At 73.0% G+C, this 54,726-nt stretch carries 60 protein-coding genes, 3 pseudogenes and 1 riboswitch (1 of these 64 only partly in view); of the genes and pseudogenes, 22 read left to right on the forward strand and 41 right to left on the reverse strand.

From position 1 onward, the window contains the following. Positions 1-154 precede the first annotated feature (154 nt). The 4 genes from dusB to ACLQ2U_RS25610 form a co-directional block, all read right to left on the reverse strand. Entirely contained in the window at positions 155-1,330 is a 1,176-nt protein-coding gene (gene dusB / locus ACLQ2U_RS25595) for a tRNA dihydrouridine synthase DusB (RefSeq protein ID WP_425753365.1), read from the reverse strand. A 198-nt stretch (positions 1,331-1,528) separates the two neighbouring features. Beyond that, the gene (locus ACLQ2U_RS25600) at positions 1,529-2,908 is read right to left on the reverse strand and encodes a glycine--tRNA ligase (protein WP_425753367.1); all 1,380 of its coding nucleotides are present in this window, start codon (positions 2,906-2,908) and stop codon (positions 1,529-1,531) included. A 115-nt stretch (positions 2,909-3,023) separates the two neighbouring features. Continuing rightward, the gene (locus tag ACLQ2U_RS25605; protein ID WP_425753550.1) at positions 3,024-3,497 is read right to left on the reverse strand and encodes a hypothetical protein; all 474 of its coding nucleotides are present in this window, start codon (positions 3,495-3,497) and stop codon (positions 3,024-3,026) included. 117 nt (positions 3,498-3,614) lie between these two features. After that, on the reverse strand, positions 3,615-3,956 hold the full coding sequence (locus ACLQ2U_RS25610; protein ID WP_425753369.1) for an antibiotic biosynthesis monooxygenase family protein: 342 nt from the start codon (positions 3,954-3,956) through the stop codon (positions 3,615-3,617). Positions 3,957-3,983: 27 nt separating this feature from the next. On the opposite strand from ACLQ2U_RS25610, the gene ACLQ2U_RS25615 reads away from it, so the two are divergent. The 8 genes from ACLQ2U_RS25615 to ACLQ2U_RS25650 all read left to right on the forward strand — a co-directional run bounded on the left by ACLQ2U_RS25615 (position 3,984) and on the right by ACLQ2U_RS25650 (position 8,560). After that, positions 3,984-4,241, forward strand: coding sequence for a DUF6703 family protein (locus ACLQ2U_RS25615; protein ID WP_425753371.1), 258 nt, complete (start codon positions 3,984-3,986; stop codon positions 4,239-4,241). A gap of 54 nt (positions 4,242-4,295) precedes the next feature. Then, complete coding sequence (locus tag ACLQ2U_RS25620) at positions 4,296-5,237, forward strand: metal ABC transporter substrate-binding protein (protein WP_425753373.1); 942 nt, start codon at positions 4,296-4,298, stop codon at positions 5,235-5,237. Beyond that, entirely contained in the window at positions 5,234-5,995 is a 762-nt protein-coding gene (locus ACLQ2U_RS25625) for a metal ABC transporter ATP-binding protein (RefSeq protein WP_425753375.1), read from the forward strand. Before ACLQ2U_RS25620 ends, ACLQ2U_RS25625 begins: the two co-directional genes overlap by 4 nt. Before the next feature lie 2 nt (positions 5,996-5,997). Next, positions 5,998-6,864: a metal ABC transporter permease gene (locus tag ACLQ2U_RS25630; RefSeq protein ID WP_425753552.1), complete on the forward strand. Its 867-nt coding sequence runs from the start codon at positions 5,998-6,000 to the stop codon at positions 6,862-6,864. Positions 6,865-6,907: 43 nt separating this feature from the next. Next, complete coding sequence (locus ACLQ2U_RS25635) at positions 6,908-7,207, forward strand: ArsR/SmtB family transcription factor (protein ID WP_425753377.1); 300 nt, start codon at positions 6,908-6,910, stop codon at positions 7,205-7,207. A gap of 67 nt (positions 7,208-7,274) precedes the next feature. Further along, complete coding sequence (locus tag ACLQ2U_RS25640) at positions 7,275-7,673, forward strand: Fur family transcriptional regulator (protein ID WP_425753379.1); 399 nt, start codon at positions 7,275-7,277, stop codon at positions 7,671-7,673. Positions 7,674-7,777: 104 nt separating this feature from the next. Then, complete coding sequence (locus ACLQ2U_RS25645; protein WP_425753381.1) at positions 7,778-8,383, forward strand: hypothetical protein; 606 nt, start codon at positions 7,778-7,780, stop codon at positions 8,381-8,383. Between the two features lie 9 nt (positions 8,384-8,392). Further along, positions 8,393-8,560 carry a hypothetical protein gene (locus tag ACLQ2U_RS25650; RefSeq protein WP_425753383.1) on the forward strand — a complete coding sequence of 56 codons (168 nt, stop codon included), beginning with the start codon at positions 8,393-8,395 and terminating at the stop codon, positions 8,558-8,560. Between the two features lie 123 nt (positions 8,561-8,683). Here the strand turns inward: ACLQ2U_RS25650 and ACLQ2U_RS25655 are convergent, their stop codons facing one another. The 4 genes from ACLQ2U_RS25655 to ACLQ2U_RS25670 all read right to left on the reverse strand — a co-directional run bounded on the left by ACLQ2U_RS25655 (position 8,684) and on the right by ACLQ2U_RS25670 (position 13,076). Further along, the gene (locus tag ACLQ2U_RS25655; RefSeq protein WP_425753385.1) at positions 8,684-10,648 is read right to left on the reverse strand and encodes an acyl-CoA dehydrogenase family protein; all 1,965 of its coding nucleotides are present in this window, start codon (positions 10,646-10,648) and stop codon (positions 8,684-8,686) included. Between the two features lie 120 nt (positions 10,649-10,768). Further along, entirely contained in the window at positions 10,769-11,281 is a 513-nt protein-coding gene (locus tag ACLQ2U_RS25660) for a DUF6328 family protein (RefSeq protein ID WP_425753387.1), read from the reverse strand. A 91-nt stretch (positions 11,282-11,372) separates the two neighbouring features. Then, complete coding sequence (locus tag ACLQ2U_RS25665; protein WP_425753389.1) at positions 11,373-12,122, reverse strand: sugar isomerase domain-containing protein; 750 nt, start codon at positions 12,120-12,122, stop codon at positions 11,373-11,375. Positions 12,123-12,245: 123 nt separating this feature from the next. Beyond that, entirely contained in the window at positions 12,246-13,076 is an 831-nt protein-coding gene (locus ACLQ2U_RS25670) for an alpha/beta fold hydrolase (RefSeq protein ID WP_425753391.1), read from the reverse strand. 109 nt (positions 13,077-13,185) lie between these two features. Beyond that, positions 13,186-13,291: riboswitch (TPP riboswitch) on the forward strand. A 72-nt stretch (positions 13,292-13,363) separates the two neighbouring features. Here ACLQ2U_RS25670 and ACLQ2U_RS25675 point away from each other — a divergent pair. The 3 genes from ACLQ2U_RS25675 (at position 13,364) to ACLQ2U_RS25685 (ending at position 16,324) form a co-directional block, all read left to right on the forward strand. Beyond that, complete coding sequence (locus tag ACLQ2U_RS25675) at positions 13,364-13,948, forward strand: ECF transporter S component (protein WP_425753393.1); 585 nt, start codon at positions 13,364-13,366, stop codon at positions 13,946-13,948. A 109-nt stretch (positions 13,949-14,057) separates the two neighbouring features. After that, positions 14,058-15,527, forward strand: a complete 1,470-nt coding sequence (locus tag ACLQ2U_RS25680) for an ABC transporter ATP-binding protein (RefSeq protein ID WP_425753395.1) — start codon at positions 14,058-14,060, stop codon at positions 15,525-15,527. Beyond that, positions 15,524-16,324 carry an energy-coupling factor transporter transmembrane component T family protein gene (locus tag ACLQ2U_RS25685; RefSeq protein WP_425753397.1) on the forward strand — a complete coding sequence of 267 codons (801 nt, stop codon included), beginning with the start codon at positions 15,524-15,526 and terminating at the stop codon, positions 16,322-16,324. Before ACLQ2U_RS25680 ends, ACLQ2U_RS25685 begins: the two co-directional genes overlap by 4 nt. A 114-nt stretch (positions 16,325-16,438) precedes the next feature. Here ACLQ2U_RS25685 and ACLQ2U_RS25690 read toward each other — a convergent pair whose 3' ends face one another. Then, a complete protein-coding gene (locus ACLQ2U_RS25690; RefSeq protein ID WP_425753399.1) occupies positions 16,439-16,687 on the reverse strand; it encodes a hypothetical protein in 249 nt (82 codons plus the stop codon). 246 nt (positions 16,688-16,933) lie between these two features. Between ACLQ2U_RS25690 and ACLQ2U_RS25695 the strand changes: the two are divergent. Both ACLQ2U_RS25695 and gndA read left to right on the forward strand, forming a co-directional pair. Further along, positions 16,934-17,065 (forward strand): annotated as a pseudogene (locus ACLQ2U_RS25695) (thiamine-binding protein); the annotation flags it as partial. Between the two features lie 278 nt (positions 17,066-17,343). Beyond that, a complete protein-coding gene (gene gndA / locus ACLQ2U_RS25700; protein WP_425753401.1) occupies positions 17,344-18,786 on the forward strand; it encodes an NADP-dependent phosphogluconate dehydrogenase in 1,443 nt (480 codons plus the stop codon). A gap of 10 nt (positions 18,787-18,796) precedes the next feature. Here the strand turns inward: gndA and tnpB are convergent, their stop codons facing one another. The 6 genes and pseudogenes from tnpB to recO all read right to left on the reverse strand — a co-directional run. Further along, positions 18,797-20,191 (reverse strand): IS607 family element RNA-guided endonuclease TnpB, encoded by a 1,395-nt coding sequence (tnpB, locus tag ACLQ2U_RS25705; protein WP_425753403.1) that lies wholly within the window; start codon positions 20,189-20,191, stop codon positions 18,797-18,799. A 135-nt stretch (positions 20,192-20,326) separates the two neighbouring features. Further along, complete coding sequence (locus tag ACLQ2U_RS25710; protein ID WP_425753405.1) at positions 20,327-21,094, reverse strand: pirin family protein; 768 nt, start codon at positions 21,092-21,094, stop codon at positions 20,327-20,329. After that, entirely contained in the window at positions 21,091-21,375 is a 285-nt protein-coding gene (locus ACLQ2U_RS25715) for a thioredoxin reductase (RefSeq protein ID WP_425753407.1), read from the reverse strand. Before ACLQ2U_RS25715 ends, ACLQ2U_RS25710 begins: the two co-directional genes overlap by 4 nt. A 158-nt stretch (positions 21,376-21,533) precedes the next feature. Continuing rightward, positions 21,534-21,719, reverse strand: coding sequence for a hypothetical protein (locus tag ACLQ2U_RS25720; RefSeq protein WP_425753409.1), 186 nt, complete (start codon positions 21,717-21,719; stop codon positions 21,534-21,536). Positions 21,720-21,787: 68 nt separating this feature from the next. Continuing rightward, positions 21,788-22,588: an isoprenyl transferase gene (locus tag ACLQ2U_RS25725; RefSeq protein ID WP_425753554.1), complete on the reverse strand. Its 801-nt coding sequence runs from the start codon at positions 22,586-22,588 to the stop codon at positions 21,788-21,790. A 69-nt stretch (positions 22,589-22,657) separates the two neighbouring features. Then, positions 22,658-23,473, reverse strand: a pseudogene (gene recO / locus ACLQ2U_RS25730) (DNA repair protein RecO); the annotation flags it as partial. 102 nt (positions 23,474-23,575) lie between these two features. On the opposite strand from recO, the pseudogene ACLQ2U_RS25735 reads away from it, so the two are divergent. Next, positions 23,576-24,280 (forward strand): annotated as a pseudogene (locus tag ACLQ2U_RS25735) (DUF4097 family beta strand repeat-containing protein); the annotation flags it as partial. On the opposite strand, the gene ACLQ2U_RS25740 reads toward ACLQ2U_RS25735, so the two are convergent. The 8 genes from ACLQ2U_RS25740 to ACLQ2U_RS25775 all read right to left on the reverse strand — a co-directional run bounded on the left by ACLQ2U_RS25740 (position 24,229) and on the right by ACLQ2U_RS25775 (position 32,015). Continuing rightward, positions 24,229-25,467, reverse strand: coding sequence for an acyltransferase family protein (locus ACLQ2U_RS25740; RefSeq protein WP_425753411.1), 1,239 nt, complete (start codon positions 25,465-25,467; stop codon positions 24,229-24,231). The pseudogene ACLQ2U_RS25735 and the gene ACLQ2U_RS25740 overlap by 52 nt on opposite strands. A 157-nt stretch (positions 25,468-25,624) precedes the next feature. Next, positions 25,625-26,521, reverse strand: coding sequence for a GTPase Era (era, locus tag ACLQ2U_RS25745; RefSeq protein WP_425753413.1), 897 nt, complete (start codon positions 26,519-26,521; stop codon positions 25,625-25,627). Further along, positions 26,518-26,904, reverse strand: coding sequence for a cytidine deaminase (locus tag ACLQ2U_RS25750; RefSeq protein ID WP_425753415.1), 387 nt, complete (start codon positions 26,902-26,904; stop codon positions 26,518-26,520). The genes era and ACLQ2U_RS25750 overlap by 4 nt, the downstream gene beginning before the upstream one ends. Next, entirely contained in the window at positions 26,897-28,303 is a 1,407-nt protein-coding gene (locus ACLQ2U_RS25755; protein ID WP_425753556.1) for a hemolysin family protein, read from the reverse strand. The genes ACLQ2U_RS25750 and ACLQ2U_RS25755 overlap by 8 nt, the downstream gene beginning before the upstream one ends. Then, positions 28,279-28,752 (reverse strand): rRNA maturation RNase YbeY, encoded by a 474-nt coding sequence (gene ybeY / locus ACLQ2U_RS25760; protein ID WP_425753417.1) that lies wholly within the window; start codon positions 28,750-28,752, stop codon positions 28,279-28,281. The genes ACLQ2U_RS25755 and ybeY overlap by 25 nt, the downstream gene beginning before the upstream one ends. Positions 28,753-28,767: 15 nt before the next feature. Then, positions 28,768-29,826: a PhoH family protein gene (locus ACLQ2U_RS25765; protein WP_425753419.1), complete on the reverse strand. Its 1,059-nt coding sequence runs from the start codon at positions 29,824-29,826 to the stop codon at positions 28,768-28,770. Positions 29,827-30,288: 462 nt separating this feature from the next. After that, positions 30,289-31,659, reverse strand: a complete 1,371-nt coding sequence (locus tag ACLQ2U_RS25770; protein ID WP_425753421.1) for a serine hydrolase domain-containing protein — start codon at positions 31,657-31,659, stop codon at positions 30,289-30,291. After that, positions 31,656-32,015: a histidine triad nucleotide-binding protein gene (locus ACLQ2U_RS25775; protein WP_425753423.1), complete on the reverse strand. Its 360-nt coding sequence runs from the start codon at positions 32,013-32,015 to the stop codon at positions 31,656-31,658. The genes ACLQ2U_RS25770 and ACLQ2U_RS25775 overlap by 4 nt, the downstream gene beginning before the upstream one ends. Positions 32,016-32,061: 46 nt before the next feature. Here ACLQ2U_RS25775 and ACLQ2U_RS25780 point away from each other — a divergent pair, with 46 nt between their 5' ends. Further along, entirely contained in the window at positions 32,062-32,823 is a 762-nt protein-coding gene (locus tag ACLQ2U_RS25780; protein WP_425753425.1) for an SDR family NAD(P)-dependent oxidoreductase, read from the forward strand. A 43-nt stretch (positions 32,824-32,866) separates the two neighbouring features. Here ACLQ2U_RS25780 and ACLQ2U_RS25785 read toward each other — a convergent pair whose 3' ends face one another. The 3 genes from ACLQ2U_RS25785 to hrcA form a co-directional block, all read right to left on the reverse strand. Then, positions 32,867-33,601 carry a 16S rRNA (uracil(1498)-N(3))-methyltransferase gene (locus ACLQ2U_RS25785; protein ID WP_425753427.1) on the reverse strand — a complete coding sequence of 245 codons (735 nt, stop codon included), beginning with the start codon at positions 33,599-33,601 and terminating at the stop codon, positions 32,867-32,869. 1 nt (position 33,602) lies between these two features. Then, on the reverse strand, positions 33,603-34,748 hold the full coding sequence (dnaJ, locus tag ACLQ2U_RS25790) for a molecular chaperone DnaJ (protein WP_406046160.1): 1,146 nt from the start codon (positions 34,746-34,748) through the stop codon (positions 33,603-33,605). 76 nt (positions 34,749-34,824) lie between these two features. Further along, on the reverse strand, positions 34,825-35,847 hold the full coding sequence (gene hrcA, locus ACLQ2U_RS25795) for a heat-inducible transcriptional repressor HrcA (RefSeq protein WP_425753429.1): 1,023 nt from the start codon (positions 35,845-35,847) through the stop codon (positions 34,825-34,827). 215 nt (positions 35,848-36,062) lie between these two features. Between hrcA and ACLQ2U_RS25800 the strand changes: the two genes are divergently transcribed. Continuing rightward, positions 36,063-36,653: a DUF4870 domain-containing protein gene (locus ACLQ2U_RS25800; RefSeq protein WP_425753431.1), complete on the forward strand. Its 591-nt coding sequence runs from the start codon at positions 36,063-36,065 to the stop codon at positions 36,651-36,653. 37 nt (positions 36,654-36,690) lie between these two features. On the opposite strand, the gene hemW is transcribed toward ACLQ2U_RS25800, so the two are convergent. Further along, positions 36,691-37,914 (reverse strand): radical SAM family heme chaperone HemW, encoded by a 1,224-nt coding sequence (gene hemW / locus ACLQ2U_RS25805; protein ID WP_425753558.1) that lies wholly within the window; start codon positions 37,912-37,914, stop codon positions 36,691-36,693. 19 nt (positions 37,915-37,933) lie between these two features. Between hemW and ACLQ2U_RS25810 the strand changes: the two genes are divergently transcribed. Both ACLQ2U_RS25810 and ACLQ2U_RS25815 read left to right on the forward strand, forming a co-directional pair. Next, positions 37,934-38,743 (forward strand): enoyl-CoA hydratase-related protein, encoded by an 810-nt coding sequence (locus ACLQ2U_RS25810; protein WP_425753433.1) that lies wholly within the window; start codon positions 37,934-37,936, stop codon positions 38,741-38,743. 121 nt (positions 38,744-38,864) lie between these two features. Further along, positions 38,865-39,728 carry a hypothetical protein gene (locus tag ACLQ2U_RS25815; RefSeq protein ID WP_425753435.1) on the forward strand — a complete coding sequence of 288 codons (864 nt, stop codon included), beginning with the start codon at positions 38,865-38,867 and terminating at the stop codon, positions 39,726-39,728. Between the two features lie 14 nt (positions 39,729-39,742). Here ACLQ2U_RS25815 and ACLQ2U_RS25820 read toward each other — a convergent pair whose 3' ends face one another. Continuing rightward, on the reverse strand, positions 39,743-40,387 hold the full coding sequence (locus ACLQ2U_RS25820) for an MOSC domain-containing protein (protein WP_425753437.1): 645 nt from the start codon (positions 40,385-40,387) through the stop codon (positions 39,743-39,745). Positions 40,388-40,506: 119 nt separating this feature from the next. On the opposite strand from ACLQ2U_RS25820, the gene ACLQ2U_RS25825 reads away from it, so the two are divergent. Both ACLQ2U_RS25825 and ACLQ2U_RS25830 read left to right on the forward strand, forming a co-directional pair. Next, complete coding sequence (locus tag ACLQ2U_RS25825) at positions 40,507-40,983, forward strand: hypothetical protein (RefSeq protein WP_425753439.1); 477 nt, start codon at positions 40,507-40,509, stop codon at positions 40,981-40,983. After that, positions 40,980-41,288: a winged helix-turn-helix domain-containing protein gene (locus ACLQ2U_RS25830; protein WP_425753441.1), complete on the forward strand. Its 309-nt coding sequence runs from the start codon at positions 40,980-40,982 to the stop codon at positions 41,286-41,288. Before ACLQ2U_RS25825 ends, ACLQ2U_RS25830 begins: the two co-directional genes overlap by 4 nt. A 64-nt stretch (positions 41,289-41,352) precedes the next feature. Here ACLQ2U_RS25830 and ACLQ2U_RS25835 read toward each other — a convergent pair whose 3' ends face one another. The 8 genes from ACLQ2U_RS25835 to ACLQ2U_RS25870 form a co-directional block, all read right to left on the reverse strand. Further along, a complete protein-coding gene (locus ACLQ2U_RS25835) occupies positions 41,353-42,183 on the reverse strand; it encodes a carbohydrate ABC transporter permease (protein WP_425753443.1) in 831 nt (276 codons plus the stop codon). Further along, on the reverse strand, positions 42,180-43,166 hold the full coding sequence (locus tag ACLQ2U_RS25840; RefSeq protein WP_425753445.1) for a carbohydrate ABC transporter permease: 987 nt from the start codon (positions 43,164-43,166) through the stop codon (positions 42,180-42,182). Before ACLQ2U_RS25840 ends, ACLQ2U_RS25835 begins: the two co-directional genes overlap by 4 nt. Further along, the gene (locus ACLQ2U_RS25845; protein WP_425753447.1) at positions 43,163-44,452 is read right to left on the reverse strand and encodes a sugar ABC transporter substrate-binding protein; all 1,290 of its coding nucleotides are present in this window, start codon (positions 44,450-44,452) and stop codon (positions 43,163-43,165) included. Before ACLQ2U_RS25845 ends, ACLQ2U_RS25840 begins: the two co-directional genes overlap by 4 nt. A gap of 254 nt (positions 44,453-44,706) precedes the next feature. Beyond that, complete coding sequence (locus ACLQ2U_RS25850) at positions 44,707-44,994, reverse strand: GlsB/YeaQ/YmgE family stress response membrane protein (RefSeq protein ID WP_425753449.1); 288 nt, start codon at positions 44,992-44,994, stop codon at positions 44,707-44,709. Positions 44,995-45,321: 327 nt separating this feature from the next. Next, positions 45,322-45,609, reverse strand: coding sequence for a GlsB/YeaQ/YmgE family stress response membrane protein (locus ACLQ2U_RS25855; RefSeq protein ID WP_425753449.1), 288 nt, complete (start codon positions 45,607-45,609; stop codon positions 45,322-45,324). Positions 45,610-45,911: 302 nt separating this feature from the next. Next, positions 45,912-47,789: a translation elongation factor 4 gene (gene lepA, locus ACLQ2U_RS25860; RefSeq protein WP_425753451.1), complete on the reverse strand. Its 1,878-nt coding sequence runs from the start codon at positions 47,787-47,789 to the stop codon at positions 45,912-45,914. 168 nt (positions 47,790-47,957) lie between these two features. Further along, the gene (locus tag ACLQ2U_RS25865) at positions 47,958-48,494 is read right to left on the reverse strand and encodes a DUF4240 domain-containing protein (RefSeq protein ID WP_425753453.1); all 537 of its coding nucleotides are present in this window, start codon (positions 48,492-48,494) and stop codon (positions 47,958-47,960) included. Continuing rightward, entirely contained in the window at positions 48,491-48,613 is a 123-nt protein-coding gene (locus ACLQ2U_RS25870; protein ID WP_425753455.1) for a hypothetical protein, read from the reverse strand. The genes ACLQ2U_RS25865 and ACLQ2U_RS25870 overlap by 4 nt, the downstream gene beginning before the upstream one ends. 105 nt (positions 48,614-48,718) lie before the next feature. Between ACLQ2U_RS25870 and ACLQ2U_RS25875 the strand changes: the two genes are divergently transcribed. Together ACLQ2U_RS25875 and rpsT are read left to right on the forward strand one after the other, a co-directional pair. Continuing rightward, positions 48,719-49,741, forward strand: a complete 1,023-nt coding sequence (locus ACLQ2U_RS25875) for a phosphotransferase family protein (RefSeq protein ID WP_425753457.1) — start codon at positions 48,719-48,721, stop codon at positions 49,739-49,741. Between the two features lie 113 nt (positions 49,742-49,854). After that, the gene (rpsT, locus tag ACLQ2U_RS25880; protein WP_425753459.1) at positions 49,855-50,121 is read left to right on the forward strand and encodes a 30S ribosomal protein S20; all 267 of its coding nucleotides are present in this window, start codon (positions 49,855-49,857) and stop codon (positions 50,119-50,121) included. A gap of 231 nt (positions 50,122-50,352) precedes the next feature. Here rpsT and ACLQ2U_RS25885 read toward each other — a convergent pair whose 3' ends face one another. The 5 genes from ACLQ2U_RS25885 to ACLQ2U_RS25905 form a co-directional block, all read right to left on the reverse strand. Beyond that, positions 50,353-50,835: a hypothetical protein gene (locus ACLQ2U_RS25885; protein ID WP_425753461.1), complete on the reverse strand. Its 483-nt coding sequence runs from the start codon at positions 50,833-50,835 to the stop codon at positions 50,353-50,355. Further along, positions 50,832-51,812 (reverse strand): DNA polymerase III subunit delta, encoded by a 981-nt coding sequence (holA, locus tag ACLQ2U_RS25890; protein WP_425753560.1) that lies wholly within the window; start codon positions 51,810-51,812, stop codon positions 50,832-50,834. Before holA ends, ACLQ2U_RS25885 begins: the two co-directional genes overlap by 4 nt. A gap of 187 nt (positions 51,813-51,999) precedes the next feature. Continuing rightward, the gene (locus ACLQ2U_RS25895; RefSeq protein ID WP_425753562.1) at positions 52,000-52,869 is read right to left on the reverse strand and encodes a carbohydrate ABC transporter permease; all 870 of its coding nucleotides are present in this window, start codon (positions 52,867-52,869) and stop codon (positions 52,000-52,002) included. Between the two features lie 35 nt (positions 52,870-52,904). After that, a complete protein-coding gene (locus tag ACLQ2U_RS25900) occupies positions 52,905-53,948 on the reverse strand; it encodes an ABC transporter ATP-binding protein (protein ID WP_425753463.1) in 1,044 nt (347 codons plus the stop codon). Further along, on the reverse strand, positions 53,945-54,726 hold the 3' portion of the coding sequence (locus ACLQ2U_RS25905; RefSeq protein ID WP_425753465.1) for an ABC transporter substrate-binding protein. Its footprint extends 541 nt past the window's final position; only the last 782 of its 1,323 coding nucleotides appear in the window; its start codon lies beyond the right edge, outside the window; its stop codon occupies positions 53,945-53,947. The genes ACLQ2U_RS25900 and ACLQ2U_RS25905 overlap by 4 nt, the downstream gene beginning before the upstream one ends.

Consider the following 54,726-nt stretch of genomic DNA (forward strand, 5'->3'; position numbering starts at 1 on the left):
CCACCTACCGGATGAGCATCGACAACCTCGCCGACTGGATCGCCACCCGCGGCTACTCCACCGCCTCCTGACCCCACAACGACAAGGGCCGACCCCCCACCCAGGGGCCGGCCCTTTCGTCGTCTCTGCGCCACCGTCAGGGGCGGCCCGCGGGTCAGCCGCCGGAGTCGGCCAGCTCGGCGCCCTCCGGGACGGTGTCGTCGTCGCGGCTGGCCAGCCAGCCGTCCGGGAGGAAGACCTTCCCCGGCGAGTTGGTACGGCCGCGGGGCTGGCCCAGCGTGGCCACCGGGAACGGCTCGGTCGGGTCCAGCTTGCCGAGCAGGTCGTCGAGCTGCGCCAGGCTCTCGATCATCGCCAGCTCGCGGCGCAGTTCGCTGCCGACCGGGAAGCCCTTCAGGTACCAGGCGACGTGCTTGCGGAAGTCGGTGCAGCCGTCCCGCTCGCCGCGCGCCGGGTTCCGCGCGCCCACGGTGAACTGGTCGACCAGCAGCTCGGCGTGGCGGCGCATGGTCGTCGCGACCTCGCCGAGGATGGGCAGCCGTCGCTCGGCGTGGCCGTTGAACGCCGCCTCCAGGTCGGCGAAGAGCCACGGCCGGCCCAGGCAGCCCCGGCCGATCACCACCCCGTCCACCCCGGTGTGGGCCACCATCCGCAGGGCGTCGTCGGCCTCCCAGATGTCGCCGTTGCCGAGCACCGGCACGTCCAGGGCCTGCTTCAGGGTGGCGATCGCGTCCCAGTCGGCGGTGCCGGAGTAGCGCTGCGCGGCCGTACGCCCGTGCAGGGCGACCGCCGCCACCCCGGCGTCCTGGGCGGCGAGGCCGGCCTCGACGTACGTCAGGTGGTCGTCGTCGATGCCCTTGCGCATCTTGACGGTGACCGGCACCCCGGCGGGTGACGCGGCGTCCACCGCGGCCTTGACCAGCCGGGCGAAGAGCCGGCGCCGCCAGGGCAGGGCGGAGCCGCCGCCCTTGCGGGTGACCTTGGGTACCGGGCAACCGAAGTTGAGGTCGATGTGGTCGGCGAGGTCCTTTTCGACCACGATCCGCACCGCGGCGGCGGTGATCTCCGGGTCGGTGCCGTAGAGCTGGAGGCTGCGCGGCTTCTCCTCGTCACCGAACGCGATCATGCGCAGCGTCTTCGGGTTCCGCTCGACCAGCGCGACCGTGGTGATCATCTCGCAGACGTAGATGCCACCGCCCTGTTCCCGGCAGAGCTGCCGGAAGCCGACATTGGTGATGCCGGCCATCGGGGCGAGCACCACCGGCGGCCACACCTGGTGCGGCCCGAGGGTGAGCGGGCGGAGCGCGACGGAAGCGGCGGGACTGGTCACGTACCCAAGAATCCCACGCCGGTCGCCGCCCGCCGGGGCCCGGTGGCCGGTCGCCGCCGCGATGGTGAGCGAACTCGCACCGCGACGGCGACCGGCGTACGGGTCAGTAGGTACCGGGGTTGGACAGGATCAGCCCCCTCGACCAGGTTGGAGAGGATCTGGTTCGGCCCCCACCAGTTCAGCGAGTCGGACGGCCGGTCAGCAGCCGGGCAGGCGCTCGATCAGGTAGCGCTCGACCTGGTCCAGCGCGACCCGCTCCTGGGCCATGGTGTCCCGGTTCCGCACGGTCACCGCGTCGTCGTCGAGGGTCTCGAAGTCGACCGTCACGCAGAACGGGGTGCCGATCTCGTCCTGCCGGCGGTAGCGGCGGCCGATCGCCTGCGAGTCGTCGAACTCGACCACCCAGCGCTTGCGCAGCTGGGCGGCGAGGCCCTTGGCCTTCGGCGAGAGCGCCTCGTTGCGGGACAGCGGCAGCACCGCCACCTTCACCGGGGCCAGCCGCGGGTCGAAGCGCATCACGGTGCGCTTGTCCACGCCGCCCTTGGTGTTCGGGGCCTCGTCCTCGTCGTACGCCTCGAGCAGGAACGCCAGCACCGCGCGGGTGAGGCCGGCGGCCGGCTCGATGACGTACGGCATCCAGCGCTCCTGCTTCGTCTGGTCGAAGTAGGACAGGTCGACGCCGGAGTGCTTGCTGTGCGTGGAGAGGTCGAAGTCGGTGCGGTTGGCGATGCCCTCCAGCTCGGCGAACTCGGCGCCGCCGAACTGGAACCGGTACTCGATGTCGACGGTGCGCTTCGAGTAGTGGGAGAGCTTCTCCTTCGGGTGCTCGTAGATGCGCAGGTTGTCCACGGAGAGACCCAGGTCGAGGTACCAGTTCCAGCGCTCCTGGAGCCAGTACTCGTGCCACTGCTCGTCCGTGCCCGGCTCGACGAAGAACTCCATCTCCATCTGCTCGAACTCCCGGGTACGGAAGATGAAGTTGCCCGGCGTGATCTCGTTGCGGAACGACTTGCCGGTCTGCGCGATGCCGAACGGCGGCTTCTTGCGGGCGACCGTCTCCACGTTCTTGTAGTTGATGAAGATGCCCTGGGCGGTCTCCGGGCGCAGGTAGTGCATGCCCTCGTCGCTCTCCACCGGGCCGAGATAGGTCTTCATCAGGCCGTTGAACATCTTCGGCTCCGTGAAGGTGCCCTTGTTGCCGCAGTTCGGGCAGTTCAGCTCCTGCAGCGAGGTCAGCGGCTTGCCGTGCTTCTCGGCGTACGCCTCCTCCAGGTGGTCCGCGCGGAACCGCTTGTGGCAGGACTGGCACTCGGTCAGCGGGTCGACGAACTCGGCGATGTGGCCGGAGGCCTCCCACACCTTGCGGGCCAGGATGACCGCGGAGTCCAGGCCGACGACGTCATCGCGCTGCTGGACCATGGTCTTCCACCACTGCCGGCGGACGTTCTCCTTGAGCTCCACACCGAGCGGACCGTAGTCCCACGCCGACCGGGTGCCCCCGTAGATCTCACTGGAGGGGAAGACGAAGCCTCGGCGCTTGGCGAGGCTGACGACGGCGTCGATACGGTCGGCTGGCATGTTTCCTCCTACGCCGGCTGGCGGTCGGCGGGGACGTGATATGGACGGAACGAACAGTTCGGGACAACGGTACGACCAGCGGCACCCCCGAGCCCAGCAGAATACCGGGGACGGCTCAGGTGACCCCGCAGACCTCCATGCCGCCGGTCTGCTGGTCGGCGGCGAGGGTCACCTGCTGGACGTCCCGGCTGCCGCCGCTGAAGGTCACGTCGACCGGCACGGTCAGCGCGGTCGGATCGACCTCGCCGACCCGGTAGGCGGCGACCGCCGGCTCCTCGGCCACCCGCCGGGCGAACTCCGCCCGCGACTCGCGCCGCTGCGCGTCGTCGCAGAGCTTGTCGTACGCCTTGGCGAACTCCCGCTCGACCAGCGCGCGGTAGTAGTCGTCGGTGACCGACTTCCCCTGCTCCTCGATGGCCTGAACGTTGCTGACCACCAGCCCGATGGCGGCCGCGCCGCCCCCGCCGCAGCAGATCAGCAGGGCGAGCGCGCCCACGCCGAGCCCCAGCCAGAGACGTTTCCGGCCGCCCTCGGTCGGCGGCGCGGCGAACGGCGGGGCCACACCCGGCCCCGGCGGCGGGGCGGGCACTCCCGGGTCGCCCGACGACCCGGGCGGCGGGGTGCCGTCCCGGCCGGGCGGCGGGGGGTACGGCGGTGGGGCTGCCGGGCCGGGAGCGGTCATAGGAGCAGGGTAGTGCCCGCCGGCTCAGCGGTGTGGACGCGAGGCCCGATCACTACTGGCCACCACGACCGCACCCTCCGGGGCGGCACTGGCCAGCGTCTCGTACGCGGACGGCTCGTCGAGCGACTCGGCGAGCAGCGGCACCGCGGCGATCTTGACGTCGAAGCCGCCCAGCGCCCGCCGGTACGTGCCGACCGACTCCCACTCGGTGACCAGGCACCAGTGCCGGGGGTCGTCCAGCGCGCGGAGGAGTTCGCCGCGCAGGTAGCCGGGGCGGTCGGCGAGCGCGGCCAGGGCGGCGTGCGCCCGGCCGGCGAAGTCGTCCGCGACATCGACGTCGACCACGAACCGGTTGGTCACCAACACCGGGTTCCTCCTCGTAGAGTCTGTGGGATGCAGCGTACGCAGAGCCCCCTGCTGGCCCGGCTGGCCCGGGTGAACCCGACGACGATGTTCCTCGCCACGCTGGTGCTGGTGATGGTGGCGTTCTTCGCGCCCGGCCCGGTCGGCGGGGTGCTGCTGCTGGCGCTGGCCGCCGGGCTGGTCTTCCTGCTCGCCACCACCTGGCCGGTGCAGACGCCGCGGACCCGGGTGCTCCGGTTGGTCATGCTGACGCTGCTGATCACGGTGGCCCTGGTCAAGCTGCTCTGACATGCAATCATGCGTTTTTGACAATCATTGTCGTTGCCACGGACAGTTGATGACATGACCGCCCGATCCCTGCCCCGCGTCCTGGCCGCCGCCGCCGCCCTGCTCGCCCTCGGCGGCGCCACCGCCTGCTCCACCGGCGCCGGCGCCGACCCGGACCGGGTGGACGTGGTGGCCGCCTTCTATCCGCTGCAGTTCGTCGCCGAGCGGGTCGGCGGGGACGCGGTCACGGTCACCAACCTGGCCAAGCCGGGCGCCGAGCCGCACGACCTGGAGCTCAACCCGGGCCAGGTGGGCCAGGTCAGCGAGGCGGAGCTGGTCGTCTACCTCAAGGGCTTCCAGCCGGCGGTGGACGAGGCCGTCGACCAGAACGCCGCGAAGCGGGCCTTCGACGTGACGACGGTGCAGCCGCTGCAGGACGCCGCGCACGGCGGACACCAGCACGAGGGTGAGGCCGGTCACGCCGAGGAGGAGAGCGGCGGCAAGGACCCGCACCTCTGGCTCGACCCCACCCGGCTGGCCACCGTCGCCGACAAGCTCGCCGAGCGGCTCGGCGAGGTCGACCCGGACCGGGCCGCCGACTACACCTCCCGGGCCACGGCGCTCCGCGGCGAGCTGGAGAAGCTCGACACCGAGTACGCCGCCGGGCTGAAGACCTGCCAGCGCCGGGAGATCGTGGTCAGCCACACCGCCTTCGGCTACCTCACCGAGCGCTACCGGCTGGAGCAGGTCGGCATCACCGGTCTCACCCCGGACACCGAGCCCTCTCCGCAGCGGCTGGCCGAGGTCGCCCGGGAGGCCCGGGAGCACCAGGCCAGCACGATCTTCTTCGAGACGCTGGTCAGCCCGAAGGTCGCCGAGACCATCGCCGCCGAGGTCGGCGCAAAGACCGCGGTGCTCGACCCGATCGAAGGGCTCTCCGGCGACCGGGGCGGGGACTACCTTTCGGTGATGCGCGCCAACCTGGCCACCCTGCGGACCGCGCTGGGGTGCTCGTGACCACGCCGGTGATCCACGTCCACCACGCGGCGGCCGGCTACGACGGCCGGCCCGTGCTGCGGGACGTCTCGCTGACCGTCACCGCCGGCGAGGTGGTCGCCGTCCTGGGCGCCAACGGCTCCGGCAAGTCCACCCTGATCCGCGCCGTGCTCGGGCTGGTCCCGCTGACCGCCGGCTCGGTGGAGCTGTTCGGCACCCCGCTGCGCCGGTTCCGGCTGTGGCGGCGGATCGGGTACGTCCCGCAGCGGCTCGGCGCCAGCGGCGGCGTACCTGCCACCGTGCGCGAGGTGGTCGCCTCCGGGCGGCTGGCCCGCCGGGGCGTGCTGCGCCCGTCCGGTCGCGCCGACCGGGCCGCGGTCGACGCGGCGCTGCGCGCGGTCGGGCTCGCCGACCGGGCCGGCGACCCGGTGGCCACCCTCTCCGGCGGCCAGCAGCAGCGCACCCTCATCGCCCGGGCACTGGCTGGCGAGCCGGAGCTGCTGGTGCTCGACGAGCCGACCGCCGGGGTCGACGCGGCCAGCCAGGAGGCGTTCGCCGGGGCGCTGCACGACTTCGTCGGCGGCGGCGGGACGGTGCTGCTGGTCGCCCACGAGCTGGGCCCGCTGCGCCCGCTGATCAGCCGGGCGGTCGTCGTGCACCAGGGCGGCGTCTGCCACGACGGCGCCGTGCCGGAACCGGCCGGCCACCACGCCGAGCCCGACCACGACCACGTGCACCCGCACGGTCCCGAGGAGCCCGCCGGGCTGTGGAGCAGCTGAGCATGGACCTCTTCCAGTACGACTTCATGTGGCGGGCGCTGCTCGGCGCCCTGGTGATCGGGCTGGCCGCCCCGGCGCTCGGGATCTACCTGGTGCAGCGGCGGCTGGCGCTGATCGGCGACGGCATCGGGCACGTGGCGCTGACCGGCGTCGGCGCCGGCCTGCTGCTCAACCGCTCCCCGGTGCTGGTGGCGGTGGTCGCGGCGACCCTCGGCGCGATCACCATCGAGCTGGTCCGGGCCCGCGGCCGTACCTCCGGCGACCTAGCGCTGGCGCTGCTCTTCTACGGCGGCATCGCCGGCGGCGTGATGCTGGTCGGCCTCTCCGACGCCAGCAGCGCCAACCTCAACGCGTACCTCTTCGGGTCGCTGACCACCACCTCGGCCGCCGACCTGACCACCATCGCGGTGCTCGGCGCGACCATCGGGGTGATCATGCTGGCGCTGCGCCCGGCACTCTTCGCGGTCTGCCACGACGAGGAGTACGCCCGGGTCTCCGGGTTGCCGGTCCGGGCGTTGAACCTGCTGCTGGCGGTCACCACCGCGGTGACCGTGACCATCGCCATGCGGGCCGTCGGCGTACTGCTGATCAGCGCCCTGATGGTGGTGCCGGTGGCCACCGCGCAGCAGGTCACCCGAGGGTTCCGCAGCACCATGACGGCGGCCATGGCGCTCGGCCTCTTCGCCGCGGGGGCCGGGGTCTGGGTGGCGGCCAGCGCGGACACCGCCCCGGGCGCCTCGGTGGTGCTGCTGGCGATCGCCTCGTTCCTGGTCGTCGCGGTCGGCGCGGCCGCCTGGCGGGTGCTGCGCCGCCGCGCCACCCCGACCACCACGACCGACCACGAACCACACGAGGTCGTGCTCCGGTGACGCGGGGACACGGCGTGTCGGTGGTATTGGTTACCGTTGCAGGGTGACCGGCAGGAATGGCTATGACGCCTTCGAGGGGGCGGGTGACCTGCTGCGCGCCCTCTCGGCTCCGATCCGGCTGGCGATCGTGAGCGAGCTGGCGCAGGGTGAGAGGTGCGTGCACGAGCTGGTCGAGAAGCTCGGCGCCGCGCAACCGCTGGTCTCCCAGCACCTGCGGGTGCTGCGCGGTGCCGGGGTGGTGCGTGGCTCCCGGCGCGGCCGTGAGATCGCGTACGCGCTGGTCGACGAGCATGTCGCGCACATCGTGGCGGACGCGGTCAGCCACGCCGGGGAGGGATCATGAGCGAGCGGATCGTCGGGCACAGCGCGCTGGAGCCCCACGGCGTCGCCGATCCGAGGGAGGCGGCGGCATGACCGAGAGCAGCGCCGCGCTGCGCAACACCCGGCAGCGGTCCGCGGTGAGCGCGCTGCTCGCCGAGGTCGAGGGTTTCCACAGCGCGCAGGACCTGCACGCCATGCTGCGCGCCCGGGGTGAACGGGTCGGGCTGACCACCGTCTACCGGACGCTGCAGGGCCTCGCCGACGCCGGCGACATCGACGTGATGCGCCCGCCCGGCGGCGAGCACCTCTACCGCCGGTGCAGCGAGGGCCACCACCACCACCTGGTCTGCCGGTCCTGCGGGCGCACCGTCGAGGTGGCCGGGCCGACCGTGGAGACCTGGGCCGAGCGGGTGGCGGCGCAGCACGGCTTCTCCGACGTCAGCCACACCCTGGAGATCTTCGGCAGCTGCCCGGAGTGCGCCGGCTGACGGCCCGCGCGGCCGTGCCGGGCGGGCGGTGACGCGCGGCGGTGCCGGGCGGGCGGTGACGCGTGGGGGTGCCGGGCGGCCGCCACCGTGGCACGCTGTCCGGCGTGAAGATCTACGCTGACCGTTTTCCGGTCGCCCTCCGTCAGCTCCTCACCGACCTGCTGGTCGCCGTCTGGGTGTACGCGGCGATCCGCTTCGCCCTCTGGCTGCACGACCTGGTGCAGAAGCTCGCCGTACCCGGACAGAAGCTGGAGGGGGCCGGCGGGGGCCTCGCCGACAACCTGGCCGACGCCGGCGGCAAGATCGGCCGCGTGCCGCTGGTCGGCGACGAGCTGACCACCCCGTTCAACAAGGCCGCCGACGCCGCCCGCGCGATGGCCGAGGCGGGCCGGGACCAGCAGGAACTGGTCGGCCAGCTCGCCCTGGCGCTCAGCATCGCCGTGCTGGTCTTCCCGCTCGGCCTGGTGCTCGTCGGCTGGCTGCCGCTGCGCCTGCGCTGGATGCGCCGGGCCGCGTCGGCGAAGGCACTGGCCGTCGCCCCGGCCGGGCGGGACCTGCTGGCCCTGCGGGCGCTGGCCGGTCAGCCGCTGCGCAAGCTGACGAAGATCGATCCGGACGTGGCCGAGGCGTGGCGCCGCGGCGACGACGCCACCGTCGACGCGCTCGCCGCGCTGGAGCTGCGCCGCCTCGGCCTGCGGGGCGGCCGCTAGGCTGTGCCGGTGCTCTGGTTCCTGATCGTCATCGCGGTGCTGCTGCTCGGCTACGCCGCCGCCCTCGTGAGCTTCGTCCGCCGGGGGCGCAAGATCCCGCCGGCGGCGTACCTGGTGCTCGCGGCCCTCAACGGGCTGATCCTGGCCGGGGTGCTGGCCTGGGCGATCGCCCGCTGACCGCGCACGGCGGCCGGTCAGCCGGCGCGCCGCGCGCGCGGGGCGTACGCCGGATGCGGCATGGCGCGGTGTCCGGGCTGCCGGAGACCGCGACATGCCGCACGTCGTGGCGGGCGGCGGACGTCAGCCCCGCGGCGGGATGCGGCGGCGGACGTCCGGCGTGGTGGACGGGCCGGGCGACCAGCGCGCGACCCACGGCGCGTCGGCCGGCGGCGTCAGCACACCCTCCTCCAGGCCGGCGTACCGGCCGGCGAGGATCCGCTTCGCGGCGGCCACGTCGACCGAGTCGGTGTTGTCCCACAGGGCGGTGAAGAGCTGCTCCACTCGGATCCGCGCCTGCCGGCAGAACAGGTCGGCCAGCTCGATGTTCTCCGGGCGGGTGTCCTTCTCCGCGTACGCCCGGAGGCAGACCGCGGACATCGCGAACAGCTCCGCGCCGATGTCCACCACCCGGCCGAGGAACGCCTGCTTGCGCTCCATCTTCCCCTGCCAGCGGGACATCGCGTAGAAGGTCGACCGGGCCAGCTTGCGCGAGGAGCGCTCCACCTGCCGCAGGTGGCCGGCGAGCGGGCCGAACTCGGCGTACGCCCCGGGGCGCTGCCCCTTGCCGACCGCCAGGGTCGGCAGCCATTTCGCGTAGAAGGCACCGGCCCGGGCCCCCGCCTTCGCCTTGCGGCCGAGCCCGGCGTCCGGGTCGATGATGTCGCCGGCCACCGAGAGGTGCGCGTCCACCGCCTCCCGGGCGATGAGCAGGTGCATGATCTCGGTGGATCCCTCGAAGATCCGGTTGATCCGCAGGTCCCGCATGATCTGCTCGACCGCGGCGGGGCGCTCGCCCCGGGCGGCCAGCGAGTCTGCCGTCTCGTAGCCGCGCCCGCCCCGGATCTGGATCAACTCGTCGGCGATCTTCCAGGCCATCTCGCTGGCGTAGAGCTTGACCAGGGCCGCCTCGATCCGGATGTCGTTACGGTCGTCATCGGCGAGCAGGCAGCAGAGGTCGAGCATGGTCTCCATGCCGTACGTGGTGGCGGCGATGAAGGCCAGCTTCTGGGCGACCGCCTCGTGCTCGCCCACCGGCCGGCCCCACTGCACCCGGTCGGCGGCCCACTCCCGGGCCACGTTCAGCGACCACTTGCCGGCGCCGACGCACATCGCCGGCAGCGACAGCCGGCCGGTGTTCAACGTGGTCAGCGCGATCTTCAGGCCCTTGCCCTCGCCGCCGATCACGTTCTCCTTCGGCACGAAGACGTCGTGGAAGCGGGTGAGGCTGTTCTCCAGGCCGCGCAGGCCGACGAAGGCGTTGCGCCGCTCGACCGTGATGCCCTCGCTGTCGCCGTCCACCACGAACGCGGTGATGCCGCCGCGCCGGCCGTCGGCGGCCGGCACCCGGGCCATCACCACCAGCAGCGTGGCGACGGTGCCGTTGGTGGCCCAGAGCTTGACCCCGTTGAGCCGGTAGCCGGCGCCGTCGGCGGTCGGCTCCGCGGTGGTGGCCAGCCGGGCCGGGTCGGAGCCAACGTCCGGCTCGGTGAGCAGGAACGCGGAGACCTCGCCGGCGGCCAGCCGGGGCAGGAAGCGCTGCTTCTGCTCGTCGGTGCCGAACATCTTCAGCGGCTGCGGCACGCCGATGGACTGGTGGGCGGAGAGCAGCGCGCCGATCGCCGGGCTGACCGAGCCGACCAGCATCAGCGCCCGGCAGTAGTGCAGGTTGCTCAGCCCGAGGCCGCCGTACTTCCGGTCGATCTTCATGCCGAAGGCGCCCAGCCGGGCCAGCCCGTGGAACACCTCGTCCGGGATGGACGCGTCCCGCTCGATCGCTGCGCCGTCCACCTCGGAGCGCAGGTACGCCCCCAACTCGGCGAGGAACGTCTCGGCCCGCTCGACGTCCGCCGGGTCGGACCGCGGCCATGGGTTGATCAGATCCAGCCGGAACCGGCCGAGGAAGAGCTCCTTGCCGAAGCTGGGCCGGTCCCAGGCCGCTTCCCGGGCAGCCTCGGCGACCTGACGGGCTTCCTTCTCGGAGACCTGACCCGCCTCGGCCGGCAGCGGCCCGGCGCCGTCCTGGGTGCTGTTCTGCGTCGTGGTCACGGCTGCCCCCTCGAACCTCGGTCCGGCTGCGTCGACGTGCGCGACAAGGAAAACGCTACCCCCGGTTGTTACCCAGGGGTAGCGTTGTCGCACGTCCGATTTTCCGCCGGTCAGGACGGGTCAGTCACCGCTCAGCACCTGCGGCTCGTCATCGTCATCGTCATCGTCGTCGTCGTCGATGTCGCCCCAGCTGCGCCGGGCGAACGGCAGGATCATCCAGAAGGTCAGGAACCAGAGCGCCGTGACCGCGCTGAGCGCGAAGGCGATCGGCCGGCTCAGCACGAAGTCGGTGATCAGCAGCACCGCGCTGACCATGGAGACCAGCATGAAGGCGAGGCCGCCAGTGGCCATCCGGTGCGCGAAGCGGACCAGCTCCGGCTTGCGGCCCTGGCGGAACAGCGCCCGGTGGAAGGCGACCGGCGAGATGATCATCGCGGTGGCGGCGGCCGCCGACAGCAGCGCGACGATGTAGACGTCCTTCTGGAAGTCCGTGGTCCGGGTGAACCCGTTGCTGAACGGCAGGGTCAGCAGGAAGGCGAAGAGGATCTGCACTCCGGTCTGCGCGACCCGCAGCTCCTGCAACAGGTCGGCGAAGTTGCGCTGCCAGCGCTGCTTCTCGGATTCCTTGGACAATGCGCTACCTCCGGATGAGACGGTACTGCCGGCGGGGCTCAGCCCGCCGGCAGCAACGCCATTGCCCGATTAGGACGCGCGCGAAACCGGATCATGATCCTCGACGGATCCGGCCGGCGTACCGGGCCTCCAGCGCGGCGTTGTGCTCGTCGCCGCCGGCGATGTTGGCCGACAGGTAGACCGGGGGCCGCTCCCCCGCCGCGATCAGCCGGGCCACCGTCTCGGCCACGATCTGCTGGGCCAGCAGGGCCGCGGTGATCGAGGAGACCGCGCCGACCGCGCCGCCACCCGGCAGCGGCAGGGTCGCGTCGCCGTACGGGGCGCCGTTGTCCAGCACCACGTCGGCGAAGTCGGCGAGCTTGCGCCCGGACGGGTGGCGCGAGGTCATCCGGCCCGAGTGCTCGGCCGAGGTGATCGCGATGAGCCGGTGCCCGCGCTCCTTCACCACCGAGGCGAACTCCACCATCGCGCCGTTGACACCGGAGTTGGAGGCGAGCACGAAGATGTCCGGCGGGCTGACCGGCGCCAACTCGTAGAGCCGGTGCGCCACCGCGGGGTCGCGTTCCAGGTGCGGCCCGAGCACGCTCGCCGGCGCCCCGCCGAGCAGTACCAGGTCGCGCAGCGCGATCCGGTTGGTCGGCACCAGCCCACCGGCCCGGCCGGCGATCTCCATGGCCAGCGCCTCGGAGTGGCCGGTGCCGAAGGCGTGGATCACCCCGTCGGCCCGCAGCGCCTCGGCGAGCAGGTCGGCCGCCCGACCCACCGCCTCGCGCTGGCCGGCCGCCACCCGGTCGATCGCCGCGGTCACCACGGCCAGGTAGTCCTCGGCGCTCACCGTCATGCTTCCTCCGTCCGTCGTCGGTCTGCTGATCGTCACCGCCCGGTGCCGCACCCCCGCCGGGAGCGCCGGGCCGCTCCCGGCCGGGCCGCACCGCGGACCGGTGCCGGGCGGTCCGCGGCCGGCTCAGGCCAGGCCGCGGACCCGGTCCAGGATCGCCTCGGCCAGCGGAGCCGGCGCCTCGTCGGGGATCCAGTGGGTCACCCCGGACAGCTCCACGAAGCGGTAATCGCCGGTCACCTGCGCCGCGCACGCCTCGGCGGCCGTCCGGCCGATGGCCACGTCCTTGTCGCTCCAGACGTACGTGGTCGGCACATCGACCGGCCCGGTGGCGGCCAGGTCGGTGCGGGACATTGCCCGGTACCAGTTCAACGCGGCGGTCAGCGCGCCCGGCTCGCGCATCGGCTCGGCGTACCTGGCGACCCGCTCGGCGTCCCCGACGCCGCCGAGCATCCTGCGCAGCGCGGCGGCGTTGAGCGCCAGCAGCACCTTCTCCGCCTTGCCCGGCTTGCGGAACAGCAGGATGTACGACGAGCGCGCCTTCTGCTGCGGATCGGTGGAAAGTGCGTGCGCCATGGCGCCCGGGTGCGGCACCGAGACGGCGGTCAGCGTCCGGACCCGCTCCCGGTGCCGGGCGGCCAGGTGCCAGGCGACCAGCGAACCCCAGTCGTGCCCGACGACGTGCGCGGCGTCGACCCCGAGCGCGTCGAGCACGGCGACCGCGTCGGCGACGCACTCGGCCATCCGGTAGTCCTCGACGGCGGCCGGCCGGGCGCCCGGCGAGTAGCCGCGCTGGTCCAGCGCGTACGTGCGCAGGCCGGCGGCGTGCAGTGCCGGCACCACCTCGTCCCACTCCCCGCCGTGCTGGGGGAAGCCGTGCAGCAGGAGGACGGGGTCGCCGCCCTCCGGGCCGCCGGTGCGTACCTCGAACGTCAGCCCTCGCGCTTCGACCCGCATGATCGGCAGCCTACCCAGCCCGCCGCCGGGTCACCGTGCGCCGCCGGGTCGGCCGCCGAGCGGCTGGGCCGTGGCCCCAGGTCAGTGCTAGCGTCTGCCGAGACAACTTCACATCCGACAGGGGAGCGCACAGCGCTGAGAGTGCGGGCACCGCCCGCAGACCCTCGAACCTGATCTGGGTAATGCCAGCGCAGGGAGTTCGGTCGACCTCCAGCCGCGCCGCCGTCCGGTGTACCGGGCGCGGCGTGCGTCTTCTCCTGGTTCCTTCACCTGAACTGGGAGCAATCATGCGGGACAACACCACCAGCCGGTGGCGCACCATCGACATCGTCATCGCCTCGGTGCTCGGGGTGGCCTTCGGCGTCATCTTCTGGGCCTGGGGCCTGCTGTGGAACGGGCCGGCGGACGCGATCCCGCTGCCCGGCCGGGCGGTTCTCTACGGCGTGTGGCTCGTGCCGGCGGTGCTGGGCGCGCTGATCATCCGCAAGCCCGGCGCCGCGTTCTTCACCCTCACCTTCGCCGCGCTGGTGTCGGTGGCGCTCGGCAGCAGCTGGGGCTGGACGCTGGTCGTGCAGGGCCCGCTGGAGGCGGCCGCCGCCGAGCTGGCCTTCGCGCTGTTCGCGTACCGCAACTACCGGCTGCCCGTCGCGCTGCTGGCGGGCACGCTCGCCGGACTCGCCGCCGCGATCTATGACGTCTTCGTCTGGTACCCGGGCACCGCGTGGGGCAGCTTCCGCCTCCCGTACATCCTGATCACGGCGGCCAGCTCGCTGGTGGTGGCGGGTCTGGGCAGCGTCGCGCTCACCCGCGCGCTGGCCGGCACCGGCGTCCTCGACCGCTTCCCCGCCGGCCGCGAACGCGCCGCCGTCTGACCGGCCACCGGTAATCCACGTCGGTCATGGGGTTGCCGGCGAGGTCGATCGCGGGAACCACCGTCGACCTCATGATCGACCGGGCAGGCTGGGCAGGGAGGGGGCACGGGTGAGCGCGGTCGAGATGCGCGGGTTCGGGTGGCGGCACGCCGGGCGGAAGGCCTGGGCGGTACGTGGTGTCGACCTGCGCGTCGAGGCCGGGGAGCGGGTGCTGCTGCTCGGGCCCTCCGGGGCGGGCAAGAGCACCCTGCTGGCGGCGCTGGCCGGGCTGCTGCCCGACGACTCCGGCGAGCAGGAGGGGACCGTCGAGATCGACGGTCTCGACCCGCGCAAGGGCCGGGAACGGGTCGGCATCGTCTTCCAGGACCCGGAGACCCAGCTGGTGATGGCCCGGTGCGGCGACGACGTCGCGTTCGGGCTGGAGAACCGCGGGGTGCCGGCCGGCGAGATCTGGCCGCGGGTGGACGAGGCGCTGCGCCGGGTCGGCTTCCCGTACCACCGGGACCGGCCGACGGCGGCGCTCTCCGGCGGCGAGCAGCAGCGCCTCGCCCTGGCCGGGGCGCTCGCCCTGCGCCCGGGGCTGCTGCTGCTCGACGAGCCGACGGCGAACCTCGACCCGGCCGGCGCCGCGCTGGTCCGGCAGGCGGTGGCCGCCGCCCTGGACGCCGACACCACCCTGATCCTGGTCGAGCACCGGGTCGCCGACGCGCTGCCGCTGGTCGACCGGGTGGTGGTGCTGGAGCCGGGCGGCGGGGTCCGGGCTGACGGACCGCCCGGCGCGGTCTTCGCCGCGTACGGCGACGCGCTCGCCGCCGAGGGCGTCTGGGTGCCCGGCCGTATCGCGCCGCCCCGGCGGGCCACCGCGCCCGCCGGGGAGCTGCTGCTCACCGCCGACCGGCTCGGCCTGCCACCCCGGCTGGCCGTCACCGATCTCCGGGTACGCGCCGGCGAGGCGCTCGCCGTGCTCGGGCCGAACGGCGCCGGCAAGTCCACCCTCGCGCTGCTGCTCGGCGGGCTGCTCCGGCCGGGCGCCGGCACGGTCACCGCGACGGCGGAGCTAGCCGGGGCCGACGCCCGTACTCCCCCGCACCGCTGGCGGGCACCCGCACTGGCCCGGCGGATCGGCTCGGTCTTCCAGGATCCGGAGCACCAGTTCGTCACCGGCACGGTCTTCGACGAGCTGGCGCTCGGCCCGCGCCGGACCGGTCGACCCGAGGCGACCATCGCGTCCACCGTGGACGGACTGCTGGAGCGGCTGCGGCTGACGAAGCTGGCGGCGGCCAACCCCTACACCCTCTCCGGCGGCGAGGCGCGGCGGCTGAGCGTGGCGACCGCCCTGGCCACCGCGCCCCGCCTGCTGATCTGCGACGAGCCCACCTTCGGCCAGGACCGGCGGACCTGGCTGGAGCTGGTGGACCTCTTCGCCGAGCTGCGCGACGCCGGCCACGGCGTCGTCACGGTCACCCACGACCCGGACTTCGTCGCCGCCCTCGCCGACCGCAAGGTCACCCTGGAACGCCCGGCCGACCCGGCGGCCCTGGAGCGCCCGGCGGACCCTGCGGCCCTGGACCGCCCGTGATCAGCGTCGAGCCGGTCGCCGCGCCCGGCGCGCCGCTGGCCCGGCGCAACCCGGTGGCGAAGCTCGCCGCGGCGCTGGTCTTCTCGTTCGCGCTGATCGCCACTGTGGATCCGGTCGCACCGGCGATCGCCATCGCCATCGAACTGGCCGCGCTGCCGCTGTTCGGGATCCGCTACCGGGTGCTGGCCCGACGGGCCTGGCCGCTGCTGGCCAGCGCGGCCGGCATCCTGATCACGCTGGTGCTCTTCGCCGCCGACCGCTCGGGCCGGGTGCTGGCCGAGGCCGGGCCGGTGGTGGTCACCTCCGGGGTGCTGCTGACCGCGCTCGGTCTGGTGCTGCGGATGCTCGCCGTGGCGCTGCCCGGTGTGATCGTCTTCGCCACCACCGACCCGACCGACCTGGCCGACGCGCTGATCCAGAACGCGAAGGCCCCGGCCCGGTTCGCCATCGGCGCGCTGGCCGCGTTCCGGCTGGTGCCGCTGCTCGGCCAGGAGTGGCAGATGATCAGCATGGCCCGCCGGGCCCGGGGCGTGGATTCGGGCGGCAACCCGGCGGCCAAGCTGCGGCTCTTCGTCTCGACCGCGTTCGCGCTGCTGGTCGGGGCGATCCGCCGGGGCACCCGACTGGCGGTGGCGATGGACGCCCGCGGCTTCGACGCCGGCACCCCGCGTACGGTCGCCCGCCGGCAGCACTTCACCACGGCGGACGGGCTGCTGATCGCCGGGGCGGCGGTGCTGGCCGGCGGCGCGCTCGCGGCCAGCATCGTGCTCGGCACCTTCCGTCCCCTGCTCGGCTGACCGCCGACCAGCAGCGGCGGACAGGCTGGCCGGCGGAACACGGCCAGGCGGGGCCGCCCCCTCCGTTGGGTGCAGTTGTTGTCGCTGGAACGACAACAACTGCACCCGGCCCGGTCAGCTGCGGCGGAAGGCGTACCGGCGGGCCTGGCCAGCGCGCTGGTTGCGCCCGGCGAACCGGGCGTCCCGACCGGGCGGCGGGCCGGCCTTCGGCGGTGGCGGGGTCTCCGCCTGCGTCGACGCCGGCAGGGCGAGCGGCGCGGCCGGCGCCACCGCGGGGATGTCGACGTCGGGCAGGGTCACGTCCACCAGGGACGGCCCGGCGGACGGCTTGCGGGATTTCTTCGGATTGCGTTTGGCGGGCATACGCTGCCTCCTGACTGCGGGCGCCGATGGCGCGGCGAGCGGGGAACGGGGAACGGGGCTGCCCCGGGGAGCCCGACCACGGAAGACGCCGTGACGACGGCGGCGGGTGGAATGCGGACGCCCGGAGCAGCGGCCCGCGGCGACGGCGGCGGGCCAGCTTCCGAAAGAGGGCGTCAGTTGCGCATGCCGACAGGCTAACCGACGGCCCGGGCGACCCGCAGGCGAATTACTGGCACGATCGGCGACGTGCTGATCGCGTTCTCGATCACCCCGCTCGGCGTGGGTGAGTCCGTCGGTGACCTGGTCGCCGAGGCCGTCCGGGTGGTCCGCGAGGCCGGGCTGCCGAACCGGACCGACGCCATGTTCACCACCGTGGAGTGCTGTCAGCTGTTCCCGGTTGAGTAGGCGTTGGTAGGTATTGGTGATCTTGGAGGAGTGGCTTGCGGTGTGGGTGGTGCGTCGTGAGGGGGATCCGGTGGTCGGCGGCGCGCTGGGGTGGGGGCGTGGCTGTGGTGCGGCCGGCTGCCGGGCCGCGACCGCCACGCCGCCACGCCGCGCTGACGGTGCGCTCACCCGACGTCGATGAGCCGGCCCGGACCGCCGTGGACCGCGATACGGTCGCAGGACGGGCAGTCCGACGAGAGGTGGCGGTACGGATGGCACAGCAGGCGACGGCGCAGATCGGCGTGACCGGTCTGGCGGTGATGGGTCGCAACCTGGCCCGCAACCTCGCCCGCAACGGCTTCACGGTGGCGGTGCACAACCGTTCGGCGGAGCGCACCCGCAGCCTGGTCGCCGAGCACGGCGACGAGGGCGCCTTCGTGCCGTCCGAGTCCCTCACCGACTTCGTCGCCTCGCTGGAGCGGCCCCGCGCGGTCATCGTGATGGTGAAGGCCGGTGCACCGACCGACGCGGTCATCGACGAGCTGATCCCGCTGCTCGAGGAGGGCGACATCGTCGTCGACTGCGGCAACGCGCACTTCGCCGACACCCGGCGGCGGGAGGAGGCGCTGCGCGGGCACGGGCTCCACTTCGTCGGCACCGGCGTCTCCGGCGGCGAGGAGGGCGCGCTGCGCGGGCCGAGCATCATGCCGGGCGGCTCGCCGGAGTCGTACGCCAAGCTCGGGCCGATATTCGAGAAGATCGCCGCGCAGGTGGACGGCACCCCGTGCTGCCGGCACATCGGCCCGGACGGCGCCGGGCACTTCGTCAAGATGGTGCATAACGGCATCGAGTACGCCGACATGCAGCTCATCGCCGAGGCGTACGACCTGCTGCGGGCGGGGTTGTCGGCCGAGCCGGCGGAGATCGCGGAGATCTTCCGGGAGTGGAACACCGGCGAGCTGGAGTCCTTCCTGATCGAGATCACCGCCGATGTGCTGGCGCACCCCGACGCGGCCACCGCCCGCCCCTTCGTCGACGTCGTCCTCGACCAGGCCGAACAGAAGGGCACCGGCCGCTGGACCGTGCAGAGCGCGCTGGACCTGGGCATCCCGATCACCGGCATCGCCGAGGCGACCTTCGCCCGGTCGCTCTCCGGCCACGCCGACCAGCGCGAGGCCGCCCGCCGGGCCTTCGGCGACGCCGGCGAGAAGTGGCAGGTCGAGGACCGGGAGACCTTCGTCGAGGACGTCCGGCGCGCGCTGCTGTCCAGCAAGATCGTCGCGTACGCGCAGGGCTTCGACCACATCCGCGCCGGCAGCCGGGAGTACGACTGGGACATCGACCTGGGCGGCACCGCGACCATCTGGCGGGGCGGCTGCATCATCCGGGCCCGCTTCCTGGACCGCATCCGCGAGGCGTACGACGCGCAGCCGGAGCTGCCGACGCTGCTGGTGGCGCCGTACTTCGCCGAGGCGGTCAGCGACGGGGTGCCGAGCTGGCGGCGGGTGGTGGCCGATGCGGCCCGGGCCGGCGTGCCCACCCCGGCGTTCTCGTCGTCGCTGGCGTACTTCGACGCGCTGCGCGCGGAACGGCTGCCGGCGGCGCTGATCCAGGGGCTGCGGGACAACTTCGGCGCGCACACCTACCACCGGGTGGACCGGGAGGGCTCATTCCACACCCGCTGGGCGGGTGACCGCTCCGAACTGGAGGCTTGACCGCTTCCTTTCATGATGCGTACGTGAGCACATGATTGGATGTCCTACCTTGCGGTGGGACGATCCCGGTCTTGCCCGCCGTGGCGGTGCCGGGTTGACGCTTCACAGCCACCCGCCCCGCAAGCGGGGTCTTACGGTCGGCTCCACGTCCGTTTCGTGTCTCCGAGCCACTCCCGGCGACGGTGACCGCCAGCGCGGCCAGGTTCCGTGCGGCGTTGACGTCCCGGTCCAGGACCAGGCCGCAGGTGCAGGTGTAGGTGCGCTCGGACAGGGCGAGTTTGGTTTTCACCGCGCCGCAGCCCGAGCACGTCTTCGAGGACGGAAACCACCGGTCGGCGACCACGAGCCGACCGCCGTACCACTGTGTCTTGTACCCGAGTTGCCGGCGCAGCTCGGCGAACCCGGCGTCGGCGATGTGCCGGGCCAGGCGCCGGTTGGCGAGCATCCCGGCGACGTTGAGGTCTTCGACCACGATAGTGCCGTAGGCGCGGGCGAGCCGGCTGGTCAGCTTGTGCAGGCCGTCACGGCGCAGGTTCGCCACCCGAGCGTGCGCGCGGGCCAACTGCCCGCGGGCCGTCTCCCACCGTTTCGATGGGCGTCGGCCGGTGCGCCGGTCCGGGCCGACCCGGCGAGAGGCGCGCCGGGCCAGAGCGCGCAATCGGCGGGCGGCGGCGTCCAGGTGGCGCGGGTTGGGCACCAGCTCACCGGTGGACAGCACCGCCAAATGCCTCACACCCAGGTCGACGCCGACCCTCGCCTCCGCACTGGCCGGCATCCGCTGGGCGCGCTCCACCGCGCAGGTGAATGACACGTACCACCGGCCGCCGCCACGGCGCACTGTCGCCGACAGGATCCGGGCCGTGCCCGCCTCCAGGCGGCGGGCCAGCTTGCGGGCCGACTCGTGCAACTTGAGCCGGCCCAGCCGGGGCAGCACCACATGCATGCGGTCCGCATCGACGCGGATGGCCCCGGTGGTGAACCGCACCGACGGGGTCGAGCGGCGCCGAGACTTGAACCGGGGGAACCCCACCGGGCGCCCGGCGCGCTTGCCGTTACGCGAGTCGGACCAGTTCTTCAACCCCCGGGCCAGCGCGTCAAGGCCCGTGTTGAACGCCTCCTTGGAGCACTCGGCCCACCATGGCGCCACATCGGACTTCGCCTGATTCCACGCCCTACGCAGCGCGGCTAGCGACCAGCACTGCGCCGGGGTCAGGTCCGCCTCGTCAATGCCGTAAGAGCGTTCGGCGGCCCGCTGATCAATGACCGCCTTCACCTGGGCCAGCGCCCAATTGTGCGCTACCCGCGCCGCACCGGCATGAGCCAGCACCGCCCGCCGCTGCGTCGGAGTCAGGTCCAACGCGAACCGGTACGCCTGCACCACACTCAATCGGTCCCGGTGCGCCATGTCCGGCACGGTAGCCACCCGGTACGACAATCACCGCAGCCACCATGGCCACGTCCCCCACCACACCGCAACCGACTCCTTCAAGGCCACCAACCCGTACCGACGCCTACTCAACCGGCAACAGTTGACAGCCCCTCAGGCGAGAGTGGCATGCATCTCCCAGACCAGGATCTCCGCCGGCTCGCTGGCGGCCACCCGCTGGCCGCCGGACATCGTGATCCGGACGGCGTCACCCTCGCCGAGCCGTCCGGTGCCCTCCAGCGTCACCGCGCCGGCCGGCACGTACAGGTGCAGGAAGGGCGCGTCCGGGAGGAGCACCTCGTCGCCCGGGCTGAGCCGGGCGGCGTGCAGGGTCGCGTACCGGTTTCGGATCCGGATCGCCGACGCGCCGTCGTACCGGTCCATCCCGGAGGCGACCGGGACCAGGCCGCCGCGGAGCAGCTCGTCGCCGATCTCCAGCTGCTCGTAGCCCGGGTCGACGCCGTCGGTGTCGGGCAGCACCCACATCTGCACGAAGTGGACCGGGTCGGAGTGCGGCTCCCGACCCTCCAGCCGCCAGGAGTCGTTCTTCTCCGAGTGCAGGATGCCGGTGCCGGCGCTCATCCGCTGGGCCAGGCCCGGATAGATGACGCCGGAATGGCCGGTGGAGTCCTGGTGCACCAGGGAGCCGCGCAGCACCCAGGTCACGATCTCCATGTCCTCGTGCGGATGGGTCTCGAAACCGGTGCCCGGGTGCACCACGTCGTCGTTGTTGACCAGCAGCAGCCCGTGGTGGGTGTTGGCCGGGTCGTAGTGCCGGGAGAACGAGAAGGAGTGCTTCGAGTCGAGCCAGGACAGTCGGGTGGCGAACCGGTCGGCGGCTCGGCGGACGTCCACCGCCGGCGCCGGCGCGACGGCGGTCACCAGGCACGCTGCCCGGTCTCGGTGGGCACCCAGGTCAGCGCCGGTTCACCGGAGGCCAGCTCGGCGATCTCGCCGGACCGCACGCTCGGGGCGTGCCCGAGCTCCGCGCAGTGCTGCTCGGCGATCTCCGTGCAGATCTCCGCGACCTGCTCGCAGATCGGGCTGCCCAGATCGGCCGCGTTCAACGCCATGATCATCTTGTACCGGAGATCCGCCATCCCCACCCCCCGCAGGCCGGACGCGTCCCACGCCGCGCCCGCCCCGATCGTACCCACCCGCACCCCGCCCACCGGCCGGGTTGGCCTGTCGATCATGGGTCGTGGTGGGCGTTCCACACCTCCCGCGGCCGCTGCGGGGCACCACGACTCCATGGTCGACGCACCGGGCGGCGCCGGACACGACGACGCCGCCGCACGGCGGCGGCGGCGGCGTCGAGGCGTCACCAGAACCGGCGACGCTTGGCCTTCTGCGGGCGCAGCATGTCGGCGCCCTTGGCGAGCAGTCGGCTCACGCCGGTCGGGCCACGACGGGCCTCCAGCGTGTGGCTGATCCGGCGCGCACCGGCCGCTGCCAGCGGCACGGCGACCGCCATGACCGCCCACTGGGCAATCCGCTTCTGAATCATGTGGGTTCACCTCCGCGTCGTATCTGCTGAAGGAGTGGTACCCCACCCGCGGGGTCGGTAAGCGTGACCTACGTCCGCGGGGCGACCGGGTTGGGCAGTGCGCCGCCGAACCGGCGGTCCCGCTGCGCGTACAGCTCGCAGGCGTACCAGAGGTGCCGGCGGTCGAAGTCCGGCCAGAGCGTGTCGAGGAAGACCAGCTCGGCGTACGCGGTCTGCCAGAGCAGGAAGTTGGAGATCCGCTCCTCGCCGGAGGGGCGCAGGAAGAGGTCCACCTCGGGAATCTCCGGGTGGTAGAGGTACTTCGCCACGGTCTTCTCGGTGACCTTGGCCGGGTCCAGCCGGCCGGCGGCCACGTCCCGGGCGATCGCGGCGGCCGCGTCGGCGATCTCCGCCTGCCCGCCGTAGTTGACGCAGAACTGCAGGGTCAGCGTCGAGTTGCCGCGGGACATCTCCTCGGCGGTCTGCAGCTCGGAGATGACGCTCTTCCACAGCCGGCCCGGCCGCCCCGACCAGACCACCCGGACACCGAGGTCGACCAGCTGGTCGCGGCGGCGGCGGATGACGTCCCGGTTGAAGCCCATCAGGAACCGGACCTCGTCCGGGGAGCGCCGCCAGTTCTCGGTGGAGAACGCGTACGCCGACAGGTAGGGGATGCCCAGCTCGATCGCGCCCTCGATGGTGTCGAAGAGGCTGTACTCCCCCTGCTCGTGACCCTTGGTGCGGGGCAGGCCGCGCTCCTTGGCCCACCGGCCGTTGCCGTCCATCACCACGGCGACGTGCTTCGGCAGCGCCTCTGCCGGCAGCGCCGGCGGCCGCGCGCCCGACGGGTGCGGCGTCGGCGGCACCGGCTCACGCCGGCCGGCCCTCATCGATCGGATCACTCGGTCATCCCCCCTGTTCACGCCGTCCACGCCGGTGCCCGCGCCACGCGGCGGCGGGACCGGGCCGGCCGCGCCACCGCCCGGTGCCGGGGCCGTGCCGGCGACCGGGGCACCCCGGTCGACCAGCGGCAGCGAGCGTAGCGCGCGCTCCAGGTGCCACTGCAGGTGCGCCGCGACCAGGCCGCTGCACTCCCGGCGTACCCCGGTCTCGGTGGCGTCGGCGACCCGCCAGTCGCCGCTGGTCAGCGCGAACATCAGGTCGACGGTGGCCGGCGCGGGGTGGGCCGCGCCGGGCGGCCGGCAGTCCGGGCAGACCGCGCCCCCGGCCGGTACGGAGAAGGCCCGGTGCCGCCCCGGCGTGCCGCAGACCGCGCAGGCGATCAGCGCCGGTGCCCAGCCGGCGAGCGCCATCCCGCGCAGCAGGTACGCGTCGAGCACCAGGGTGGTGGCGTGGCTCCCCTCGGCCAGCGCCCGCAGCGCGCCGAGGGTGAGCTGGAACAGCCGCAGCGAGGGCTCCCGCTCGACCGGGGTGAGCCGCTCGGCGGTCTCGGCGATCGCGCTGGCCGCCGTGTAGCGCGGATAGTCCCCGAAGAACCGCTTGCCGTAGAGGTCGATCCCCTCGACCTGGCTGACGGTGTGCAGCGAGCTGCCCTGGTTGCCCTTCGGGTCGCCGGCGAGCTGGAGGTCGACGTGCCCGAACGGCTCCAGCCGGGCGCCGAACTTGCTGGTGGTGCGCCGCACGCCGCGGGCCACCGCGCGCAGCCGGCCGTGCCGGCGGGTCAGCAGGGTGATGATCCGGTCGGACTCGCCGAGTTTCTGCACGCGCAGGACCACCGCGTCGTCGCGGTAGAGCTGTCGGCGGTACCCGGCCATCGGGCCATTCTCCCTCGGGGTCGGAAATCAGGGTCGGTTCGGGGTGCGGCGGCGTCGCGTCCCGGATGTGCGGCGGTCCGGCCCGGCCATAGGTTGCTGACCATGGCTCTCCCCCGCACCGCCGTCGCCCTGGGCGCGGCCGCCACCCTCATCCTCACCGCCGGGTGCGACACCCTCTCCTCCCGGCGGCTGGACTTCGACACCACCGAGTCGGCCAGGATCAGCCGGATCACCGTACGGCCCGGCGCGGGGGACGTGACGGTCCGGGCGACCGGCCCGGCCACCGGGGTACGGATCAAGCGGGTGCTGCGCTACCAGGGCGACCAGCCCGACACCACGTACGCGATCAAGGGCGACGAGCTGGTGCTGGAGACCGAGTGCGGCCCCCGCTGCTCGGTGTCGTACGAGGTGACCGCCTCCGAGGGAGTCCGGGTGCAGGGCGAGACCCGCTCCGGCGACGTCGAGCTGGCCCGGACCGGCCCGGTGGACTTCACGCTCGGCTCGGGCGACATCCGGGTCACCGGCGCGACCGGCCCGGTCCGCGCCGAGACCGGCTCGGGGAACATCGAGGTGGAGAGCGTCACCACCCCGGTCGACCTGCGCGCCTCCTCCGGCAACATCACCGCGCTCCGGCTCGGTGGCCAGGTGGCCGCCGAGGCCAGCTCCGGCAACGTCACGGTCGAGCTGGACCGGCCCGCGTCGGTGCGGGCGCACGCCTCCAGCGGCGACGTGGAGCTGGTCGTACCCACCGGGCGCTACCGGGTCCGGTCCAGCACCGGCTCGGGCGACGCGCAGCTGGGCGTCACCGACGACCCGGGCGCTTCCCTGGTGCTCGACGTCGCCACCGCCAGCGGGAACGTGACGGTCAGCCAGCGTTGATCTCGACCATGCTGGCCTCGGCCGAGCGGCTGCGCCGGGACCGTCACCCGGGCGGCGGGCCCGGCGGGCGCGGGGCTGGTCGGCGCGGCGGCACGGGCCGGACGGCGAGCCGCCGGACGGCGACCGGGGACCAGCTCGGGCCGGCGCCGCGCGGCCACGTCCTCCACCCAGCCGACGACCAGCGTGACCACCCCGACCAGGGCGAAGACCAGGACCACCCGGATCGCCAGGCCGAGCGGATCCCGGTGGGACCACCCGACCACGTCGACCAGCGGGGTGAGCAGCACCACGAACGGCATGTGCCAGAGGTAGACGGTCAGCGCCCGGCGGTTCAGCACGGTGACCAGCCGGCTGAACAGCGGACTGCGGTCGATCCAGGCCGCCGAGGTGGGGGCCCGGCCGAGCATGACCAGGATGAACGCCGAGGACCAGAGCGCGTTGCCCAGGTGGATGTCGTTGAGGTCGAAGCCGCGCGGCCCACGGTGAGTGAGGATCCAGGCCGCCCCGGCGCTGGCCAGGACGGCAGCGGCCGGGAACAGCACCCGGTTGCTGAGCCGGCGCAGCAGGCCGTCGTGGTGGGCGAAGCCGAGCAGCCAGGCGCCGAAGTAGAGGCCGAACTCGCGCAGCGGCGCCGCCGCGTCGGGCAGCAGCCCGACCTCGATCGCGACCAGCAGCGCGTACGGCGCGGCGAGGGTGGGCAGCGGGGCCCGGCGGAACAGCCAGAGCGCGATCGGTGAGGCGAGCACGAACCAGAGGTAGTCGCGCAGGTACCAGATCACGCTCAACGTCAGCGCGCCCCACCCGTTGGCTGGCGGGTCGGCGACCGGGAACAGCCAGAGCAGCACCTTCGGGGTCAGCGCCAGCCCGGTCAGCAGCATGGCCGGCACGAAGACCAACGCCAGCACCCAGAGTGAGGGCAGCAGCCGGCGCAGCCGACGCAGCACCGCCGGCGTCCCGGAGCGGTCGAGGGAGGCCGCCATCAGCGACCCGGCCAGCGCGAACATCACTGCCATCGCCGGGAAGACGAGGGTCAGCGAGGCCCAGCCGGTGACGTGGTAGACCACGACCCGGATGATCGCCAGGAAACGCAGCAGGTCAAGGTATCGGTTCCGCATCAGCCTGCATCTATGTCAGGGGGCAGGGGAGCAAACGTCCCCTACCCTCCGACCCGGCTCCGCCAAACGGTCAGCAACCCTGGCCAAAAGTGAAAAACACCATACGCCCGACCGATGGCGAACAGCGACGGCCGCCGATTGTGACCGGTACGACCGGTCAGAAGCCGAGCTTGCGCAGCTGCTTCGGATCCCGCTGCCAGTCCTTCGCCACCCGTACGTGCAGGTCGAGGTAGACCCGGGTGCCGAGCAGTTCCTCGATCTCCCGGCGGGCGGTGGTGCCGACCTCCTTGAGCCGGCTGGCCCGGTGACCGAGCACGATCGCCTTCTGGCTGGGCCGCTCGACGTAGAGGTCGGCGTAGATCTTCATGACCTTGCCCTCGGGGATCATCTCCTCCACCACCACGGCGATGGAGTGCGGCAGCTCGTCGCGGACCCCCTCCAGGGCCGCCTCCCGGATCAGCTCGGCGACCAGCACCTGCTCCGGGTCGTCGGTGAGCATGTCGTCCGGGTAGAGCTGCGGCGACGGCGGCAGGTAGCCGGTCATCACGTCGACCAGGGTGTCGACCTGGTGGCCGGAGACCGCGCTGACCGGCACCACGTCGGCGAACTCGCCCAGCTCGCTGACCGCGAGCAACTGCTCGGCCAGCCGCCTCTTGTCGACCAGGTCGGTCTTGGTCACCACCGCGATCACGGTGCCCTTCAGCTCGGCCAGCTCGCCGCTGATGAACCGGTCACCCCGACCCACCTGCTCGTCCGCCGGGATGCAGAGGCCGATCACGTCGACCTCGGACCAGGTCGACCGGACCAGGTCGTTGAGGCGCTCGCCGAGCAGCGTACGGGGGCGGTGCAGGCCCGGGGTGTCGACCAGGACGAGCTGGGACTCCGGGCGGTGCAGCACGGCCCGGATGACGTGCCGGGTGGTCTGCGGCTTGCTCGAGGTGATCGCGATCTTCTTCCCGACGATCGCGTTGGTCAGCGTCGACTTGCCGGCGTTGGGCCGGCCGACGAAACAGGCGAAGCCCGCCCGGTACGGCCGCTCCCCGGTGGCGGTCACTCGACCACCGTGCCGAGGATCGTGCCGTCCGGGGCGGCGACGTGGATCGGCGCGTCGACGGAGAGGTCGCGCACCGCCGCGTGCCCCGCGCCGTCCAGCGTCGAGGCCTCGGTCACGACCACGGCCGCCTCCAGCCGGCTCGCCCCCGCCGCCACGGCGGAGGCGACCGCGAGCTGCAGCGCGGTGATGGTCAGCGAGGGCAGCGAGACGCTCGCCGCGGCGTACGTCCGGCCGTCCTGGTCGCGGACCGCCGCGCCCTCGACGGCCCCCACCCGACCCCGGGCACCGCGAGCCAGGACGACCAGCTTGCCGTCCTCGGCCCTCAGCTCGGCCGGGTCGGACGGGGTGGGCCGGGCGGCCGGTACGGCGGGTGTCTCAGGCATCGGCGGGTTGCCTCTCCTCGGTTCTGGTCTGGTTGTCACGGGACTCGGCGTGCTCGCCGCGCCCCCGGCCGTCCGGCGAATCGGTCGGCTCCGCCCGGCTCACCAGCACGGTGTCGATGCGGTTGCGCCGGCCGGTGGTGCCCTCGGCGATCAGCCGCAGCCCGGCCACCTCGGCGCGGGCGCCGGGGATCGGCACCCGGCCCAGGGACTGGGCCAGCAGGCCGCCGACCGTCTCCACCTCGTCGGTGGGGAGTTCAGTGTCGAACAGCTCGCCCAGGTTCTCCACCGGGAGCCGGGCGGCGACCCGCACCGATCCGTCCTCCAGGTGTTCGACCGGCGGGCGTTCGACATCGTACTCGTCGGTGATCTCACCGACGATCTCCTCGAGGATGTCCTCGATGGTGACCAGGCCGCCGGTGCCGCCGTACTCGTCGACGACGATGACCAGGTGGTTGCGGGCGGCCTGCATCTCCGACAGCAGGTCGTCGACCGGCTTGGACTCGGGCACGAAGGTGGCCGGGCGCATCAGCTCGGCGACCGGCAGCTCGTCGGCCTTCGGGTCGCCGCTCTGGGTACGCCGGATCAGGTCCTTGAGGTAGAGCACGCCGAGCACGTCGTCGACGCTCTCCCCGATCACCGGGATCCGGGAGAAGCCGGACCGCAGGAAGAGCACCAGCGCCTGGGAGAGCGTCTTGCCCTCCTCTATCCACACCATCTCGGTACGCGGCACCATCACCTCACGGGCGATGGTGTCACCGAGCGCGAAGACCGAGTGGATCATCTGCCGCTCGCCGTGCTCCACCACACCGCGCTGCTCGGCCAGGTCGACCAGCTCGCGCAGCTCCACCTGGCTGGCGAACGGCCCCTCCCGGAAGCCGCGCCCCGGGGTGACCGCGTTGCCGATCAGGATCAGCAGCGAGGCGAGCGGGTTGAGCGCCCGGCCCAGCCAGCGGACCAGCGGCGCGACCGCCCGGCCCACCGCGTACGCGTGCTGCCGGCCGATGGTGCGCGGCGCCACGCCGACCACGACGAAGCTGACCACGGTCATCGCGCCGGCGGTGACCAGCGCGGCGCGCCAGCCGGCGCCGAAGGTGTCCACCGCGACCAGGGCCACCAGGGTGGTGGCGGTCAGCTCGGCCAGCAGCCGGAGCAGGAGCAGCAGGTTGAGGTGGCGGACGACGTCACCGGCGACGACCTGGAGGGTACGCGCGCCGCGCGCCCCGTCCCGGGCCAGTTCGGCGGCCCGGGCCGGGGAGACGGCGGCCAGCGCCGCCTCGGTCATCGCGATGAAACCGGCGAGCACCACCAGCCCCGCCGCGAAGAAGATCAGCTGGAGATCGGGCAGACCGGCGGCGCTCGCCGCCTGGGTGGTAATCACAGGGACCGGGTCGACCGCCAGCTGGCCAGCAGCCGGGCCTGGAGCGCGAACATCTCCCGCTCCTCCTCCGGCTCGGCGTGGTCGTAGCCGAGCAGGTGCAGCACGCCGTGCACGGTGAGCAGGTGCAGCTCGTCGGCGGCGGAGTGTTCGGTGGCGGCGGCCTGCTTGGCCGCCACCTCCGGGCAGAGCACGATGTCGCCGAGCAGGGCGGGCTCGCCACCGGCCGGGGCGCTCTCCCCCGGTCCGTGGTCGACGCTGCCCTCGTCCATGGGGAAGGCGAGCACGTCGGTCGGCCCGTCCCCGCCCATCCAGCGATGGTTGAGCTCGGTCATGTAGTCGACGTCGACCAGCAGCACGGAGAGCTCGGCGAGGGGGTTGACCCCCATCTCGTCGAGGGCGTGGCGGGCCACGGCGAGCACGGCGTCGGTGTCGACCTCGACACCGGACTCGTTGGCGATCTCGATGGACAACTGTCTTCCTCTGGTCTAGCGGCGCCGGCCGGCCCGGCCGCCCTGGGCGGTCCGCCCGGGCACGGCGTGCACGCTCTGCGCCTGCTGGTTCTCCCGCTCGGCGTCCCAGCGGGCGTACGCGTCGACGATCTCCCCCACCAGCGTGTGCCGGACCACGTCCGAGCTCGACAGCTGGGCGAAGTGCACGTCCTCGACGTTCTCCAGGATGTCCCGGACCACCCGCAGGCCGCTGGTCGTCCCGCCGGGGAGGTCCACCTGGGTGACGTCACCGGTCACCACGATCTTGGAGCCGAAGCCGAGCCGGGTGAGGAACATCTTCATCTGCTCGGGCGTGGTGTTCTGCGCCTCGTCCAGGATGATGAACGCGTCGTTGAGGGTACGGCCCCGCATGTACGCCAGCGGCGCCACCTCGATCGTGCCGGCCGCCATCAGCTTGGGGATGGACTCCGGGTCGAGCATGTCGTGCAGCGCGTCGTAGAGCGGGCGCAGGTAGGGGTCGATCTTCTCGTTGAGGGTGCCGGGCAGGAAGCCCAGCCGCTCCCCCGCCTCGACCGCCGGCCGGGTGAGGATGATCCGGTTGACCTGCTTGGCCTGCAGCGCCTGGACGGCCTTCGCCATGGCCAGGTAGGTCTTGCCGGTGCCGGCGGGGCCGATGCCGAAGACGATGGTGTGAGCGTCGATCGCGTCGACGTAGCGCTTCTGCCCGAGCGTCTTGGGGCGGATGGTGCGCCCGCGCCGGGAGAGGATGTTGAGCGTCAGGACCTCGGCGGGCCGCTCGGCGCTGCCCTGCTCGAGCATGCCGACGGTACGCCGGACGGCGTCAGTGGTCAGGGTCTCGCCTTTCTCGATCAGTTCGAGCAGCTCGCTGAAGAGGCGCTCGGCGATGGCGTTGTCCGCGGGCGCGCCGGTGATGGTGATCTCGTTGCCGCGCACGTGCACGTCGCTGTTGACCGAGCGTTCGACGAGACGCAGGATCTCGTCGCCCGCGCCGAGCAGGTTGACCATGATCTTGGAGTCGGGGACCGTGATCCTGGTCTGCACCCGGGGCGGGCCGGGAGGTGGGGTGCCGGTCATAGATCGGGCCCGTCGGGCCCTGTGCCACCTGCTTCCGATCTCGGCGCCGGGCCCTGGTGGCGCGGCGTGCGGACGATACGCCCATCGTATCCGTTCAACACCGGCGGCACCGCGCCCATTTCCGCCGGCCGGGCCGCCCCGGGGACGTCCGGCCCGGGCCGCCGCCGCGCCGGGTTCCGTGACGCCCCGCCAGTCGGGACGCACCGCCCCGCCCCGGATCAACCGGTCACAAATCGCAGAGCTGCTATGGGAATCAGGCATAGCGGACAAGGGGCGATCTTCTCCACGGTCGGACGGGCCCTGCGGTCCGCCGCATCCGGGCGGGAGGCAGACCACCGAACGAGCGACATGACTGGCCGTCATATTCATGACCACCAGTCATGTTCATGACCACCAGTCATGTCGCTCACCGCGACGTTGCTCGGACGGCCCGACCCGACCGGGCGGCGGCGACGGACGAGGTCAGGCGCGGAAGTCGTACCGGTCGAAGGTCTCCTGGTGCCGGGTGAAGCGGTAGGTCGCCCAGTGCATCCGGAGCACCGTCCCGTCCGCGTCCCGGGTCAGCCGGAGCAGCTCGCCGACCTCCCGCCCGGCGACCGTGCGGAACACGTCCGGGGAGTCCGGCAGCGGCACGAAGACCGCCGGCGGCTTCCCCGCCGGGTCGTCGGCGCCGCGGGCCCGCAGCGTCCCGTCGTGCCAGGAGAAGACGTACTCGAAGCCCTCGCCCCACCAGCGGCCGAGCATTCCGCGCAGCGGCCCGGGCGCGGGCTCGCCGGGGTGCCACGGCGCGATCTCCGCCGGGTCGTGCTCGGCCGCCGCGGCCAGCAGCCGGTGCGGCAGGTCGAAGATCTCCGCCGCCGTCCCCGACGAGCCGAGCACCGCGCAGCCCATCGCGCCGGCCGTGCCGTCGCCGCCGCGCCGGCCGTAGACGGCGGCCAGGAAGCCCGGCATCGCGCCGTCGTGCCCGACGTGCACCACCCGGTCCGGGTACGGCAGCAGGATCAGGCCGAGCCCGAAGCCGGCCGCCCAGAGCGTCTCGTCGGTGGTGGTCAGCGGCCAGCGCATCTCGTCCAGCGTGGTCGGGGCGAGCACCGCCCCCGCCGGGTCCAGCGCCGCCGGGTCGGCCAGGAACGCCGCCCACCGGGCCATGTCGGTCGCGGTGCTCCAGAGCTGGGCGGCCGGGCCCACCGCGCCGAAGTCGGTCGGCGGCTCCGGGTGCGCCTCGTCGGAGTACGCGTCCACCAGGAACCCGGTCGCGGCGTCCGGCCCGGGCGTGACCGAGGTGGCGGCCAGCCCCAGCGGGTCGAGGACCCGCGCGGCGAGCACCTCCGCCCAGGTGCCGCCGCGCAGCGCGCCGACCAGCCGGCCGAGCAGGGCCATGCCGAGGTTGGAGTAGTGGTAGCGCCGGCCGGTCGGCAGCACCTTCTCGACCCGGGTCAGGTCCGCGACCAGCTGGTCGACCGCCGGGGCGCGCAGGGTGTCCCAGACGTCCCCGTACGGCTCGCGTTGCAGGCCGGCGGTGTGCGAGAGCAGCCGGCGCACGGTCAGCTCGCCGTGCGCGGGCAGGTCCAGGTGCCGGCCGAGCGGGTCGTCCAGGTCGAGCAGCCCGTCGTCGCGGCACTGCATGACCAGTACGGAGGTGAACGTCTTGGTGACCGAGCCGATCCGGAACCGGGTCCCCGGGCCGAGGGTGGTGTCGTTGCCGATGCCGCCGACCTCGCAGGTCCAGAGCGGGCGGTCGGCCCGGTGCAGGGCCGCCGCGAGGGCCGGCACCCGGCCCTGGGCCTGGACCCGGCGGACCATCCGCGCCAACCGGTCGGGCGCTCCCGTCACGCCAGGTCCCGGGCCAGCATCGGGCCGAGCGGCGCGCCGCCGAGCAGGTGCGCGTGGGCGTGGAAGACCTCCTGGCCGCCGTACGCGCCGGTGTTGAACATCAGCCGGAAGCCGTCGCCGAGCAGCCCCTCGTCCTCGGCCACCGCGGCCGCCGTGGCCAGCACCTCGCCGGCGAGCGCCGGGTCACCCTGGCCGAGCGTGGCCACGTCGGCGTAGTGCTCCTTCGGGATGACGAGCACGTGCACCGGCGCCTTCGGGCCGGTGTCGCGGAAGGCGAGGGTGGTGGCGGTCTCCCGGACGATGGTGGCCGGGATCTCCCCGGCGACGATGCGGCAGAACAGGCAGTCGGATCCCATCGGGGCATGGTAAGGCTCGCCGACCCGCTGGGGCATGATGTGGCCCGTGACTTCACGGGCGGTACTGGTGACGGGGGCCTCGCGGGGCATCGGGCGGGCGGTGGCCCGGGCGTTCGCCGCCGGCGGGGACCGGGTGGCGATCCACCACCGCGACTCGGCGGAGCTGGCCGAGCGGCTCCGCGCCGAGCTGCCCGGCGACGGCCACGTGGTGGTCCGCGCCGACCTCGCCGACCCGGACGCGGTACGGGCCATGGTGGACGAGGCCGCCGCCCCGCTCGGGGGGCTGGACGTGCTGGTGAACAACGCCGGGGTGTTCGGCCCGGCGGACCCGCCGCACCCGGTCTTCGAGAGCAGCTACGACCAGTGGCGGCAGCGCTGGCGCGAGGTGCTGGACACCAACCTGTTCGGCGCGGCGAACGCGTCGTGGTGCGCCGCCCAGCACATGCGTGACCGGGGCGGGCGGATCGTCAACGTCTCTTCCCGGGGCGCGTTCCGGGGCGAGCCGGCCAACCCGGCGTACGGGGCGAGCAAGGCGGGGATGAACGCGATGGCGCAGTCCCTCGCGGTGGCGCTCGCGCCGTACGGCATCGCGGTGGCGACCGTCGCCCCCGGCTTCGTCGAGACCGACATGACCAACGAGCACCTGAAGTCCCCGCGCGGCGACGCGGTCCGGGCGCAGAGCCCGTTCCACCGGGTCGCCCGCCCCGAGGAGATCGCCGCGGCGGTGCACTGGCTCGCCTCCCCCGAGGCGGAGTGGGCCTCCGGCACGATCGTCGACCTCAACGGAGCCTCGTACCTGCGCTCCTGACCCGGCCACCGGGCCCCACCCTGCTGGACCTCGGGCCGGACGGTCACCAGCGGCCGAGGCGGGTGGCGAGCACGCTGAGCGCGGCGACGCCGGCCGTCGAGGTACGCAGCACCGAGGAGCCGAGCCGCACCGGCCGGGCCCCCGCCTCGACGAACGCGGTCAGCTCCACCGGGGCGATGCCCCCCTCCGGCCCGACCACCAGCACGACCTCACCGGTCTCCGGCAGCTCGGCGGTGGTCAGCCGCTCCTGCGCCTCCTCGTGCAGCACGAACGCGGCACCGGACCCGGCGATCCGGCGGGCCACGGTGGCGGTGGGCTCGTCCGGGGCCCCGGCCACCACCGGCAGCCAGGCCCGGCGGGCCTGCTTGGCCGCCTCCCGGGCGGTCGCGACCCACTTGTCCCGGGCCCGTACGCCCCGGTCACCGCGCCACTGCGTCACCGACCGGGACGCCGCCCAGGGCACGATCTCGTCGACCCCGACCTCGGTCATCGCCTGCACCGCCAGCTCGCCCCGGTCCCCCTTGGCGATGCCCTGCACCACGACGATCCGGGGGACGGGCGCGTCGACGTACCCCCGGGAGGTGACGTCGAGGTCGAGGGTGCCCCGGCCGACGGCGGTGACCACGGCGGCGGCCGTGCCGCCCCGCCCGTCGGCGAGCAGCAGTTCCTCGCCGACCCGCAGCCGCTGCACGGTCGCCGCGTGGTGCCCCTCCGGACCGTCCAGGGTCAGCGAGTCACCGGTGGGCAGCGCCTCGACCAGGAACAGCGGCGCGGACACCTCAGGCGTGCCCGTTGAACGCGTCGCGCATCCGGGAGAAGAAGCCGCCCTGCTTGGTCAGCTCGGCGACCTCCTCGCCCCGGGTCTTGGCGAAGTCGCGCAGCATCTTCTCCTGGTCGGCGTCGAGCTTGGTCGGGGTACGCACGTCGAGGTGGACGTAGAGGTCGCCCCGGCCGGTGCCGCGCAGGTGCGGCACGCCCCGGGCGCGCAGCCGCAGCGTGCTGCCCGGCTGGGTGCCGGCCTTGACGTCGACCGTCTCCTCGCTGTCCAGCGTCTTGATGGTCAGCCGGGTGCCGAGCGCGGCGGCGGTCATCGGCACGGTGACCCGGCAGTGCAGGTCGTCGCCCTTGCGGGAGTAGACGTCGTGCGGCCGCTCGTGGATTTCCACGTAGAGGTCGCCGGCGGTGCCGCCGCCCGGGCCGACCTCGCCCTGCTGGGCCAGCCGGATCCGCATGCCGTCCTCGACCCCGGCGGGGATCTTGACGGTCAGCGAGCGGCGGGTCCGGACCCGGCCGTCACCGGCGCAGGTCGGGCAGGGGTGCGGGATGGTGGTGCCGTAGCCCTGGCAGACCGTGCAGGGCCGGGCGGAGACCACCTGGCCGAGGAAGGTGCGCTGCACCGACTGCACCTCGCCCCGGCCGCCGCACGCCTCGCAGGTGGCCAGGTGGGTGCCGGCCGCGGTGCCGGCGCCGGAGCAGGTGGTGCAGAGCACCGCGGTGTCGACGGTGATCGGCGCCTCCACGCCGAACGCGGTCTCGTGCAGGTCCAGCTCCAGCCGGAGGATCGCGTCCGCGCCCGGCCTGGTCCGCGGCCGCGGACCGCGCGCGCCACCGGCCGCGCCGCCGAAGAAGGCGTCCATGATGTCCTGGAAGCCGACGAACGGGCCCGCCCCGCCGGGGCCGCCCGGACCGCCCGCGCCCCCGCCGCCCGGGGCGAGCGGGTCCCCGCCCAGGTCGACGATCTGCCGTTTCCGGTCGTCCGAGAGGACCTCGTACGCGGCGTTGATGTCCTTGAACTTCTCCTGTGCCTCCGGGTCCGGATTGACGTCCGGGTGGAACTGCCGCGCCAGCTTGCGGTAGGCGCGCTTGATCTCGTCGTCGGAGGCCTCCCGGCTCACGCCGAGAATGCCGTAGTAGTCCCTGGCCACTGCGTTCGGTGTCCTCATGTTCGTCTCGCGTTGCGCCGGTCGTCGGCCGGAGCCGGCCGCCGGCCCCTGCCTTGGGTCAGTTCTGGGCCAGCAGCTCGCCCACGTAGCGTGCCACGGCCCTCACCGTGGCGATGGTGCCGGGGTAGTCCATCCGGGTGGGGCCGAGCACCCCCAGACCGCCGACGATCGTCGCGCCCGGGCCGTACCCGGTGCTGACCACCGAGGCGGCCCGGAGGTTGTCGATCTCGTTCTCGTCGCCGATCAGCACCCGGGTGGTGCTCGGCTCGGCCTCGCCGATGAGCTTGAGCAGCACGACCTCCTCCTCGAGGGCCTCGAGGATGGGCCGCAGCGAGCCCTGGAAGTCGAGCAGCCCGCCCCGGGTCAGGTTGGCGGTGCCGGCCAGCGCGATCCGCTCCTCGTGCCGCTCGACCAGGGTCTCCAGCAGCACCGTGGAGAGTGTGGTCATCGCCCCGCGCAGGTGCGGCGCCGACTCCTCGACCAGTGCCTGGACCAGCGGCGGGGTCTCCGACAGTTGGCTGCCGACCAGCTTCTCGTTGACCAGCCGGCGCAGGTCGGTGACGTGGTCGGCGGGGATCGGCGCGGGCAGCTCGACCAGCCGCTGCTCGACCCGGCCGGTGTCGGCGATCATGACCAGCATCAGCCGGGTGGTGGAGATCGGCACCAGCTCCAGGTGGCGCACCGAGGAGCGGGCCAGGCTCGGGTACTGCACCACGGCGACCTGCCGGGTCAGCTGGGCCAGCAGCCGGACGGTGCGGTGCACCACGTCGTCCAGGTCGACCGCGCCGAGCAGGAAGCGCTCGATCGCCCGGCGCTCGGCCGGGCTCAGGGGCTTGACCCGGGAGAGCCGGTCGACGAAGAGGCGGTAGCCACGGTCGGTGGGCACCCGGCCGGCACTGGTGTGCGGCTGCCGGATGTAGCCCTCCTCCTCCAGCACGGCCATGTCGTTGCGGACCGTCGCCGGGGAGACCCCGAGCTGGTGCCGCTCGACCAGGGCCTTGCTGCCGACCGGCTCCTGGGTGGCGACGTAGTCCTCGACGATCGCCCGCAGCACGGCCAGCTTGCGGTCGTCGAGACCCATCTCCCCACCTCCTGACGCACGGCGGCCCCGGGGCGGGTGCGCGCCGGGGCGAGCGCTCTGGCACTCGACTGTAGCGAGTGCCAGTCTACGTCGGCGTCCCCGCCGGCGCGATGATCAGCGACGGACCGCCGGTGCGCCGGTAGGGCCGAACAGCCGGACATCCGGGGCGATGTCGCTCTGGTGTCCCCTTGCCGGCAGCCCCTACCGTGACGTCCATGACTGAACCACCTCGCCCTCCCGGCGCGGGGGGACCCGGCGCCCAGCCGGACCCGACCGCACCCTACGGCTCGTCGCACGAGCCGCCCACCGCACCACTGTCCGGGGCACCGGGGGCGGGCGGCTATCCGCCGCCTCCCGGTGACCAGCCGCCGTCGGGCGGCTACTCCTCGTCGGGCGGCTACCCACCGCCGGGCGCCGGCTATCCGACCGGCGGCGCGTACGGCACCCCGAGCGGCGGCTGGGCCAGCAACGAGGACAAGACCTGGGCGCTCGTCGCGCACTTCGGCGGCGCCGCGGCCATGTTCGTCAGCGGCGGCGTGCTCGGCTGGCTCCCGCCGCTGGTCGCCATGCTCGCCCGGGGCAACCAGTCGCCGACCGTGCGCCAGCACGCCGTCGCGGCGCTCAACTTCCAGCTGCTCTGGTCGATCGTCGGCCTGGTCGGCTGGATCCTGAGCTGCATCCTGATCGGGTTCGCCGCCGTCGCCGCGGCCGTCATCCTCGGCGTGGTCTTCGGCATCCTCGCCGGCGTCAAGGCCAACGAGGGCGAGCTCTACCGCTACCCGATGAGCATCAGCATGATCAAGTGAGTCCCCGGCCGGCCTCCGGGCCGGCCGGCGGCTCCGCTCACGGCAGCAGGTCGCGCACCACCGCGTCGGCGAGCAGCCGGCCGCGCAGGGTGAGCACCGCCCGCCCGGCGGCGAACTCCGCCGGCGCCAGCAGGCCGTCGGCGAGCGCCAGCTCAGCGCCCGCCCGGCCGGCGGCGTCCAGGGCGTCCAGCGGCAGGCCGGACGCGAGCCGCAGCCGCAGCATCACGTCCTCCATGTGCGCCTCGCCGGCGGTGAGCAGCTCCCGGGCCAGGCCCGGCGACTCCCCCGCGGCCAGCCGCTTCGCATACGCCGAGGGGTGCTTGACGTTCCACCAGCGCACCCCGCCGACGTGGCTGTGCGCCCCCGGGCCGAGGCCCCACCAGTCCGCGCCGGTCCAGTAGAGCAGGTTGTGCCGGCACCGGGCCGCCTCGGTGCGGGCCCAGTTCGACACCTCGTACCAGGAGAAACCGGCCGCGTCGAGGGCGGCCTCCGCGGCCAGGTAGCGGTCCGCCGCCACGTCGTCACTCGGGTACGGCAGCTCGCCGCGGCGCATCCGGGCCGCCAGCCGGGTGCCGTCCTCGACGATCAGGGCGTACGCGCTGACGTGGTCCACCCCGGCGGCGACCACCTGGTCCAGCGAGGCGGCGAAGTCCGCCGCGCTCTCCCCCGGCGAGCCGTAGATCAGGTCCAGGTTGACGTGGTCGAACCCGGCCTCGCGCGCCTCCAGGGCCGCGGCGGTGGCCCGGCCGGCGCTGTGCTTCCGGTCCAGGACCGCCAGCACCCCGGGCGCCGCGGACTGCATGCCCAGCGAGATCCGGGTGTAGCCGGCCGCCCGCAGCGCCCGCAGCGACTCCGGGGTGACCGACTCGGGATTGGCCTCGGTGGTCACCTCGACCTCGGCGGCCAGCCCCCAGGTGCGGTCGATGCCGTCCAGGATCCGGGCCAGGTCGTCGGCGGGGAGCAGGGTCGGCGTACCGCCGCCGACGAAGACGGTGTCCACCCGCGGCGGCGGGGTGTCGCCGAGCACCCGGGCGGCGAGCGACAGCTCGGCCAGCACGGTGTCGGCGTACGACTCCCGGTCGGCGCCGCCGCCGAGCTCCGCCGCGGTGTAGGTGTTGAAGTCGCAGTAGCCGCAGCGGCTGGCGCAGAACGGGACGTGCACGTACACCCCGAAACCGCGCGCCCCGACCGAGGTCAGGGCGGCGGCGGGCAGCGACCCGTCGACGGGGACGGGCTCGCCTTCTGGAAGGACGCCGGGCATGGCCACTAGTGTGCCCGGCATGACCTCTCCCGACCGCCTCGTGCGGGTCTCCACGGCCCGTGGGGTGACCACCCTCACCCTGGACAGCCCGCACAACCGCAACGCGCTCTCCACCGCCCTGATGACCGAGCTGCTGGCCGGGCTCGCCGCGGCGGTCGCCGACGACGCCGTACGGGTGATCGTGCTGGACCACACCGGGCCGGTCTTCTGCTCCGGCGCGGACCTCAAGGAGACGGCCGCCGCGTACGCGAGCGGCAGCGTGCCGGCCGGGATGCTCGGCGACGTGCTCGGGGCGGTCTGGGAGTGCCCGAAGCCGGTGCTGGCGAAGGTGGCCGGACCGGCCCGGGCCGGCGGGCTGGGCCTGATCGCCGCCGCCGACCTGGCGGTCTGCGCCGAGGAGGCGACGTTCGCCTTCACCGAGGTGCGGATCGGGGTGATCCCGGCGGTCATCTCGGCCACCGTGCTGCCCCGGCTGCACCCCCGGGCCGCCGCCGAGCTCTACCTGACCGGGGACACCTTCGACGGCCGGCGGGCCGCCGAGATCGGCCTGGTCACCGCGGCGGTGCCGGCGGACGGGCTGGACGCGGCGGTGGAGCGCTACTGCGCGTCGCTGGTGCGGGGCGCGCCGCGGGCGCTGGCCGGGGCGAAGGAGCTGCTGCGCCGCCCGGCCGCCACCGACCTGCGGGGCGAGATCGCCGGGCTGGCCGCCCTCTCCACCGGCTACTTCCTCTCCGACGAGGGCCGCGAGGGTGTGCTGGCCTTCCGGGAGAAGAGATCGGCACGATGGGTGCCCGCTGCGGACGGTGGTCCGGCAGCGGGCGCGAGCTAGCACCGCACCCGGAAGGGTGCTTTCGCGCTGTTTCCCTCCCGGTTCGCCGGGAACGTGAACCGGTCGGCCGACCCGGCTCACGTCACACGGGACGTACGCTTGTCGGACTGTCGAACAGGAGGTGCGGGTGCGAACTCGGGCATTCGTGGCAGCCGGCGTCGTGGTCGCGGTGGTCGCTCTTCTCGGGGTCTGGGTCGTGGTCCGCCAGTTCGGTGGTCAGCTCCGGCTCCCGGTGGCCAGCCGTACCTGCACCGTCCAGGCGGACGGCACGGTCGTCCTCGACGCCGACCAGATGGCCAACGCGGCGACCATCGCGGCGATCGGCATCCAGCGGCAGATGCCGGAGCGGGCGGTGGTGGTGGCGCTGGCCACCGCGTACCAGGAGTCCGGCCTGCGCAACCTCCCCGACGGTGACCGGGACTCGATCGGCCTGTTCCAGCAGCGACCCAGCCAGGGCTGGGGCACCCCGGAGCAGATCCGCGGCGAGCGGTACGCGGCGAACCGGTTCTACGCCGCGCTGAAGGAGGTGCGTGGCTGGGAGGGGATGGAGGTCACCGACGCCGCCCAGGCGGTCCAGCGGTCGGCCTTCCCGACCGCGTACCAGAAGTGGGCCGACGAGTCGCAGGTGTTGACCAGGGCCCTGCTCGGCGATGCGACCGGCGCGGTGGCCTGCACGGTCGGCCGGACGCCGGCGATGCGTGGCGCGGCGGCCGCGACGGCGCTGACCCGCGGCCTGACCCTGGACTGGGGGCTGCCCGGCTCCGCCGCAGCGGCCGAGCTGACCGGGCTGACCGTGTCGGCGGCCGACGATCGCGACGGCTGGCGGTACGCGCACTGGCTGGTCTCGCACGCCACCGACCACGGGGTGAAGCGGGTCCGCTTCGCCGGCCTGGAGTGGACCGCCGAAGACGGCACCTGGGACAAGGTCTCCGACGGCCGTCCGGCCGACGCGCAGGTGCTGGCGGAGGTCTTCGCCGAGGGGTGACCCGGCCGGCCGGGTCAGGGGCGGCTGCCGGCGACCCGGCGGCGGACCTTCTCCAGGATCGGCTCCGGCAGTTCGGCGGCGTCGAGCAGCCGGGGCAGCAGCTCCGGCTCGAGGTTCATCGCCCGGAACACCTCCCCGATGGTGACGCCGTGCGCGGGCCGGTCCACCACCTCGACCGGGTCGCCCGCGCCGACCTCGCCCTCGCGCAGCACCCGCAGGTACGCCCCCGGAGTCGCCCGGGCGGTGAACCGCTTGATCAGATCCGGCATGTCCCAGAAGCCGGCGAAGGTGGCGCACGGGGTGCGTGGCTTGGTCACCTGGAGCAGGGCGGAGCCGACCGCCCACTGCTCGCCGATCACCGCGCCGGTGACGTCGACCGCCCAGGTGGTGAGGTTCTCGCCGAACCCACCGCTACGGATGCCGCGGCCCAGCTCGCCCGCCCACCACTTGGCGTCCTCCTCGGCGTAGGCGTAGACCGCCTGGTCGGGGCCGCCGTGGTGGGCACGTTCGCCGATGAAGTCGCCGTCGACGCCGTCGACGCGCAGTAGCACCGGCCCGTCCACGGGTCGCTTGTCGATGCCGCTGCGGCCGCTCGCGTCGCCCGCCCACTCCGCCTCAGTCACCACGCCGAGGTTCACCGCCGCCACCCTGCCCGTCATGGCCGAGAGCCTAGTCGCGAACCCGACCTCCGTAGCCCCGGAAAGTACTTGCCTACCAGGAAAGTAACGCGTTTACTTTCCTGGTAGGCAAGTATTCGTCTCGCCCTCAAGGAGACCCGATGTCCGAGCCGACCCTCTCCCCCGCCGCTGCGGCGGAGGCGCTGGCCGAGATCCACTCCCGTCGTGACCAGGCGGTCGCCGCGACACTGGTTCCGGACTGGTACTGGCCCGCCGTCGGCGGGCTGGTGGCGGCCTTCACCGCCGCCGTGGAGAGCGGGCGGCCGTGGCTGGTCGCGGTCGGCTCGATCGCGTACGCGTCGGGCCTGGCCGCCGTCGTGGCCCGGGTCGCGCTGCGGCACCGGGCCCAGGTCCGCAACACCCTCCTCGGCGTACGCGGCGCGGCGGCCATCGCCGGCTACACGCTCTGCCTGGTGGCGCTCGGCCTGATCACCGGCTTCGCGGCGGACTCGGCGGGGCTGGACTGGCCCGCGACGATCGGCGCGGCGACCACGGCCGGGGCGATGACGGCCACCGGCCAGCTGCTGATGCGGTACCTTCGCGGCGTGATGACCGCCCGGCCGATCGGCGGCCGGTGAGCGCCCCCCGCTTCGACGAGCTGATCCACGCGCCCACCCGGCTCTCCCTGGTGAGCCTGCTCGCCGCCACCGAGTGGGCCGAGTTCCGCTACCTGCGCGAACAGCTCGGGCTCTCCGACTCGGCGCTGTCGAAGCAGTTGACCACGCTGGAGCAGGCCGGCTACGTCGAGGTGCGCAAGAGCTTCGTGGGCAAGCGACCACGTACCTCGGTCAAGCTCAGCTGGCCCGGGCGCGCCGCGTTCGACGGGCACGTCGCGGCGTTGCAGCAGATCGTCGCGCGGGCCGGCGCCAGCGTGCTGCCCTGACGGGAGCCCCGGCGTCCTGACCGGAACGGCGCTCCGCCGGAGCCCGGAGGGCTCCCGTCAGGGCTCAGCCCTTGACCGCGCCGGCCACCAGGCCGGAGACCATCCGCCGCTGCACCAGCAGGAAGAAGATGATCACCGGGATGGTGAACAGCGTCGAGGCGGCCATCACCGAACCCCAGGCGGTGTCGTCCCGCCCGAAGAAGAAGGTCATCGCCACCGGCAGGGTGTACCGGTCCTGGTCGTTGACGAAGGTCAACGCGAAGATCAGCTCGTTCCAGGCGGTGATGAAGGAGAAGATGCTGGTCGCCACCAGGCCCGGCGCGACCAGCGGGAAGAGGATCCGCCGGAAGGTCTGCGCGCGGCTGGCCCCGTCGATCGCCGCGGCCTCCTCCAGCTCCTTGGGCACCGCCGCGACGAAGCCGCGCAGCATCCAGACCGCGAACGGCAGCGAGAAACCGAGGTACGTCAGGATCAGGCTGGGCAGGGTGTTGTAGAGGCCGAGCCGCTGGATCATCAGGAACAGCGGGATCACCAGCGCCTCCAGCGGGATCATCTGCACCACCAGCAGCATGATCAGGAAGCTGGTCCGGAGCCGGAACCGGAACCGGGCCACCGCGGTCGCGGCGAGCAGCGCGATCAGGCCGCTCAGCAGCACCGTGCTCACCGCGACGAGGGCGCTGTTGAGGAAGAAGTCGGCGAACGTCACGCCCGGGATCAGGTTGCCGGTGAGGATCTCCCGGTAGTGCTCCAGGGTCGGCTCGGCCGGCACCGGCCGGGGCGTGGCCGAGAAGATCTCCCGGTTCGGCTTGAGCGACGTGGCGACCATCCAGTAGACGGGGAACGCCGCGAAGAGGGCCACCAGCAGGCCCGCGCCGTTGAGGGCGATCTTCTTCACGACTCGTCCTCCTGCTTGAGCACCATGCGGACGTAGAGACCGGTCACCACCAGCAGGATCAGCGTGAGGATGACCGCGATCGCGGAGCCCACGCCGTACTTGGGCGGCGGCGAGAAGGCCTCGGCGTACGAGTAGATGGAGAGCATGAACGTCGGCCGGTCCTGGGTGCCGCCGGCCAGCACGAACTGCTGGGTGAAGACCTTGAAGTCCCAGATGGTGGAGAGCACGATCAGGATCCCGAAGACCGGCCGCAGCAGCGGGAAGGTGATCTTCCAGAAGACCCTCCACGGCCCGGCCCCGTCGACCCGGGCCGCTTCGTGCAGCTCGCTCGGTACGCTCTTCAGCCCGGCGAGCACGCTCACCGCGATGAACGGGAACGAGTGCCAGACCACCACCAGGGTGAGGATCGCGAAGAAGAGCAGCGGCGAGTTGAACCAGCCGTACCCGGTCCAGTCGCTACGCCCGAAGAGCGCGGTGGAGGGCCCGTCCGGCAGCGCGTTGAACAGCCAGGTGACCAGGCCGGAAGTGTCGTCGAAGATCCATTTCCAGACGATGGTGCCGGTCAGCGCCGGGGTGGCCCAGGCGAGCATCACGCAGCTGGCGACGAAGGTGGCCATCCGCTTCCCGAGCCGGTTGAGCAGCAGCCCGACCAGGGTGCCGAGGATCATCGTCAGCACCACGTTGGCCGCGGCGAAGAGCACGGTGTTGCGCAGCACCGTACGGAAGAACGGGTCGCCCAGGATCTGGGTGTAGTTGGCCAGCCCCACCCACGGCCATTCGCGGTCGCCGCGCAGCTGCCGGACGCTGTCCAGCTTGTAGAAGGACATCGCCACCACCTGGCCCAACGGCCAGAGCAGCAGCACCCCGATGACCGCCAGGCAGGGCAGCAGGAGCAGGTACGGCAGGCGGTCCAGGCGAGGCCGCCGCCGCGCGGGGGTCTCCCGCGCGGCGGCCGTCCCGGTGGGCTTGGTCAGCGTGGTCACTTGGCGTTGAGGATGCTTTCCATCTCAGCGGCCGCGTCGGCGGTGGCCTTCTCCACCGTCTTCTGACCCTTCATGACCGAGCTGTTCATCGCCTGGGTCACCGTCTTGGTCCGGCTGACCTCCACCCACTTCGGGGTCAGCGGGGTGACCTTGGTGTTCTTCATGGTGGTGGCGAACGCGGCCATCACCTTGTCGTTGGCGTAGTCGCCGCCGGAGACCAGGTCGGAGTAGACCGGGAAGAAGTTCAGGCTGCTGGCGAAGGTCTGCGCGTTCTTCTTGTTGAGCAGCACCGTCAGGTAGTCCCAGGCAAGGTCCTGCTTCTTGCTGTCCTTCCACAGCGCGATGTCCGAGCCGCCGGCGAAGGCGGGAGCGGGCTTGCCGTCCGGGCCGGGGATGGGGAACGTGCCCCACACCTTCTCGATCTCCGGGTTGTCCTTCTTCATCGCGCCGCCCTGCCAGCTGCCGGCGAACGCCATCGCCGCCTTGCCGGTGGCGAACTGGGTACGCGCGTCGACCTCGTTCCAGCCGGCGGCGGCCGGCGGGGCGACCTTGTGCACGGTGACCAGGTCGGTCCAGAACTTGACCGCCTTCTGCGTCTCCGGGCTGGTGTAGCCGGACTTCCAGGTGCCGCTCTGCTCGGTGGCGATCTCGCCGCCGGCGCCCCAGAGGAAGGAGTAGAAGGGCAGCTCGGAGTTGCCCGGCAGCGCGATGCCGTAGGTGCCCGGCTTCTTGGCCTGCACCGCCTTGGCGACGGAGACCAGCTCCTCCCAGTTCGTCGGCGGCTGCACGCCGGCCTCGGCGAACCAGTCGGTGCGGTAGTAGATGGCCCGGACGCCGGCGTACCACGGGACGCCGTACTGCTTGCCGTCCAGCTGCGCGTTCTTGACCAGGTCGGGCAGCACGTCCTTGCCCTCGGACCAGCCGGCGAACTTGCCGCTGACGTCGGCGAGCGCCTCCTGGGCCGCCCAGCCCTGCGTCTCGGTGTTGCCCAGCTCGGTGACGTCCGGGCCCTCACCGCCGGCCAGCGCCGCCTGGAACTTCTTCGGCGCCTCCAGCCAGGGGATGTACTGCACCACCACGTCGGTGTCCGGATGCTTCTGCCGGAACTCGGTCTCGACGCCGTCGAGGAACTTCGTCTGCGCGTCGCCCCCCTCGCCCATCATCCAGACCGTCAGCTTGCTGTTGTCGGCGGCCTCATCGTCGCCGGAGCCACCGCAACCGGCGAGCACCATCGCGGCCGAGGCCACGACGGCGGTGACCGGAGCCAGCCGCTTCCACCTGTTCACGCCACTTCTCCCTCGCGCCGTCTGGCACTAACCTTCTCTGCCGCACCCTAGTAGGAAAAATTCCTTTACGACAGGGGTGGCTGAGGGCGAGGCGACCGTACCGCAGGTGGCGACCGGTGAGGCAGGGCCCGGCGGCGGCCGGTGGCCGCGCCCGGTCGGGGTGCGACGCTCGTCCGGGAGGGGCCGGCGCACGTACGCGAGCGGGCGCCCGCCCCCTGGGGGTCGGGCGCCCGCTGAGCTGCGGTGCTGCGGAATTACCGGTGGGTGACGCTGCGGCGACGGCCGACACCGGCCACCAGGGCCACGGCGATGGCGGCCAGCACGACCTGGACGAGGAGTTCCGTCCAGTCGATGCCGGCGGTCTCGGTCGCGATGCCCATGGCGCGGGCGAGGACGGTGCCCAGCAGCGCGGCGCCGATACCGATCAGCATGTGCAGCCAGATCGGCATGTTCTGGCGGCCCGGCACGACCAGGCGGCCCAGAGCGCCGACGATGAGACCAACAACGATGGCGGTGATGATGCCCCAAACGGTGAGCTCCACGGTCGCCCTCCTTTAAGTAGGTATGTCATTTGATGAGTGTTTCTTGGTGTGATTGATAGATTCCCGAACCCGGGAAATCCCAAACCGACTTTCGGGCCGACCGGGCCGGAATGGCCCGCGGCCTGCAGTTTGTCCGCCGAGACACTCCGCGGGAGCGGTGCGGTGGGACGCGTCGGGCCACGGACGTCCCGGCGGCCGGCCGCGCTCCCCGAAGCGGGCGGCCGGGCCGCCCCCATACCCGCGAGTGGACGCCGGCCGGCCGCAGACGCGAGCGGGCGCCCGACCCCGAGGGGTACGGGCGCCCGCTGAGCGTGCGGTGCTGCGGAATTACCGGTGGGTGACGCTGCGGCGACGGCCGACACCGGCCACCAGGGCCACGGCGATGGCGGCCAGCACGACCTGGACGAGGAGTTCCGTCCAGTCGATGCCGGCGGTCTCGGTCGCGATGCCCATGGCGCGGGCGAGGACGGTGCCCAGCAGCGCGGCGCCGATACCGATCAGCATGTGCAGCCAGATCGGCATGTTCTGGCGGCCCGGCACGACCAGGCGGCCCAGAGCGCCGACGATGAGACCAACAACGATGGCGGTGATGATGCCCCAAACGGTGAGCTCCACGGTCGCCCTCCTCCTCAAGATTCGGTCACACGGTGTGTGTTTCCTGTCGTGACCGCTAGATGCCCGAACCGCCGAAAAACCAAACCGACTCAGCGGGACAGCTGTCGCTCCACGTCGATCCCCCGACGCCGCGTCGGTTACCGGGCGGCGGCATCCGCGCAGCTCAGCACTGGCTTCCCGGCGGCGCGAACGAGCCGGGCCAGCCGGAAATTCACCGCCGCGACCCGAGCGGCAGCAACAGGAACGGCCGGCACCCCACCTCGGAGGTGGGGTGCCGGCCGCCCGGGCGTCCTGCCGTCGGGCTACTTCTTGCCGGGGGCCTTGCCGTCGCCGGAGTCGGAGGAGAGCGCGGCGATGAAGGCCTCCTGCGGCACCTCCACCCGGCCCACCATCTTCATCCGCTTCTTGCCCTCCTTCTGCTTCTCCAGCAGCTTGCGCTTACGGCTGATGTCACCGCCATAGCACTTGGCGAGCACGTCCTTGCGGATGGCGCGGATGGTCTCCCGGGCGATCACCCGGCTGCCGATGGCGGCCTGGATCGGCACCTCGAACTGCTGGCGCGGGATCAGGTTGCGCAGCTTGGCGGCGATGGTGACCCCGTAGTTGTACGCCTTGTCCTTGTGCACGATCGCGCTGAACGCGTCCACCGGCTCGCCGTGCAGGAGGATGTCCACCTTGACCAGTTCCGACGCCTGCTCGTCGGAGGGCTCGTAGTCCAGCGAGGCGTAGCCCTTGGTCCGGCTCTTCAACTGGTCGAAGAAGTCGAAGATGATCTCCGCGAGCGGCAGCGTGTAGCGCAGCTCCACCCGGTCGGCGGAGAGGTAGTCCATGCCGAGCAGGCTGCCCCGGCGACCCTGGCAGAGCTCCATGATCGCGCCGACGTAGTCGTTCGGGGTCAGCACCGTGGCGCGGACGACCGGCTCGTACACCTCGGCGATCTTGCCCGTCGGGTACTCGCTCGGGTTGGTCACGACGATCTCCTCACCGTCATCCGTGATGGCCCGGTAGACCACGTTCGGCGCCGTGGAGATCAGGTCGAGGTTGTATTCCCGCTCCAGCCGTTCCCGGATGATCTCCAGGTGCAGCAGGCCGAGGAAGCCACAGCGGAAGCCGAAGCCGAGCGCGCCCGAGGTCTCCGGCTCGTAGTCGAGCGCGGCGTCGTTCAGCTTGAGCTTGTCCAGCGCCTCACGGAGGTTGGGGTAGTCGGACCCGTCGATCGGGTAGAGGCCCGAATAGACCATCGGCTTCGGATCCTTGTAGCCGCCGAGCGCCTGGGTCGCCGGACGGCTGTTGATGGTGACGGTGTCACCCACCCGCGACTGCCGGACGTCCTTCACGCCGGTGATCAGGTAGCCCACCTCGCCGACGCCGAGCGCGTCGGCCTTCACCATCTCCGGCGAGATCACCCCGATCTCCAGCAGCTCGTGCACCGCACCGGTGGACATCATCTTGATCCGGTCCCGGGCACTGATCAGGCCGTCGATCACCCGGACGTAGGTGACCACGCCCCGGTAGACGTCGTACACCGAGTCGAAGATCATCGCCCGGGCGGGCGCCTCGGCGTCGCCGACCGGCGGCTTGAACTGCCGGACGATCTCGTCGAGCAGGTACGGCACGCCCACACCGGTCTTGCCGGAGACCCGGATGCAGTCCGCCGGGTCTCCGCCGATCAGGTGGGCCAGCTCCTCGGCGTACTTCTCCGGCTGGGCGGCCGGCAGGTCGATCTTGTTGAGCACCGGGATGACGTGCAGGTCGTTCTCGAGCGCCAGGTAGAGGTTGGCCAGGGTCTGCGCCTCGATGCCCTGCGCGGCGTCGACCAGCAGCACGGCCCCCTCGCAGGCGGCCAGCGACCGGGACACCTCGTAGGTGAAGTCCACGTGGCCGGGGGTGTCGATCATGTTGAGCACGGCGTGCTCGCCGGCCCGGTCGCCCTCGCGGATGGTCCACGGCATCCGGACGGCCTGGCTCTTGATGGTGATGCCGCGCTCGCGCTCGATGTCCATCCGGTCGAGGTACTGGGCACGCATCTGCCGAGGGTCGACCACGCCGGTGAGCTGCAGCATCCGGTCGGCCAGCGTCGACTTCCCGTGGTCGATGTGGGCGATGATGCCGAAGTTCCTGATGCGCGCCGGGTCGGTGGCACCAGGAGCGTTCGCGCCGGGATCGAGCGTCGGTGGCACAGCGGTCCGTTCTGGTCGGCTGACGTGAGCGGGCCGGCGCGACGCCGGCCCCCTCTATTCTCCCACGTCGCCCGCGACCCGGTCCGATCACTCCTGGGGTACCGGGGTCAGCCACCCGGTCCACTCCCGCGGCGGGGCCCACTCCGGCGGCTCACGTCCGCGGGCAACTCACTCCTCGGGGGGCTCGACGAAGAGCGCGGCGAGCCGGGGCAGCCGGCGACGGGCCTCCTCCTCGTCGTCGAAGTCCCAGAAGTCGTTGAGGTCGGGCGCCGCGACCGGGTCGCGCTCCGCCGGCAGCTCGGCGGCGGTCGCCTTCCGGTACGCCTCCCACGGCACCGCGAGCATGTCCGCGCACCGGAACTCCTCGCCGCTGAGCGAGGCGGCCCGCACCCGGGGCAGCTCGGCCAGCGAGTCCGGGTCACCGACCGCCTTCGCGAAGACCGACCGGCCCTGGGTCATCAGCCAACCGCGGAAGTACTCGAAGTCGTCGTCGGAGGCGCCACCGTTGATCAGGTAGGCCGCGCCCCACAGGTCGACCTGGTACGAGGCGGCGAGCACCCGCTGCTGATGGCGCGCGTACCCGACGATGTCCGCCGGGTCCCGCTCGGCCAGCAGAGCGACCGCGCGGGCGGCGACCCCGTCCGCCTCTCCCCCGGCGCCAGCGCGGGCGCGGTCGATCAGCTGCCAGAAGTCGTCGGTCCTCATGGCCTGGCAGTCTCCCAGACCCGCTCCCGCCCGCGACCGGGCAGCGGGGACATCGCGGCGAGTCGCGGGTAGCGGCGGACCAGCTCGGCCGGATCCTCCAGGTCCCACCGCTCGACCACCGGACGGGGTGAGCAGCTCAGCTCCCGGCCGGCGCCCAGAACTCGTCGATCTGCACGCAGGGGCCGCGGGGTGACCGAGGGGGGTGGACCGGGCAGCATGGTGGCGTGCCCCCGACGCCGCCGCCGTACCACGCCACCGCCGTCCGGCCGGACTGGTCGCAGCTGCCGGCGGGCCTGCGCGATGCGGTGGCCGCCCGGCTCGGCGCGCCGGTGGTCGCGGCGCGTACCGCCCGGGCCGGCTTCACCGGCGGGTTCGCCGCCGTGCTGGTGACCGCGGACGGCGGGCGGACGTTCGTCAAGGCCGCCGACCTGGCCCGGCAGCGCCACCTCGCCGACTGGTACGCCCGGGAGGCAGCGGTCCTCGCCCGGCTCCCGCCCGGCCTGCCGGTCCCCCGCCCGCGCTGGGCGCTGGCCGAGTCGGGCTGGTACGCGCTCTGCCTCGACGCCATCGACGGGCGCACCCCGCGGCTGCCCTGGGACCCGACCGAGCTGGACGCCGTCCTCGCCGGGTACGCCGAGGTGGCCGCCGCGCTGGCGGAGCCGCCCGCCGGGCTGGTCGCCCTCGGGCCGCCCCGGCTGGCCGACCTGGCCCGGGACGACATCCTCTGGTGGGGCGAGGTGGCCGCCGGCCGGGAGCCGGCGCCACCGCTGCCCGCCGCCGCGCGGGACCGGCTGCCCGAGCTGGTCGCGCTGGAGTCCCGGCTGCCGTCGTACGCCGCCGCCGGTACCGGGCTGATCCACGGCGACCTGCGGGTGGACAACGTGCTGCTCGACGCCGACGGCCGGGCCTGGTTCTGCGACTGGAACTGGCTCTGCCGGGGACCGGCCTGGTTCGACCTGGCCGGCCTGCTGATCACCGGGTACGACGGCGGCCCGGCGGCGGACGCGCGCTTCGCCGGCCACCCCGTCGCGGTCGGGGCGCCGCCGGACGCCCTGGACGTGACCCTGGCCGCGCTGGCCGGCTACTTCCTCACCTCGGCCGCGCACGGGGCCCGCGGCGCGGCCGCCGACGACCCCGGCTCGCCGAGGGACGGCTTTCCGCCGGTGTCGCCGCATCTGCACGCGCACCAGCGGTTCAGCGGGGAGCGGGCGCTCGCCTGGCTGGCCGCCCGGCGGGGCTGGCGCTGAGCCGTTTTGGCTCGTACCGGCCAACCTGGTAACCTGGCTCTTCGCGCAGCGATGACGCCTGCTCGTCGCGCGCGGAAGCAGACCATACCGAGCTACCAAGACGAGGCTGTCGCGTGGCGAACATCAAGTCCCAGATCAAGCGCAACCGGCAGAACGAGAAGCGCCGGCTGCGTAACAAGTCGGTCAAGTCGTCGCTGAAGACCGCCATCCGCAAGTTCCACGAGGCTGCAGAGGCCGGTGACGCCGAGAAGGCCACCGTCCTCATGCGTGACGCCACCCGTAAGCTGGACAAGGCTGCCAGCAAGGGCGTCATCCACGCCAACCAGGCGGCGAACCGGAAGTCGGCGATCACCAAGCGCGTCGGCTCGCTCTCGGCCTGACCCGAGCGACCTCAGACCTGACCGGAAGCCCCGGGCGATGCCCGGGGCTTCCGGCTGTCCGCGTTTCCGGGGTTGCCGGTCGGGGCCGTCCGTGTTCCGAGTGAGCGGGGCCCCCGGACGACCGATCCCCGGTCGCGGGCCGTCGGGCTCTCGATCCACTCGCTTTGAGCGGTGTGGCGGTGTCGTGCCACGACGGCGGCCAGAACCGGTCAGGGCAGCCGCCAGAACCGGTCAGGAACCGTCGGTAGGGTGCCGGCCTGGTCCGGCGGGCGGGCGCGGCGCCCCCGACGGCCACTCCGGCGCCTCCTGCGGCCGCTCCCACGACGGCACGGACGCCGATGCGGCGGTGACCACCACCCCCGGTACGGTCCGGGGCACCCGGGCCCGACCGACCACCGGTTCCATCTGCCGCCGGAACCGGTCCCGCTCCTGCTCGGGCACGAGCGCCGCCGAGCGGACCACCATCTCGGCCACCATGTCGTTGAGCTTCACCATCAGGGCCACCGCGACCGGCAGGATCAGCACGGCCCACCAGCTCACCAGCTCGGCCAGGGCGAGCAGCGCGGCGAGCGCGACGGCGCCCTCGAAGAAGAGGAAGCAGAGCACCCCACCTGGGTTCACGAACCGCAGCCCGAGCGCCCGTGCGTAGAGCGGCCGATACCGCTCGTCGTCGCTGGACACCATCGTCCACGGCGTGCGGGTGGGACCGATCACCGGGCGCCGCCCCGACGCGCGGCCGCGACTGAGAAGACCGCCTTCTCCAGCGCGTACGCCCGGTCGTCGGCGCCGCCCTTGACCGCGGCGTTGCACTCGGCGGCGGCCCGCATCGCCTCGACCAGGCCCTCCGGGGTCCAGCCCCGGGCCCGCTGCTGGGCGTTCTTGATCTTCCAGGCGGGCATGCCCAGCGTGCTGGCCAGCTGGTACGGGTCACCCCGCCCGGCGGCGGCGACCCGGGCCACCGTCCGCACCCCGTCGGCGAGGGCGTCCGCGATCGGCACCGGGTCGACCCCGGCGTGCAGCGCCCAACGCAGCGCCTCCAGCGCCGCCGGGACGTCACCGATCATGGTCGCGTCGGCGACCGTGAAGCCGCTCACCTCGACCCGGCCCTTGTAGTACCGGGCCACGGTGTCCGCGCCGATCCGGCCGTCGGTGTCGGCGATCAGCTGGGAGCAGGCGGCGGCCAGCTCGCGCAGGTCGGCGCCGACGGCAGCGATCAGCGCCTCGGCCGCGTCCTCGGTGCACTTCCCGCCGCCCCGCCGGATCTCGTCCCGGACGAAGGCCACCCGCTCGCGGTGCCCCTTGAGCTTCGCCGCCGGCACCACGGTGGCGCCGGCCGCCTTCAGCCCGTCGGCGAACGCCTTGCCCTTGGCCCCGCCGAGGTGCAGCACCACCAACTGGACGTCCGGGTCGGGGTTCTTCGCGTACGCCAGCAGGGCGGTGACCAGGTCCTTGCGGGCGTCCTGCGCGGACTGGAGCACCAGCACCCGGCGTCCGCCGAAGAGCGACGGGCTGAGCATCTCGGCGATCTCGCCGACGGTGAGCAACCCGGCCTGGTACTCGCGGACGTCCACCTCGGGGTCGACGCTGCGGACTCTTGCCACGGCTTCGGTCACCGCGCGCGTGGCGAGCAGCTCCTCGTCGCCGAGGACGAGCAGGATAGGAGCGAGGCTGGCGGCGGTCACGCCGCCCATCTTGGCACGGGTCGCGGCGGGATCGTGCCTGGTCATCCGCTGCTGTGACGGCGCACCCCGCACGCAGCGCAAATCAAGACATTTACGTCGATTGTTGGTCTGAACGCGGCAATACGGCTCGATCTCCGAACTTTCTTCCGACCGGCCTCCGTCACCTCGGACGCGCCGGCCGCCCGACCGGTTCCTCTCACAGCCGGTAGAGGGCACGGTAGCGGCGGATCAGCCGCCACTGCACCAGCACCGCCGCCACGGTCAGCAGGATCATCAGCAGGGTCGCGGCGGCGGCGTAGCCGTAGCGCAGGTACTCGAAGGCGTTGCGGTAGACGAAGAGCGACAGGTAGGTGGTGGCGTACGGGGGTGGACCGCCGTCGGTCACCACGAACGCCGGCACGAACGAGAAGTGCAGGCTCTGGATGGCGTCGCGCACCGCCAGCAACCCGAGCACCGGCGCCATCAGCGGCAGGGTGATCCGGCGGAACACGTCCCACCCGGTGGCGTCCTCGATGGCGGCCATCTCGTAGACGTCCCGCGGCAGCGCCCGGCGGGCGGCGAGCAGCACCACGAAGGTCTCCCCCATGGTGAACAGACTCATCAGAATGATCGCCGCCCGGGCGTCGGTGGGGTCGGTGAGCCACTGCGGTGGGGTACGGCCCAGCGCGGTCAGCCCGTTCTCGCCGCCGGTGCGCAGCAGTTGGTTGATCGGGCCGTAGAGCGGGTTGAGCAGCCAGAGCCAGAGGAGCCCGTAGGCGATCTCCGGCACCGCGGTCGGCAGCACCGCCGCGGTGCGGGCGGTGCCCACCCCGGCGGCGCGGCGGTGCAGCAGCAGCGCCAGGCCGAGGGCGAAGAGCACCCGCAGGGGTACGGCCACCAGCGCGAAGACCAGCGAGTTGGTCAACGCCACCCGGAAGATCGGGTCGTCGACGAGCGCGGTGAGGTTGTCCAGCCCGACCCAGGTCGGCGGGCGCAGCAGGTCGTACTCGGTGAAGGCGAGCGCCAGGGTGATCACCGCAGGCAGCAGGACCAGCCCGACCAGCCCGACGAGGTACGGCGCCAGCATCAGCGCCAACTGCCGACGCGAGCGGGTGTCCGGTCTCATGACGGGGCGTACCGGCGACCCGAGCCGGCGTCGAAGACGTGGGTGTCGGCCCAGCGCACGCCGACGCGTACCGCCTCGCCCCTTTCCGGCCGGCGGGCCGCCGGCACCCGGGCGACGACCGGTTGGCCCCCGGCGAGGGTGAGGTACGCGTACGCGTCCTCGCCGACCACCTCGACCCGGTCGACGGTGGCGTCCGCCCCGTCGGTCGCGCCCAGGGTCACCGCCTCCGGCCGGAACCCGATCTCCAGGCCCTTCTCCCCCGCCCCCGGCGGGGCTTCCCCCGCGGGCTGCACCGGCCCGGCCGCGGGGAGCAGGTTCATCGCCGGGGAGCCGACGAAGCGGGCCACGAAGGTGCTGGCCGGGGTACGCCAGATTTCGTTGGGGGTGCCGACCTGCTCAATGCGACCGTCGCGCAGCACCGCGATCCGGTCGGCGAGCACCAGCGCCTCGGTCTGGTCATGGGTGACGTGCAACATGGTGGCCCCCAGCCGGTCGTGCAGCGCCCGCAGTTCGGCCCGCATCTCCGTACGTAGGGCCAGGTCCAGGTTGGACAGCGGCTCGTCGAGCAGGAACACGTCCGGTTCGCGGACCAGCGCCCGGGCCAGCGCGACCCGCTGCCGCTCGCCGCCGGAGAGCTGCCCGGGCCGCCGGCCGAGCAGGCCGGCGCAGCCGACGGTTTCGGCGGCCGCGCGGGCCTGCTCCCGGGCGACCGCCCGGGGGGTGTCCCGCACCTCCAGGCCGAAGGCGATGTTCTCGGCGACGGTCAGGTGCGGGAAGAGCGCGTACGACTGGAACACCATCGACACGTTGCGCAGGCCCGGCCGGTCGGCGGTGACGTCCCGGCCGGCGATGAGGATGCGGCCGGTGGTGACCGGTTCCAGCCCGGCCACCACCCGCAGCACCGTCGACTTGCCGGCCCCGGACGGGCCGAGCACCACCAGCAGTTCGCCGCGGGCGACGGTCAGGTCGATCTCGTGCAGCACCGTCGAGCCGCGGTACGCGGCCGAGACCCCCGCCAGGGTCAGGCCCGGACCGCTCACCCGTGCTCGCCGCGGGCGAAGAGTGGCCGGGTCTGCTGGTCGAGGTCGCGGATCACGTCGTCGAGCCGGTCGCCCCGGTACATGGCGTTCTCCAGGATGCCGGCCGTGGCGTCCTCGATCTCCGGCCAGGTGGAGACGGTCGGCAGCGCCCGCACGGTCGGGATGGCGTCGAGGAACACCTTCGCGCTGCGAGGCGGCTGGGCCGGGCCGAGGAACGCCGGGGACTGCGACACCCCGACGTGCGATGGCACGGTCCGGCCGGTGGCCGCGATGATCTTCTGCCCCTCCTCGGCGATGGCGAACTCCAGGAACCGCCAGGCGGCGTCCTTGTTCTTGGCGCCCCGGGTCATGCAGTACGCGTCGGAGTGCAGCACTCCGACCTGCTTCTTGTAGATCGGCAGCGGGGCGACGTCCCACTCGAAGTCGGTGATGGAGCGGAACGTGGTGGTGGAGCGGCGGGAGCTCATCAGCATGGCGAGGCGGCCGTTGGCGAAGCGGGACTCGTCGTCCTCGGCCTCCACCTCCTCGTCGGTGGGCACCACCCCGTACGCCTGGCGCAGGTCGACCATGTTCTTCAGCGCCTCCCGGACGGCCGGCGTGTCCAGCGTCAGCCGGGTCGGCTTGGCGGGGTTGTCCACGATCTCACCGCCGCCTGACCAGACGAACGGGGCGAGCCGGATGATCGACGGTTCGATGCCGAGGCCGTGCACGGCCGGCCGCAGGGCGGCGCCCTCGCTCTCGGTGCCCTTGATGACCAGGCCCCGGGAGTCGCGGGTCA

It is taken from the genome of Micromonospora sp. DT47, from assembly GCF_049844475.1.
GTDB lineage: Bacteria > Actinomycetota > Actinomycetes > Mycobacteriales > Micromonosporaceae > Micromonospora.

What these genes read in the sequence shown, in the direction of transcription:
- ACLQ2U_RS25600 (WP_425753367.1), bottom strand. Translation starts at nt 2,908, where the DNA reads ATGCCAGCCGACCGTATCGACGCCGTCGTCAGCCTCGCCAAGCGCCGA.
- ACLQ2U_RS25615 (WP_425753371.1), top strand. Translation starts at nt 3,984, where the DNA reads ATGCAGCGTACGCAGAGCCCCCTGCTGGCCCGGCTGGCCCGGGTGAAC.
- ACLQ2U_RS25620 (WP_425753373.1), top strand. Translation starts at nt 4,296, where the DNA reads ATGACCGCCCGATCCCTGCCCCGCGTCCTGGCCGCCGCCGCCGCCCTG.
- ACLQ2U_RS25630 (WP_425753552.1), top strand. Translation starts at nt 5,998, where the DNA reads ATGGACCTCTTCCAGTACGACTTCATGTGGCGGGCGCTGCTCGGCGCC.
- ACLQ2U_RS25640 (WP_425753379.1), top strand. Translation starts at nt 7,275, where the DNA reads ATGACCGAGAGCAGCGCCGCGCTGCGCAACACCCGGCAGCGGTCCGCG.
- ACLQ2U_RS25665 (WP_425753389.1), bottom strand. Translation starts at nt 12,122, where the DNA reads ATGACGGTGAGCGCCGAGGACTACCTGGCCGTGGTGACCGCGGCGATC.
- ACLQ2U_RS25670 (WP_425753391.1), bottom strand. Translation starts at nt 13,076, where the DNA reads ATGCGGGTCGAAGCGCGAGGGCTGACGTTCGAGGTACGCACCGGCGGC.
- ACLQ2U_RS25675 (WP_425753393.1), top strand. Translation starts at nt 13,364, where the DNA reads ATGCGGGACAACACCACCAGCCGGTGGCGCACCATCGACATCGTCATC.
- ACLQ2U_RS25690 (WP_425753399.1), bottom strand. Translation starts at nt 16,687, where the DNA reads ATGCCCGCCAAACGCAATCCGAAGAAATCCCGCAAGCCGTCCGCCGGG.
- gndA (WP_425753401.1), top strand. Translation starts at nt 17,344, where the DNA reads ATGGCACAGCAGGCGACGGCGCAGATCGGCGTGACCGGTCTGGCGGTG.
- tnpB (WP_425753403.1), bottom strand. Translation starts at nt 20,191, where the DNA reads ATGGCGCACCGGGACCGATTGAGTGTGGTGCAGGCGTACCGGTTCGCG.
- ACLQ2U_RS25720 (WP_425753409.1), bottom strand. Translation starts at nt 21,719, where the DNA reads ATGATTCAGAAGCGGATTGCCCAGTGGGCGGTCATGGCGGTCGCCGTG.
- ACLQ2U_RS25725 (WP_425753554.1), bottom strand. Translation starts at nt 22,588, where the DNA reads ATGAGGGCCGGCCGGCGTGAGCCGGTGCCGCCGACGCCGCACCCGTCG.
- ACLQ2U_RS25740 (WP_425753411.1), bottom strand. Translation starts at nt 25,467, where the DNA reads ATGCGGAACCGATACCTTGACCTGCTGCGTTTCCTGGCGATCATCCGG.
- ACLQ2U_RS25750 (WP_425753415.1), bottom strand. Translation starts at nt 26,904, where the DNA reads ATGCCTGAGACACCCGCCGTACCGGCCGCCCGGCCCACCCCGTCCGAC.
- ACLQ2U_RS25765 (WP_425753419.1), bottom strand. Translation starts at nt 29,826, where the DNA reads ATGACCGGCACCCCACCTCCCGGCCCGCCCCGGGTGCAGACCAGGATC.
- ACLQ2U_RS25775 (WP_425753423.1), bottom strand. Translation starts at nt 32,015, where the DNA reads ATGGGATCCGACTGCCTGTTCTGCCGCATCGTCGCCGGGGAGATCCCG.
- hrcA (WP_425753429.1), bottom strand. Translation starts at nt 35,847, where the DNA reads ATGGGTCTCGACGACCGCAAGCTGGCCGTGCTGCGGGCGATCGTCGAG.
- ACLQ2U_RS25800 (WP_425753431.1), top strand. Translation starts at nt 36,063, where the DNA reads ATGACTGAACCACCTCGCCCTCCCGGCGCGGGGGGACCCGGCGCCCAG.
- hemW (WP_425753558.1), bottom strand. Translation starts at nt 37,914, where the DNA reads ATGCCCGGCGTCCTTCCAGAAGGCGAGCCCGTCCCCGTCGACGGGTCG.
- ACLQ2U_RS25810 (WP_425753433.1), top strand. Translation starts at nt 37,934, where the DNA reads ATGACCTCTCCCGACCGCCTCGTGCGGGTCTCCACGGCCCGTGGGGTG.
- ACLQ2U_RS25820 (WP_425753437.1), bottom strand. Translation starts at nt 40,387, where the DNA reads ATGACGGGCAGGGTGGCGGCGGTGAACCTCGGCGTGGTGACTGAGGCG.
- ACLQ2U_RS25825 (WP_425753439.1), top strand. Translation starts at nt 40,507, where the DNA reads ATGTCCGAGCCGACCCTCTCCCCCGCCGCTGCGGCGGAGGCGCTGGCC.
- ACLQ2U_RS25865 (WP_425753453.1), bottom strand. Translation starts at nt 48,494, where the DNA reads ATGAGGACCGACGACTTCTGGCAGCTGATCGACCGCGCCCGCGCTGGC.
- holA (WP_425753560.1), bottom strand. Translation starts at nt 51,812, where the DNA reads ATGGGCGGCGTGACCGCCGCCAGCCTCGCTCCTATCCTGCTCGTCCTC.
- ACLQ2U_RS25895 (WP_425753562.1), bottom strand. Translation starts at nt 52,869, where the DNA reads ATGCTGGCGCCGTACCTCGTCGGGCTGGTCGGGCTGGTCCTGCTGCCT.